The following is a 55868-nucleotide window of genomic DNA, read 5'->3' on the forward strand; positions in this document are numbered from 1 at the left end:
TCTTCGGGTCCGCGCCGGTCGCGTTCGGCATGCTGGCCGATGCGATGGAACGCGATCCAGAGTTGCGCGCCTCCTTCTTCCGGAACCTGGAATATATGGCCTATGGCGGCGCCACGCTGTCGAGCGATCTCTATGACCGCATGCAGCGGCTCGCCATCGCCGAGACGGGGCACCGCATTCCGCTGACCACCATGTATGGCGCGACGGAAACGCAGGGCATCACCGTCGTTCACTGGATCACGGAGCGCGTCGGCCTTATCGGCCTGCCGCTGCCGGGCATGGAGCTGAAGCTGGTGCCCTCGGGGGCGAAGATGGAAGTCCGCGTGCGCGGGCCGATGGTGACGCCCGGCTATCACGGCGATCCGGAAAAGACGGCCAAGGCCTTCGACGAGGAAGGCTTCTATTCGCTCGGCGACGCGGCGAAGTTCCTCGACGAGGAGGACCCGCATCTCGGCCTCGTTTTCGATGGCCGCGTGACGGAGGATTTCAAGCTTTCCACCGGCACATGGGTCTCCACCGGCACGCTCAGGGCCGATGTCGTCGCCGCCATGTCGCCCATGGTGCAGGATGCGGTGGTGTGCGGCCTCGACAAGCCCTATATCGCGTTGCTCGCCTGGCCGAATGTTGTGGGCATGAAGGCCGCCGCCGGTCTGCCGGACGATATGGCGCCGGAAGACGTCATCAGGCATCCCAAGGTGATCGACTATCTCCGCAACGCGCTTGAGACGCACAACAGGGGCGGCGGCGGATCATCCAGCCGCATCGCGCGTCTCCATCTCATGCTCGAACCGCCGTCCATCGACGGTCACGAGATCACCGACAAGGGCTATGTGAACCAGTCCGCCACGGCGTCCCGTCGCGCGCATCTGGTGGAGAAGCTCTTCGAGGCGGACCCCGCCGACGATGTGATCGTGGTGGTGCAGTAAAGTCAGTGTCGTCCCGGCTTTCGCCGGGACGACAACTCTGGTTAGCTTGCGGCTCTGACATCTTCTTCGGAGCAGCCCCATGTCCCTCATCCGCCCCCGCGACGTGCTCGATTTCTGGTTCAATGCCGGGCCGGAGAAGTGGTTCACGAAAAGCGACGCCTTCGACGCGGAAATCCGCCGCGAGTTCGGCGACGCGGTGAAGGCCGCGGCGGAGGGCGATTACGACGATTGGGTAGGCGAGCCGGAAAGCGCGCTTGCGCTCGTCATCCTGCTCGACCAGTTCACGCGCAACATCTATCGCGACGATCACCGGGCCTGGGCGTCCGATGCCAAGGCGCTCGGCATTGCGCGCGAGGCGATAGCGCGCCGCTTCGACACGACCCTGCCGGAGGTTGCGCGCCGCTGGTTCTACATGCCCTTCATGCATGCCGAAGACCCCGCCGCCCAGGAGGAGGCGCTCAAATATATTGCCGGGCGCCTCAACGATCCGGAAACGATGAAGTTCGCCAAAATCCATGCCGACATCATCCGTCGTTTCGGCCGTTTCCCGCATCGCAACGCCGTGCTGGGCCGGGTGACGACGCCGGAAGAGCAGAGCTTCCTCGACGAAGGCGGCTTTTCGGGCTGAGACTAGCCCGTTGCGGCGCGCGTCATGCGCAGCGATGCGGTTTCGAATCCCGACGCCTCATAGAACTTCCGTGCATCGTCATTGAAGGCATGAACGGAGAGTTCGACCCCGTCATACCCCTTCTGTCTTGCCCATCGATCGGCGCCGTCGACAAGCGCGCCGCCAATACCCTGCCGCCGTGCATGCGCGCGCACGCACAGATTGTCGATCTCGACGATACGCCTTGCGGCGCTGACGGGCGTTGCGGGCCGTTCATGGCCGATCAGCGTGGCGAAGCCGTGCAGGATGCGCGCATCCCGTTCGGCGGCGACGAGAATGGCCGATGCGGGCGAGGCGATCAGCCCGGCCACATAGGCTCGCGCGCGCGGTGGGCCCTCCGGTTTCCGGAAGAGGTCGGGCCGCGCGCTTCGATGCAGCAGGTCGAGTTCCGCGAAGAGATCGCAAAGCTGCCCGTAATCGGCTTCGGTCGCCTGGCGAATGGTGAAAGCTGTGCGGTTCATGTCTGGTCTCCATCTGGCCCGAGGCGGGCCGGAGACCGTCTGTTCATGAACAATGCCGCCGGACCGCGGCGGCATTGGTCTGAACGAAATGATCGAGCAACGCCGCGCCTATGTGGCGGGCGTATAAAACAATCCGTGGATGTGCGAGGCGTCGATCATGCGGCGAAAGCTAGGGCGGATTTCGGGGCAGGGCAAGGCCCGGGAAAGATGCAGGTCCATTTATTCACATGGGCAAAATCCGCCGCATGGGCGGTTTCGGCCGGGAAGGCTTTGCCGGTTTGCCCGGGGACAGGAACAGGCGCAGCGTTTCGCCCCGCTCAATTCATTGAAAAGCTTACCTAATTTCCGCAGGCGGTTCTGGCCCGCCCATTGCAATCCGGTAAGGCAAAACCCCAATGCCTTTCCGGAGAGCGCGCATCATGGTCACCGAGCACGAAATCAATCTTCTGGCCGCCTATATGGTCGATACGCATGGCGAAAAGGCCATCGGCTTTGCCGATCAGGCTGTCGACGAGCTGGAGCGGATCGGCGAGAAGCTGCGCGCCGAGGCCTGGCGGCAGCTTCGCGTCGTCGTGCTGGACATGGTGAGCGGGCGGCGCAACCGCGAAGGCGGCGTGCTGCACTGAGGCCGGCGCGTCTTCGGATGGCGCGTCGTCGCGCCTTCGCGGGCGCGAAATTACCTGTTTGCAATGATCCGATTTTGCAGAGGCGCCGGTGGGTCCCCGGCGCCTTTTTGCATGTGCGGATTGCTTTTGGCCGCAACGTCAAGCGCATTTGTGGCTTGGCGCAGGGCGCTTTGCCCGGCTAGATAAAGGGAACGAAGACAGTGCCGGCGGAAAGAAACAAATCAACGCTGGCAGATAGAGACCAGAGGGGAGGCCATCCATGACACTCGATCCGCAGGCGAAAGCCATTCTCGACGGCATGGCCGAGAATACGGAAATGCCGCGCATGATCGACCTGCCGCCGGAGGGCGCGCGCGAGATGTATCGCGGGCTCGCCGCCGCGCTCGATGCGCAGGGCGTTCCCATCGGCAAGGTTGAGGACCGCGCCATTCCCGGCCCGGGCGGCGACATTCCGGTCCGCCTTTACGAGCCCGTCGCGGGCGGCAACGGTTTGCCCGCGCTCGTCTTCTTTCATGGCGGCGGCTGGGTGATCGGCGATCTGGAAACGCATGACGCGCTGTGCCGGACGCTCGCCAATGAAAGCGGCTGCAAGGTGATCGCGGTGGATTACCGCCTTGCGCCCGAGCATCCCTATCCGGCCGCGTCGGAAGATTGCTATGCCGCCGTGAAATGGGTGGAGGCGAATGCCGCCGACATCAATGTCGATGCGAACAGCATCGCGGTGGGCGGCGACAGCGCCGGCGGGCATCTCTCCGCCGTGGTCTGCCAGATGGCCAAGGCGAACAAGGGGCCGGATATTTCCTTCCAGCTCCTGATTTATCCGGTTACGGACAAACCCGGCAAGACCGGCTCCTATGACAGCTTCGCCGAGGGCTATTTCCTCGAGAAGGAAGGCATGGAGTGGTTCTGGAAGCATTATGCGGGCAATGGCGCGGATGAAAGCGATCCGCTCCTCGCGCCGCTGCAGGCGAAGGATCTCTCCGGCCTGCCGCCGGCCTATGTCGTGACCGCCGGCTTCGATGTGCTGCGCGACGAGGGCAAGGCTTACGCTGATGCGCTGAAAAAGGCGGGCGTCGATGTCGAATATGTCAATTACGACGGCATGATCCACGGCTTCTTCAATCTGCAGGCCGCCATCGACGTCTCGCGCGAGGCGGTAAAAGCCGCCGCTAAGGCGCTGAAGGAAGCGCTCTCCTGATCTCTATTTCGCTATAAGGCGGTGTGACAGGGGCCCGTGGATATCCACGGGCCCTTTTCGTTCTGTTTCTTTCCCCGTTATTTGCTGTTTATGCGATTGATTGGCAAAGACCGACAAAACAGTTGGCGCTTCCTCCGCAATCTGCATAGTTGGCATCATTTGCGTGAGTGAGATTCATATCGGAGGGGAAATGCGGCGTTCCAACTGCATGAATTGCGGTGGCGGCGGGCTTCACAGTTTAATCGATCTCGGTCTGCAGCCGAGCGGCAATCACTTCATCTCGGAAGCGGACATTCCCACCGAGCCGGTATTTCCGCTGGAAATGCTGATCTGTTCCGATTGCTGGCAGGTCCAGATTTCAGAATTTCCGCCTCAGGAGATGCTCTTTTCCGATCACCCCTATGTCACCGGCGTCAATGTGCCGGTGGTCGAGCATTTCCGGCGGATGGCGGCCGACGCGGTGGAGCGACTGAAGTTGCGGCCCGGCGATCTGGTGATGGACATCGGTTGCAATGACGGCACATTGCTCGGCATGTTCGCCGCGCAGGGCATGACGACAATGGGCATCGATCCGGGCAAACGCGTCACCGATCTTGCACGCGCCGACGGCCATGTCGTCGGGCGCTGCTTCTTCAACCGGAAAACAGGCGAAGCGCTCGAGACGCTCGGCATAAGGCCGAAGCTCATCACGGCGACGGCCGTCTTCTATCACGTGCCCGATCTGCATGATTTCATCGACGGGCTCGATGCCGTGATGGATGAGGAAACGGTGTTCCTTGTGCAGGGGGTGAACCTCCTCGATCTCATCGAGAATCTGGAATTCGATCACTTCTATCACGAGCATTCCTGCATCCATGCGATTGCGCCGCTGGAAAAACTGTTCGCGGCGCATGGCATGCGGTTGCTTGATGTGGAGTTCTGCCCCATTCACGGCGGCTCTTTCGTCGCCTATGTCGGGCGCGACACGCATTCCATGCCGACCAGCCCGAATGTTGCAGCCGCCATCCGCAGGGAATATGACGCAGGCCTGTCGACGCTGGAGCGCTATGAGCGTTTTGCGCGGGACGTCCGGAGCAATATGGACGAGCTCAAAAACCTGCTCGAGCGGCTGAAGGCGGAGGGTAAAAGCGTTTACGGTCTCGGTGCGCCGCTCAAGGGGTCCACGCTGCTGAACTATTGCGATATCGGACCCGACCTCGTGCCCTGCCTCACGGAGGTCAATGAGTTCAAGATCGGCAAGCTGGCGCCGGGCGTACATATCCCCGTCGTCGATGAACGGACGCTTGGCGAAGTGCCCGATTATTATCTCGTCTTGTCCTGGAACTTCGCAGACTATTTTATAAGGAAATATGCCGACTATCTGAGGGCTGGCGGGAAGTTCATCATTCCTGTCCCCCGGACACGGATTGTCGGTGCGGAAGCATTGGATGGGGAAATTGCCGATGGCTGAAAGGCCCATGCGGAATGTAATTGTGACGGGGGCGAGCGGGTTTATCGGCCGGCGTGTGGTCGAAATCCTCAATGAGCGTTTCGGGCCGGACGTAAATGTCTATGGGTTGAGTTCCCGCGATGTCGATCTGTCGAACAGGACGGCGGTGTTCGACTGGGCGGACCGCATCCAGTGGACCTTCGACTGCGATCATATCATTCATCTGGCCGCCCTTTATCGCGCGGGCAATTGGCCGGTGACGCATCCCGCGACGCAGTTCTTCGTCAACATGTCGATCAATGTGAACGTACTGGAAGCGTGGAAGCGCTTTTTCCCGGCGGCGCGCATGACGAGTATTCTGTCCTACTGCATGTATCCCTCGCACCCGGAACCGCATCCGGAAAGCGAACTCTACGGCACGGAGCCGGAGGATTATCTCTTCGCCTATGCGCTGACCAAGAAAGCAATGCTCATCGGGCAGAGGGCTTACCGGCAGGAGCATGAACTTTCCTCGACGAGTGTCATTCTGCCGACCGTCTACGGGCCGGGCGACAGTTTCGCGGAAGACAGCCATGTCATGGGGGCTCTGGTCGGAAAATTCGTGCGCGCCGCGGATCGTGGCGCCGAAACGGTCGAAGTCTGGGGCGATGGCAATCAGGAGCGCGAGTTCCTTTATGTCGACGATGCGGTGGACGGGATTATCGAAGCGGCCATGCGCTCGGAAGAAGATGTCCTCAATATCGGCACGGGCGAGGCGCACAGGATCGGCGACATCGCATCGTGGATATCCGAAGCGGCCGGGTTTCAGGGGCAGGTCGTGAACAATACCAACCGCTTCGTCGGCGTGTCGAAGCGCATGCTCGACACCTCCCGCGCGAAAGAAGCGTTGGGGTGGAAGGCGAAAACTTCTATCCGTGAGGGGATCGAGGCATCCGTCGCCTGGTGCCGGCAGCACGAACTCGTGTAACGGGCGGTTTCATGAGAGTTCTCTACGTCGATCCATCTCTCGAGAGACCTCTGGGCCACCACGCGAATGTGACGGTCAATATTGTCCATGCGTTGCATGCGCTCGGTCACGAGGTGCAGGTTCTGGGAAACGGCAAGGCTTCCGCCGGTCTTGGCGTGGATGTCGAGAGAGCTTTTTCTAAAGCTGTTTACAGCCATCTCGAGGTCGAACCGGGGGCCGCATTTCCCGCTCTCGCCCGTTACTGGGCCGGTCGGTATGAGAGCGAGGCGCTGCCTTATATCGCGCGTTTTTATCCGGATCTGATCTATGCGAATTCCATTAGCGGGTTCGTTCTTGCGGGCCTTGCCGATGCGGTCGGGAAACTCTATCCGTCGGGCCAGTGTCCGCCCATTGTCGGCGAGTTTCCCTTTCCGTCGTCGGGAACGAAGGAGGCCGAGTGGTATGCGGCGCAGATCCGCTACGCGATCGAGACCATGCCCGAAGGCGTGCTGGCCAGAACCACGCTGATGACCGTGAACGGGCGGACGGCCGCTCGACTCGGGGAAGCCATCGAATGGCCGGCGGCGGCGTTCCCGTCGCCTTATGTCGTGCCCGCCTCTCCCGATGCGCAGGGGCGCGAGCGGGCACCTGGCTCGCCGATCCGCGTTGGCGTGCTGGGACATCAGGCCGGGCATAAGGGCATCCTTCTTGTTCCCGATATTCTGGAGATCGCTCTTGCCGAGATGCCGGGCGTTGAAGTCGTTGTGCAGGTACAGGAGCAGGACACGGACCCTGCCGTCCGGGCAAGGTTGCATGACCTTGCCAAGGGCAATCCGCGCCTCGAGGTCATAAGCGGTGCGTTGGACAAGGAGGAATATGATGCACTGGCGCGCCGGCTGGACGTCTTCCTGCTGCCCTATGACAGGAAGCGCTATCAGAGTTCGATTTCGGGCATTTGTTACGAGGCGCTGAGCAATGGCGGATGCGTTGTGTGTCCGGACGATTCCTCACTCGCCGATATCGTGGTGAAGTATCAGGGCGATACCGGGCTTTTCGGCGAGTGGACGGCGCGCAGCATCGCCGATGCGCTGAAGCGCGTCGTGGATGATTTCGAAGCGGTCTCCGAACGCGCCCGGGAAGGGCAGCGGCATTTTCTGGAGGAGAACGGTCCGGTCGCCTTTGCGCGGGAACTGCTGGCACATGCGGCCCCGGACGCGCCTCGCAGGCCCTCCGTCTTGAGGGCGCTCTGGCTGTCGAAGGTCGCTTATCTCAAGTTCCGCTGTGCGAGGGCGCTGGCGCGGATAATGCGGCGCCGGTAGGGAAAACCCGCCTAACCCAGCAGCGCCTCCACGATCTCTTCCAGCGAGGCGGCGACATATGCGCCGCCTTTCTTCGCCGTCTCGTCGTCGCCGTGGCGGAACTTGCCTTCTTTCACCAGCGCGGCCATGAAGCCCGCTTCGATGGCACCCAGCACGTCCGCCTCCACATCGTCGCCCACCATCAGCGTGGTCGCGGGATCGGCGTCGATGTCCTTCGCCGCCTCGCGGAAATAGTCGGGCGAGGGCTTGCCGATGAGGCGCGCTTCCGCGCCGCTGGCATATTCCAGCGCGGCGACGAAAGGCCCGGCGTCGAGTTCGAGCCCGCTTGTTCCCTTGAAATAGCGGTTCTTTCCCAGCGCATAGAATTTCCCGCCCTCGAGGAGAATGCGGAAGGCCGCGTTGAGCCGCTCATAGGTAAAATGTTGCGCCGCATCGCCCAGCAGCACGGCATCCGGTTCCGCCGCCTCGTCCGGCAGATCTTCCAGAAGGTCGGGATGGACGAGGAGATAGGGTTTCGCGCCGTCCGCCTTCATCGCCGCGCAGGCGACGGAGGCCGTCGTCACCACCTCATCCGCGTGCACCTCAAAGCCCAGCCTTGTCAGCTTGTCGAGGATGGCGCGTTTGGGGCTGCGGCTGGTATTGGTGATGAGGCGGAAGGGAAAGCCCGCCTGCCGGAGCCGGGCGAGCGCATCCGCCGCGCCGCTGAGGGCGGTGTCGCCTTCATAAAGGACGCCGCTGATATCGAGCAGGGCGGCGCGCGCTTCTGAAATTGACTTCGGGGTCATTGCATTCGCCCTTAGCATGGCCCCTCGCTCCCGCTCATCAGTCTAGAGCGGCTTTGCCGCAGGTCACAAGCCTGCGCTATTCTTTGGGAAAAGAACCAAACATAAAGACCGGGGAGGTCACCACATGCCCGCCTTGCGCTCGCCGCAGATCCATCCCTTTTCCGCTTTCGACGTGCCGCACCTGCTGGCCGTTCATGCCACGCGAAGGCCCGACCATCCCTTCCTCGTCTGGGAGCCCTTCGAGGGGCCGGAGCGGGTCTGGTCCTATGCCGCCTTCCAGCATGATGTGAAGCGTCTCGCCGCGGGGCTGAAGGCGCGCGGCGTCCAGCCCGGCGAGCGCGTGCTCATCCATCTCGACAATTGCCCGGAAGCGGTCGTCGCCTGGTATGCCTGCGCGCATCTGGGCTGCGTCGCCGTCACCACCAATGCGCGCTCGGTGGCCGACGATCTCACCTATTTCGCGTCCCACGCCTCCGCCGTCGGGGCGATCACCCAGCCGGTCTTTGCCGATCTCGTGGCGGGCGCCTGTCCGGACCTCAAATGGATCGCCGTCACCGAGACCGATTGCGGCGCGCCGCCGGCCTCCGGTCATGCGCCGGGCAAGTTCGACAGTTTCTCGTCTCTCTTCGGCAATGCGGACGATGTTCCCTTGCGTCCCGCCGATCCCATGCTGCCCGTCGGCATCCAGTACACCTCAGGCACGACCTCGCGGCCCAAGGGCGTGGTGTGGACGCATGCCAATGCGCTCTGGGGCGCGAAGATGTGCGCCATGCATGAGGACCTGCGCCCCTCCGACGTGCATCTCACCTATCTGCCTTACTTTCACACCAATGCGCAGAGCTATTCCGTGCTCTCCACGCTCTGGGTGGGCGGCACGGTGGTGTTGCAGCCGCGTTTCTCGGCCTCGCGCTTCTGGGACGTGTCGCTCAAGCATGGCTGCACCTGGACGAGCATGGTGCCCTTCTGCCTGAAGGCGCTGATGGACAAGGACGTGCCGAAGCACAACTACCGTCTCTGGGGCAATGGCGTGTGCGAGCCGCCCACGGATGCGCATTTCGGCGTGAAGACGGTCGGCTGGTGGGGCATGACCGAAACCATTACCCATGGCATCGTCGGCAATCCGCATCTGCCGGACCGCTCGATGAGCTGCGGCCGTCCCTCGCCCGGCTACGAAATCGCGATCACGCGAGAGGACGGGTCGTCGGTCGATGTGGGCGAGACGGGCTTCCTGCTGGTGCGCGGCGTGCCGGGCATTTCGCTCTTCCTGGAATATCTCAACAATCCGCAGGCGACTGCCGACACCTTCGATGAGAAGGGTTTCTTCATCACCGGCGACCGCGTGACGCTGCTCGAGGACGGTTTCATCCAGTTCGCCGACCGCGACAAGGACATGCTGAAGGTCGGCGGCGAGAATGTCGCCGCGTCGGAAATCGAGCGTGTGGTGATGACGGTCCCCGGCATTGCCGAATGCGCGGTCGTCGCGCGGAAAGATCCGATGCTCGACGAAGTGCCGGTCGCCTTCCTGCTCGTGCCGGGCGGCGAGGAGGCCGCGCCCGCGAGCCTGAAGGACGATGTGCTTGCGGCCTGCAGGAAGGGCCTTGCCGATTTCAAGATCCCGCGCGAGGTTCGCATCCTGCCGGAGTTCCCGCGGTCGACGCTCGAGAAGATCGCCAAGGCGGAATTGCGGAGCGTGCTGGAAGCGGAGGGGTAGAAGAACTCCATCAATTCCTTGTCGTCATGGCCCGGCTTGTCCGGGCCATCCACGTCTTTACGCGAAGGAAGAAAGGCGTGGATGCCCCGCATAAAGCGGGGCATGACGGCGGAAACAGCGAAGGCCTCACGCCTCCCAGATCATCGCCGGGCCGGGCAGGTAGGAGCCGTCGTCCTCGCCCACCTCGTCTGCGATCAGCGCATTGAGCCGCGTGTTGAGCTTCTCGATGACCGGCCGATGCGCTTCGAGGTCGTTGGCGAGGTTCACCGTCTCCATCGGGTCGGCCTTGATGTCGTAAAGCTCCAGATCGTTGAGCGCCGTCAGCTCTTCCACCGTCTTCGGCGTGTTGTGTTCCAGTGGCGAGAAATAGCGCGCGAACTTGTAGTTTCCGTGCAGCACGCCGCGCATATGGCCGCGATGGTGCAGACCTTCCAGCGCCGTGCCGAGGTCGAGCGCGCCGATCTTGGCGAGCGGACCTTGCGCCTTCTGTACGGCGGTAAAGCCGAGCATGGTCTTTTCCGACAGGTGAACGAGGCTCGTCCATTGCGCCAGATGCGCATCGCGCGGGCCCGCGCCTTCATCCGTGCCGCTTGCCGTCAGCACCGGCGAGAGGTCGTGCCCCTTCAGCATCGGATAGGCGGTGCGGCGTTCGGCGTCGCTCACGCCCGCCAGCGCCAGCAGCGTCGGCGCGATGTCGAGCTGCGAGGCCAGCGCCTCCACCTCGCGCGCCTTTTTCACGTCGGGATGGCGGATCATCAGCGGCACGTTCTGGTCCTCGCGATACATGTTGCCGCCCTTGCTGCGCAGCCCGTGCACCCCGCCCATCTCGCCGTGATCGGCCATGAAGATCACGATGGTGTTGCCGCTCTGGCCGCTTTCGTCCAGCGCGTCGAGGACGCGGCCCAGATGGCGGTCCATGTCGCGCAGGCAGTTGTAATAGTAATTGTTGAAGGACGCCCAGAGGTCGCGCCGGTCCAGCGGAATGTCGCCAAGCGCGAGCCGCATCACCTTCTGCATCTGGCGCTGCGCGTCCGGTTTGCCCGCAAGCGTCGCCTCGCCGAATGTGTCGGGCAGCGGCACCTGCCAGTCCGTCGCATAGATCGGATCGTCCGGCGCGGGCATGATCTTGTCCGGGAACTGGCCGAGCCGCGATGTCTTCTGGTGCTCGTCCGTCTCGAAAAACATGATGTCATGCGGGTTCACGAAATTGACCGCCGCGAACCAGGGTTTGTCGCCGCCCTTCATGTCGTGCATGAAACGCGATGCCCCGGTCGCCGTCGCCGCGTCGTGCTGCCAGCCCGCCTGCGCGCCGTCGCGTTCGGCATCCTGGTCGGTATGCTCGAAACCGTAGGAGCCGAAGACCTCTGCGATCTTCTGCTTGCCGACCGTCTCGTTCAGCGGCAGATGCGTCAGGTGCCATTTGCCGAAATAGGCGGTGGCATAGCCCGCATCCTGCATCATCGTGCCGACGGTCGGAATGTCTTCCCTGAGCCCGCTCGCCCAGGGCAGCGGCGTGTTCTCCCAGATGCCGTTCAGTTGCGGGTGCTGACCGGTATAGGTGACGCCGCGCGCCAGCGAGCAGAGATTGGAGACCGCGCTCATATTGCGGAAGCTCGTCGCTTCCGCCGCCAGCCGGTCGTGATTGGGAAGCGGCAGGGATGCGGGCAACAGGTGCCGCGCGCGCTCCTGGTCCGTCAGGACGAGGAGGATGTTGGGGCGCTTGCCCTTGTCGGTCTTGAGCGCCACGCGGGGGCGCGTGCCGCTCTTCGGGCCGGCGATATGCCAGGCGCCATAGGCGGCGGCCAGCGCGCCGGCGCCGACAAGCGCCGTGCGGCGTGAAATCTTCTTCATGCTTTCCTCCTCGGGGCGCCTTTTAGGCGACGTCTTGTCTCAGCTCTCGTCGGTCTCGCGCTGCAGGCTTTCCAGCAGCCGGGCCACGATGCGGGCATGTTCGTCCACGAAGCTTTCCTCGCGCGGGTTCACGCCGAAAAGCTTTTCGCAGACATGTTCCATGGTGAAGACGAAGGCGCCCGCGCCGGTCATCACGTAATAGGTGTGCGGGTCGATCTCGCGGCCGATGATCCGGCTGACCTCGTCGCGGATGTCGCGCAAATGCGTGTCGTAGAGATAGTCGAGCCGCCATGAGGGCGCCTTGCCCTCCTGCGCCATCATCCGGTTCAGCATCGGGGCGTCGGCGCTGTAGCGCACAAAACTCGTGATGAAGGCCTTCTGGCGCTCTTCCGGCGAGAGGTCGCGGACGATATCCGCCGTCAGAGACAGGCGCTCGCGCAGATCGGTGAAGAGCCGGTCCGCCATTTCCCGCCACAGCGCTTCCTTGGTGTCGAAGTGATAGGCGATGAGGCCGCGCTGTACGCCCGCATGGGTCTCGATAGTGCGCGCGGAAATGCCGTCGAAGCCGAGCGCGGCGAAAAGCTCCGTTGCCGCGTCGAGCAGCCGCTCGCGGGTCTCTTCCGCGCGTTTCTGAGTCGCCTTCTGGGGGCTGCGTTTTGCCTTCGTCTTGGCGGTCATGCCGGTCATGCCCGGTTTCCTTAAAACTTGTTGATTGACGAAATTTATGACTCAGTTTTTGTCAGATGACAAGTTTCGGGCCGGAATCGCCAAAAAGGGCAGTGGCCCTTACGTAGAAACCCCTATGACATGGGGGATGACCCGCTTGCTAGAATCCGGGCTCCCAACCCCGCCTCGTGAGAATTTCCATGTCGATGGACCGGCCCACCCCTGCGTCGCAGGGGTTATTCGTACCTAAATTGCTGACCGTGCTGCGCGAGGGCTATACGCCCTCGAAGTTCAGCGCCGACCTCATTGCCGGTCTCACCGTGGCCATCGTCGCCTTGCCGCTTTCCATGGCGCTGGCCATCGCGTCCGGCGCGACGCCGGACAAGGGGCTGCTGACGGCCATCGTCGCAGGCTTCCTCATCTCCGCGCTGGGCGGCAGCCGTTTCCAGATCGGCGGGCCGACCGGCGCCTTCGTCGTCGTCGTCTTCAACATCATCGAGACGCAAGGCTATGACGGGCTCGTCATCGCGACCTTCATGGCGGGGCTCATGCTCATGGTGGCGGGCTGGGCGCGGCTCGGTACTTACATCAAATATGTGCCGCAGCCCGTGGTGACGGGTTTTACCGCCGGTATCGCCGTCATCATCGCGACGAGCCAGATCAAGGATTTCCTCGGGCTGACGACCGGCGAACTGCCGGGGGCCTTTTTCGACAAGATCCCCGTGCTGTTCGAGGCGCTGCCGACGCTGTCGCCTGCGACGCTCGCTGTGGCGCTGGGCTCGCTCGTCTTCATTCTGGCGCTCCGGCGCTACCGGCCCACCTGGCCGGGTTTCCTCTTCGTGGCGGTGCTGGCCTCCGTTCTCGTCTGGGCCTTCGCGCTGCCGACCGAGACCATCGGCACGCGCTTTGCCGGGCTCCATCCGTCCTTCGCCATGCCCAGCCTGCCGGATGTGAGCCTGCACCGCCTCGGCACGCTGCTTCCCTCCGCCTTCACCATTGCGTTTCTGGGCGGGGTGGAATCGCTTCTCTCCGCCATGGTGGCCGACAGCATGACGGGCCGCCGTCACCGCTCCAATTGCGAGCTGGTGGCGCAGGGCGCGGCGAATTGCGCCTCGGCGCTGGTCGGCGGGCTGCCCGCCACGGGCGCCATCGCGCGCACCGCGACCAATATCCGCGCCGGCGCCATCGGTCCCGTCTCGGGGATGATCCATGCCGCCGCGGTGCTCGTCTTCCTGCTCGTCGCCTGGCCGCTTGCGACCTTCATTCCGCTTGCCGCGCTCGCTGCGATCCTTTTCGTCGTGGCGTGGAACATGTCGGAGATCGACAAGTTCGCGCATCTGATGAAGGCGCCCATCGGCGACCGGCTGGTGCTGCTCGCCACATTCGGCCTCACCGTGGCGGTGGATCTCACCGTCGCCATCGAGGTCGGCGTGGTGCTTGCCGCCGTCCTCTTCATGCATCGCATGTCCGAAGCGGTGGAGGTGCAGGCGCATATGAAACTGCTGGAAGAGGATCAGGCGGATAACGCGCCCCATGCCGTGCCGCCCATGGAAGAGCGCGAGCTGCCGCCCGGCGTGGTGGCGAGCCTCATCAACGGTCCCTTCTTCTTCGGTGTTGCCATGCGGCTCGGCGAGACGATGGACCGCATCGGCACCCCGCCGAAAGTCTTCATCCTGCGCATGCGCGCCGTGCCCTTGATCGACGGCACCGGCGCCAGCGCCATCCAGACGCTGATCGACCGTTGCGCGAAGCACGGCACCAAGGTCATCGTCACCGCGCTCCAGCCTCAGCCCGAACAGGTGCTGACACAGATGGGCGTGCTCGACAGCGCGGTCATCCGCGTGGCGAATTTCGACGAGGCCATCGTAAAGGCGCGGGAGATCGTGGCGGGGTAGCAAATAACAAGTGTCATCCCGGCCTTGTGCCGGGATCCAGGGGCCGCAAGCACGGTATTTGCCGCCCTGGACCCCTGGACGAAGCCCGGGGTGACAGTCCCCCTTTATTGTCTCCCCAATATTTCCCCCCGATTATGGTTCGTCACAAAACCGGGTTAGGCTTCCGCTGCGAACGACCATTTCGATTGGGGGCAATCATGAAAAACTGGATCGCGGCGCTTTTCGCCGCCTTTCTTCTCCTGCCCGTCTCGGGCGCATGGGCCGGAGAGCTGGGCAGTCTCGGCGACGTCAAGACGCTCACCGACAATGCGATGAAGGATATTTCCGGCGGCAAGATCGATGCGGGCTTCAAGGCGCTTCAGCCCTATGTCGCCTTCTCGCAGGAAGAGTTCGGCGAGTTCAAGGCGCATGTCGCCGAGCAGATGCCGCAGGTCGAGACCCATATGGGCAAGAATGTCGGCTATGAGCTTGTCGAGGACAAGGAACTCGGCACCTCACTCTACCGCGCCGTCTATCTGCAGAAGCAGGAGAAGTCCGCGCTGGTCTGGTACTTCACCTTCTACAAGGGCGCCGACGGCTGGACGCTGAACGACTTCAACTTCAACGACCACATCAAGGATCTGTTCTGAGGTCAGCCTTCGCGCACTCCGTTTCGTCATGCCCCGCTTCATGCGGGGCATCCACGTCTTGCCGCAACCGGAGAAGTCGTGGATGGCCCGGACAAGCCGGGCCATGACGCGTCAGGAGAGACGAGCTTTCAGGACGTTGCCTTCGCCGGGATGACACGCCGGCGGAGCGACTACCCCAGCAATTTCCCCGGGTTCAAAATCCCCTTCGGGTCGAGCTTTTCCTTCACCGCCTTCAGCGTGCCCATCCCGATCTCGCCCTTTTCCTCCAGCATCCAGGGCGCATGGTCGGTGCCGACGCCGTGGTGATGGCTGATCGTGCCGTGGCCTGCCTCGATGGCATCCGACGCGGCGCGCTTGATTGCCTGCCATTGCTCCACTTCGCGGTCGAGCTGGCGGGGAAACACGAAGGTGAAATAAAGGCTCGCGCCATCCGGATAGGAATGGCTCACATGCGCCATCACGATGCCGCGCGCGCCCTGTTCGGGCACGTTCTCGTCCATCGCTTTCGAAATCGCCGCCGTCACCTTGTCGCGCAGCGCCACGATGTTCGACCAATGCGTCGAGGTTTCGAGCGTGTCCACCGCCAGCCCGCGGTCCAGCATCGGGTCGCGGCTATAGGGCGAGTGGAAGCGGCCCTCATACCATTTGCGGCCCGGGCCGGTGCCGAGCGCCATGGCGCCCTCGGCCTTGGCAATCGCTTCGGTCTGCGCCTGCGCCCAGAGCACGGTTTCCTTGTCGCCTTCGAGCCCGATCAGCATCAGGCAAGGGCCGTGGGCAAAGCCGCGCGCCTTCAGGAACATCTCCTGCAGCTTCGATTTCAGCCCGCCTGACGAGCTTGAGGAGAATTTCTGGAAGAAATGCGTCTCGTCGGCATCCGACAGCCGCACCATGGCGACGGGAATGTCGGCATGGTTGATGCGCCGCGCCACTTCCACGCCCGCCTCGAAATTCTTGAAGAGATAGCCGCGATAGTCTTTGCGCGCGGGCAGTTCATGCACCTTCACGGTCGCTTCGCAGATGATGCCGAGCGTGCCTTCCGAGCCCGCGACGAGCTGGTTCAGATTGGGTCCCGCGGCGGAAGCCGGGAAGTCTTCCGTCTCCCAGAAGCCTTCGGGCGTGGCGAGCTTTGCGTTCACCAGCCATTTTTCCGCCTTGCCGTAGCGGTTTGATTGCTGGCCCGCACCGCGCGCCGCGATCCAGCCGCCCAGCGTCGAGAACTCGAAGCTCTGCGGATAATGGCCGAGCGTCACGCCATGGTTCTGAAGCTGTTCTTCCAGCGCGGGCCCGTAAATGCCCGCCTCGATGCGCGCCGTCATCGACACCTTGTCGATGCGGATGACGCGCGTCATCATCGTCATGTCCACAGTCAGCACCGCGCCGTCGAGCGACTTCGCCAGTGCGTTGACGCCGCCCACCACGGAAGAGCCGCCGCCGAAAGGCACCAGCGTAATGTCTTCTTCCTGCGCGAGCTTCATCACCGACATCACTTCATCGGCCGCGCGGGGATAGACCACGCCGTCCGGCGCCATGTCGAGCTTGCCCGCGCGCACATAAAGCAGGTCGTGATAGGACTTGCCGCGCGCATGGAAGGCGCGTTCGTAATCGTCCACGCGCAGCTGGTTCTCGCCCACGATGGCGGCGAGCTTTTCCTGCTGGTCTTCGGTCAGCCGCGTCGGGGCGAGGCGGATTTCATTCATATGCAGGGCAGGCGTCTTCGGCAGATGGCTCAGCCCCAGCGTCTCGCGGATCCATTCCCATTGCGGCGCCTTATCCGGCAGCGCGTTCTCCTGGGCAACCGGGCCCCAGCCGTTCCAGCGCAGCGTTGTGCGGTCGATGGTCATTTTCGTTTCCTCTTGGTCTCTAGACCCTCAGCGTCAGCGCGCCGGGCAATATCTCGAAGCGCGCCGGCAGCCGTCCGGGCGCCTCGCCATCCACATCCAGAAGCACGGGTTTGTCGCCCACGGGCTCGGCTTCCAGCCAGCGGACCCGGTCGGTGAACACTTTCGGATTGTCGATATGGGTGCCCTTGTAGATAGAGCCGGAATCCTTCAGGAAATCCCACATCCCCATATCCATCAGCACCGTCACGTCGAACATGCCGTCGTCGGGTTCGGCCTTCGGTGCGATCATCATGCCGCCGCCGAAAAAGCGTCCATTGGCGACGGCGCAGGTGCCGACCGTCATTTCCTCGTCGATGCCGGTATCGGTCTTGATGCGTACTTCGCGCGGGCGATAGCCGAGCACGGCCATCATCGAGCACCAGAAGAAGGTGAAGCTGCCGCCGAAATTCTTCTGCCAGGTGGCGCGGTTCACCGCGCGGTCCACCGCGCCCGACATGCCGAAGCTCGCAATATTGTCGAAATAGCGCGTGGTTTCGCGCCCGTCCTCGGCAATGAAGCGCAGGCGCCCGATATCGATCCGGCGGGTGTTGCCGCTCGCAATATGCGCGATGCCTTTCTCCCATTCCTGGGGAAAGCCGAAGGTGCGGCGGAAATCGCCGCCCGTGCCGCAATTCAGAATGGCGAGATGGGCGTCGGGGTTGATCTGTTCCTCGCCTTCATAAAAGCCGTTCACGACCTCGTTGATCGTGCCGTCGCCGCCGACCGCGATGACGAGCTGTGCGCCCTCGCGCAAGGCCTGCCGCGTCAGTTCGGCGGCGGGCAGGTAATGCGGGGAGGAGGGAGAGCCGGTGAAATGCACGCGGACGGGGCCGAGATGTTTTTCAAGGTCGCCTGCGATGCGCCGCCAGGCCCGGCCGGTATAGCCGCCGCCCGAGCGCGGGTTCACCACCGCGGCCACATGGGGCATGTAGCCGTCGGCCCGCACATGCGCCATGGGGCTATGTCCGCCTTCCGTGCTCATGCAGAAGCCTTCTGGCTCTCCGGCGATACGGTCTCGAAGCGCTTCAGCGTCTCGGCCATTTCGTTTGCGAGCCGCGTTTCGTCCCAGTCGAGTTCGCGCGCCATCAGTTCGGCCACGCGCTTCACGACATCGGTGCCGGGGGTGCCCAGCGTGCCGAGCCCGGTGCGGCGGAAAATCACGTCGCTGAGCGTCTGCGCCATTTCATTGCGCACGGCATGGATCACCTGTGCGCCGATATCGGGCACGTTGAGGCCGAGGCGGCGTTTCAGCTTCGCATCCGCATTGTCGCCTTCGGCCATTTCCAGCACGCGCTCATATTCGCTGCCGTAATACATGACGAGATTTTCGATCGCCTCTTCCGACATATCCGGATGCGCGCGTTTGGCGCGCTCGATGAAGCTTTTCAGCCGACCGATCTCGCCGCCATGCACAGGCGTCGCTTCCGTCTCGCATTTCGCCTCGCGGCCGAGTTTGGTGAGCGCCATGTCCACGACTTCTTCCGCCAGCGCCCGGCTCGTCGTCCATTTGCCGCCCAGCGCGGAGATCAGGCCCTCGATCCCGTCGAGTTTCGAATGGTCGCAGACTTCCGCCTCGCGGCTGGCGGTATAGGAGTCCTTCTCCTCGCCTTCCTCGCTGTCGTCGATCAGCGGACGCAGCCCCGCATAGAAATGGATCACGTCGTCGCGCGTCAGCTCCAGGCCCGGCAGGCCGTTATTCACGACACGGAGGAAATCCTCGATATCGTCTTCCGACACGCCCACCTTGTCCGGATCGCCCTCATAGAGCTTGTCGGTCGTGCCGATGATGGTGTGGCCGCGCCAGGGAATGACGAAGAAATGCCCGCCAATGTCCGACTGGATGGCGAAGGCGTATTTGCCGGAAATGTCGCGGGTGATGATGTGAATGCCCTTGGAGCGCATCAGGCGGCGCGAGGGTTTGTGTTCTTCCGCCATGCCGATCATCTTGTCGGCCCAGGGCCCGCCGCCATTCACCACAACGCGGCCCTTGACCATGTGGGTCTCGCCGGTCAGGTGGTCGGTCACTTCCACGCCGGAAATGCGTTTCGTGTTGCCGCTGGCGCTCGCTTCCGTCACGAAGCGCGTCACCTCCGCATAGTTCGCGGCCTTCGCGCCATATTCCACCGCGCCCATCAGCACCGACAGGCAGAGCCGTTCCGGCGCGAACATCTGGCAGTCGTAATAGATCTTGCCGCCGGTCAGCCCGTCGCGTGGCAGGCTGGGGATGAGGTCCAGCGTCTCGCCCCGCGAGATGGAGCGGAAGCCGGGCAGCTTCTTGTCGGTGTCCGACAGCCAGTTCCGGTCATAGGAGAGGAGATCGTAAAAGGTGAGGCCGATGGAGAGCACGACCGGCCCCTTCATGCCCCAGCCATAGGTCGGGATGATGAAGGGCAGCGGATGCACCATATGCGGCGCGACCTGTTCCCAGACCCGGCGCTCGCGCAGCGATTCGCGCACCAGCTTCAGCTCCCCGTTCACGAGATAGCGCAAGCCCCCATGGGTCAGCTTGGAGGAGCCCGACGTGGTGCCATGGGCGAAGTCGCCCTTTTCCAGCAGCGCCACTTTCAGGCCGCGCAGGCTCGCATCCCACGCCACGCTCGCGCCCGTTATGCCGCCGCCGACGATCACCAGGTCGTATTCGGCCTCACTCATGGCTTTCAGGTCGCGCTGCATCGGGCGGGGGTCCTCGTCTCACAGGGAAATACAGGTCATTTACCGGGGGAAATACTCGCCCGGGAGGCTATCCCCAGCGTCATCCCGGGTCCAGTGGAGAAGGGTGCGTTCCCACTCACTTTGTCATCCCGGCCAGAATCAGCGTCATGGCCCGGCTTGTCCGGGCCATCCACGTCTTTCTTTCACGCTGCAAAGACGTGGATGCCCCGCCTGAAGCGGGGCATGACGGGCTGTTTGAAAGGGGAGCTACTCCACCAGCCGCTTGCTCATCAGCAGGCAGCCCGTCTCTTCCCAGCCGAGGCTTTCGTAAAGGCGGCGGGCGCGCTCATTGGCCTTCACCACCTCCAGATGGAGATAGTGGAAGCCCAGCCGCTTCACTTGCGTTTCGAGGAAGGCCATCACCTGCTTGCCGAGGCCCTTGCCGCGATATGCGTCCTTCAGGAAGAGCTCGTCCAGAAAGCCGTCCCGCCCGCCATACTGCATGGAAAAGCCGATGGTCAGGATGAGATAGCCCGCGACCGTCTCGCCATCCTCGATGATCCAGGCCCGCACATTGGGGTCGCCCGCGCAAATGGCGTCGAGCGCGGGCCCGTGAAGCCCCGGCTCATATTCGTGATCGTCGAAGTCGTAATAGGCCCGCACCAGCTCTTCCAGCAGCCCCCGGTCGCTCACGCCGACGGGCCGGAAGGCGAGGGCGATGTCATGCGTCGCGTTCATGCGCGGGGAGATAGCATGTGCCGGGGAAAATATGAATGTCATCCCGGCATTTGTTGTCGTCATGGCCCGGCTTGTCCGGGCCATCCACGTCTTTTCATGCCCCGAAGACGTGGATGCCCCGCCTGAAGCGGGGCATGACGGTGAGGTGCCGGGTAGTGTTTAGGCTAGCGCTTCTTCAACCCCTTCTGCTCCATGCGCCACACAAGCAGGTCCAGCCGGTCCTGGCCGAAGAAGGGTTCGCCCTCGAACACCATGAGCGGCACGCCCCAGTGGCCGGCATCCTTCTGCGCGGCTTCGTTTTCGGCGATCGCCTTTTCATAGTGATCGGGGTCCTTCTCGATGGCGGCGTCGAGTTCGGCCATGTCGAGGCCCGCGCGCGCAGCGGCCTTTTCCAGATGGTCGCCCTCGTTCCACTTCTTCACGCCGCCGAAGACCACGCTCGACACCTCATAGAGGAAGGGGAGTCCCTTGCCGCGTTCCACCGCCGCGATGCCCGCCCGCGTCAGGCGCGAGATATAGGGCTGGTCTTCGGGCACCTCGCCCGTCGAAATATCCATCACGATCGGATCCGGGTCCGGCCAGTTATAGGGCAGTCCCAGATATTGCGAGATGCGGAAGGTGTCGTTGATGAGATAGGGCGGCCACATCGGATTGACGTTCTTGAAGAAGTCCTTGATGCGCACCGCGATGGGGTAGACCGGGCGTACATTGATCTTCAGGTCGTAATCCTTCTCCATCTGCACGAGCCGCGGCGTCGCCAGATAGGAATAGGGCGAGCGGAACGACCAGAAGAGGTCGAATTCGAGCGTCATCAGGGCCTCCCTGCCTTGAGTCTTAATGTTAGGCATTAATATGGAGAGGGAAGGCGGGAGGCGCAAGGGAGGAGTGGTTTACATTGGCTGTCACCCCGGCCTTGTGCCGGGGCCCAGGGGCCGCACGCTCCGTGCTTGTCGCTCTGGATCCCGGGACAAGCACGGGATGACATCTGGGAAAGTCGATGGCTCTCAATCGCGCGCCGTTTTTCATCCTGTGCTAGTCAGGACCTCTCTCCTGTCGCCAACCCTGCCACCCCCTGCCAGAGGAGTTGCCATGCTTGCCGATCTGCGCGCCGATTTCCGCTGGCTTGCCGCCGGGTTCCTGCTCACCTTCTGCTCGGGGTTCGGCCAGACCTATTTCATCGCGCTGTTCGCGGGCCATCTGAAGGCCGATCTCGGCCTGTCGGAAGGCGGCTTCGGCGGGCTTTACACGGCGGGTACGCTCGCCAGCGCCGCGCTTCTCATGTGGGCGGGGCGGCTTGCCGACGACTATCCCATCCGTTGGCTGGGCGTGGGCATTCTGTCCGGTCTCGCCGTCGTCTCGCTCGGCATGGCGAGCGTCTCGTCGGCCTGGATGCTCGCCTTCGTCTTTTTCGGCCTGCGCTTTTTCGGGCAGGGCATGCTCACCCATATTTCCATGACGGCGATGGGCCGCTGGTTCGACGCCAAGCGTGGCCGCGCCGTCTCCATCGCGGGGCTCGGCCTGTCGAGCGCGGAAGCGGTGCTTCCCATTGCGGCGGTGGCTCTTGTCGCCGCGCTGGGCTGGCGCATGACATGGGTGGCCATCGCCGCCGCGCTGATCCTTCTGCCCACGCTCGCGCTTCTCCTGCTGGTCGAACGCGACCGCGTGCCCGAAACGGCGGAAGCGCCCAAGGACGCGTCATCCGCCGCGCAGCCCGCCGCGCGCCCCGTTGAGCATCGTCAATGGACGCGCGGCGAGGTTATCCGCCAGCCGCTCTTTTACGCGCTGATGCCGGTCATTCTCGCCCCGCCTTTCATCCTCACCGGCATCTTCATCAACCAGGTGACGGTGGTGGAGATGAAGGGCTGGGATCTCACCTGGTTCGCGGCGAGCTTTCCGGTGCTGGCGGGCGTCAACATGGTGTCGGGGCTCGGTGCGGGCTGGCTGGTCGACCGCTTCGGCGCGCGGCATATCCTGCCGGTCTATCTCTTGCCGCTCGCCGCGGGCATCGCGGCGCTGGCCTTCGTCTCCAATGCCTGGGTGCTGCCGGTTTTCATGGCGCTGGCGGGCGTCACCATGGGGAGCGCGGCGACGCTCGGCGGCGCGCTCTGGGCGGAGCTTTACGGCACGCTGCATCTCGGCGCCATTCGCGGGGTTACGACGTCCACCATGGTGTTTTCGACCGCGCTCTCGCCGGGGCTGATCGGCGTGCTCCTCGATGCGGGCGTGCCCTTCTTCTGGCAGCTCCTCGCCATGGGCGTCTATTGCCTCGCTGCCGCCGGCTGGAGCCTCCTCCTCATCCCCGGCCTCGACCGCACGGCGGAGGCGTGATCCCGCGCTAGATCTCCCGCGACATGAAAATGTTGTGCGGGCCGCCCTTATAGTCGCCGAAGGGTTCGCAAGGCGTGAAGCCGTGCCGGGCATAGAGCGCGCGGGCGGGGGCGAAATAGGCTTGCGTGCCGGTTTCGAGGCTGAGCCGCGTCATGCCGGAAAGCCGCGCCTTCTCCATGATATGGCCGAGCATGGTGGCCGCGACGCCCTTGCCCCTGAGATGCGCCGCCGTATGCATGGATTTGATTTCGCCATGCGTGGGCGAGAGCCGTTTCAGCGCGCCGCATCCGGCGAGTTCTTCTTCGCCGTCTTTTCCATTGCCGTGCCAGATGGTCCAGAAGCCGATCCCCGGCGCCTGAAGCCCTTTCAGGTCCAGCGCATAGGCCGTGCAGGGCGGCGAAGCCTCCCGCGCCAGTTTCACATGGGTCTCCAGCAGCTCGACCACGCGGCGGTCCGAAAAATCCCCCTCGATGATGCGCAGCATGATGGATGGCCCCTGTCGTTTCGTTTCCCCCATCTTGTCATTGCCGGACTTGATCCGGCAATCCAGCGCAATGAGTGCCGCAGGCACCTGCCCTGTGCCACAATGCCCGCCAAACACGGAGGACACCTCATGCGGCTTATCACCAGGTGGCGCAATTCGGCGGGGGAGCGCGTGCGCATCGCGCTGCGGCTCAAGGGCGTGCCCTTCGACTATGTGCCGGTGGACGAGATGGGGCTCGACGAGTACCGCCGCCTCAACCCGCAGGGGCTCCTTCCCGCGCTCGACATGGACGGCCGCGTCATCGCGCAGTCGGTGGCCATTCTCGCCTTTCTGGAAGAGGAATATCCCGAGCCCGCGCTGCTCCCCGAAGACCCGATGCTGCGGGCGGAGGCGCGCGCCTTCGCCGCCCATATCGCCTCGGAGATGCATGCGCTGACGGTCAAGCGCATCGGCCGTTTCCTCGACGCCGAATATGGCGTGGACGAGGAGGGGCTCTCCCGCTGGCAGCGGCACTGGATGGTGGAGGGCTTCACCGCGCTGGAAGAAGCGCTGGCCCGGCGCGACACCGAATGGCCCTTCTGCTTCGGCGAGACGCCCGGCTGGGCCGACCTCCACCTCGTGCCGCAAATGCGCAACGCGCGGCGCTTCGGTTGCGACCTCTCGGCCTACAAACGCCTCAACGCCATCGACGCCCGCTGCAACGAAATGGAAGCCTTCACGCTGTCGAGGCCCGAGATGCAGGAGGACTGGCCGGGCGAGGGGGCGGTGTAGGGCCCGCGCAGGGCACAGCCCGCCGCAACACCCACAGGTGTCATCCCGGCGAAAGTTAGTAACTATTTGCTGGGTAGTTGTAGTTGATCAAAAAACGCTCTATTGCGCTCTTTAGCTGCCGCTATGAGGCGATCGTATGACATGACTTCGATGTAGGCGTTATAAGTTTCGTCTCTATGGTATCCGAAGTACCCCATTCCATCCGCTGTCTTCATGAGTTGATGCAGACGGCAGCATTTTTTCATGCTGTCTGTTAAATCGGCGAGGACATAGACGTATCCCGGAATACGATCCGCGTCTGGAATTGGGCGTCCGTCCCGGGTCGATGCTCCACTACGAAGGCGTTGTAGATAATCCAGGCCCTGCAAGATTGGGTCCTTGGATTCGCCTTCTCCCCCCTTAAACCCTTTTCGCATGGGTCTTTTAATTTCGATCACCGTTATTGAGGCACTGGGGGTATTTTTCTCTCCCGCTAAAAAAGGTGTATCGAACAGACGAAGTGCCGAAATGTCTGGTTCTTTAGTGCTTGTATCGGAGGTTGTTTTGTTGCTTGAGATTGTCTTATCGGATGCGAGGTAGTGATGAAACGCGAGGCGTTCGTCGAGTAGCCACAAATTCTGACGACGATATTCCATATCGTCAGAAGTTTTTTGCATCGGCACGATAAGATCGTGGATGATATCTTCCGGTGCAAATTCCCCACTTTTGTTGCTCATGGCCGACTCGAACAGGTCAATTATCACGCGGCGGTGCATCACATAATTTGCCAAGTCCGATTGCTTTAGGTCTGCAACGGTTTCTAGATACTTTTTTAGGCGCTCCCTGTAGGCGTCCTGTGTTTCGCCCTTGAAAGGCGTCATTATCTCGTGACCTTCGCTAATCATCCTTTCTTCCACTTTGTAAAGTTGGCGGTGTAGTGCGAGGTCAAGGTCGCGATCCGATATGGATGGATCGATAACAGTGTTTTCGTCTATGTGCGGCAAAATAGGCCTATATCGTGGGGCGATTTCATTCACGTATTTTTGTAAACGGGTTTCGCTTTCCTTTATTTTTTCACTCAAGCTTTCGCGAAGGTATTTCTTTATGGAATCTATAACTCGCTCTCTAATTTCTTTTAGAGAAATATCAGCAAAAATTCCCGAATTCTCTTCGTCGATATAAAAGCCTGTCCGTTGTTCGTAAACGTGTTCATCAAGGTATGGGCTCGTCAGATAAGCTGCGTATGTGAAGTCTCCTGCTGCATCGGACATAATGCCAAAGAGGCCTGGTATTTTGCCTTGGAGGGATTCTTCTTTGACCAGACGACCTGCAGCGCAGTAGTTGAGCGTATTCAGCTTGTGCATGCTCGCTCGGAATTTTACATGGGTTATTTCAAATGTATTCTCGCCAATTTTTATAACTTCATGTTTGGCGCTTGAGTGCATGTGCGTGTCGAATAACTCTAATAGAGATATAACTTCGGAGCCATCTTGCATGTTGATGGCGGGTACACCCTCATCTCGGATGAAATACCAGAGACAGTGTTCGAGTAATCCTTCAGCTATAGACTGTAATGTTTTCGATGCGTTGTCGGCGTATTTAGATTGAATGCCTGAAAGTGTAACGCGGGTTTCCTTTGGAGAAGATGTAGAATCCGCTGTTCCCGACTGAGTAACGCCATCTACGGGATCAAAGGAAAAACGGCGGCGAAAATTTCCATTTTTAGTGGTGAAAACACTATCGACGTCAACCGTTCGGAACGCTTTCAGCCACATGAGTCTTCCGACTCCGCGACAACCTTTCTTTTCTTTGTGAAGGGAATCCAAAGTGTTAAATGATTGCCAGTTATCTTCATTGAATCCAGCGCCATCGTCGCGGATTTCAAATCCTTCAATAGGTCCTTTTTCAGATTTAGAATTTTTGGAGAAAAGATTCTCTGTTCGTAAAACTCGAATTGTTATTTGGTGATCTTCAAGACTGATGTCGCAATTTTCTGCGTCTTCCTCCGAAGCGTGTATTGAGTTAACAACAGCCTCGTAAAGTGGCATCATAGACTTGCTAATGGGTAGGTGTGTATTTCTTAGTCTACCTTGAAGCAGGCTTTCCATTGGCTGTATCTCTGTTTTTTTTAGAGTTTAAAATCGGATGGAAAATTTAGTTTCTTTGGGGTCCCTTAATAAAGTGACATGAAGTCCCGGAAAAGAACAAGTGGTCAAGTCCAAGTCTGCGTGACCCCCTCCACCCCCCCTGCTAAGCTCCCCTCAAAGCCATAAAACAAACGGCAACAACATCAGGGGAGGAGCAGCCATGGCGCAGGTTCAGGCCAACGGCATTACCATCGAATATGAGAGCTTCGGCTCGACCGACAATCCGACCATCCTGCTCGTCATGGGGCTCGGCGGTCAGCTCACCTTGTGGAACACGGAGCTTTGCGAGGAACTCGTGACGCGCGGCTATCATGTCGTGCGCTACGACAATCGCGACGTGGGCCTTTCCACCAAGTTCGACGCGGCGGGCATTCCCGACATGGAGAAGATCTTCACCGCGCTCGCCACGGGCGGGGCGGTGGATGCGCCCTATTCGCTGGACGACATGGCCGCCGACGGCATGGCGCTGCTCGATGCGCTCGGCATCGACAAGGCGCATATCGCGGGCGCGTCCATGGGCGGCATGATTGTGCAGCTCATGGCGACGAACCATCCCGAAAAAGTCCTCTCGCTCACTTCCATCATGTCGAACACCGGCAATCCGGAAGTCCCGCAGGGCAGCGATGCCGCGATGGGCGCGCTGATGGCGCCCGCGCCGGACCCGAGCGACCATGAGGCGGTCATCGCGCGCGGCATGAACACCTGGACCGTCATCGGCAGCCCCGGTTACCGCACGCCGGAGCCGCAGCTTCGCGAATGGGTGGAGCGCGATACGGCGCGCAGCTATTACCCGCAAGGCACGATCCGGCAGATGGCGGCCATCGTGTCGAATGGCGACCGGCGCGAGAAACTGAAGAAGCTGAACGTGCCCGCCGTCGTGCTGCATGGCAAGGATGACCCGCTGGTGCCCGTCGCGGGCGGCGAGGATACGGCGGCGAGCATTCCGGGGGCGGAGCTTCGCGTCATCCCCGGCATGGGGCACGACTTCCCGGTGAGCCTTGTCGATGTGTTCGCCGACGCCATCACCGCGGCCGCCTCGCGCGCCTCGGCGTCGCAAGCGGCAGAGTGAGGGGGCGATCTCATGAACATGCAGAAAATCAAAGCCAACGGCATCGAGATCAACATCGAAGATCGGGGGCCGGAGGGCGCGCCCGCCATTCTCTTCGTCAATGGCTACACCTCCACCATGATGAGCTGGCCGGAAGAGCTGATGGAGGGATTGCGCGCGGAAGGCTTCCGCGTCATCCGTTACGACAATCGCGATGTCGGCCACACGGAAAAGCTTTCCGGCATTCCCGATATTCCCGCCGTGGCAAAGGCCGTCCGCGCGGGCGAAAAGCCGGACATGCCTTACACGCTTGCCGATATGGCGGCGGACGGCATGGGCGTGCTCGATGCGCTCGGTATCGACAAGGCGCATGTGATGGGCATTTCCATGGGCGGCATGATCGTGCAGCGCATGGCGATCCATCATCCCGACCGTCTGCTCTCCGTCACCTCCATCATGTCCACCACGGGCAATCCGAACCTGCCGCAGGCAAGCGAGGCTGCGATGGAGGCGCTGCGCGAGCAGCCCGCGTCGGACGAGCGCGAGGTCGTGATCGCGCATCGCATGAAGGGCCGCCGCGTTTACGAAAGTCCGGCCTATCGCAAGACGGAGGATGAGCTGCGCGAACTCGTCGCCCGCGAGTTCGACCACATGTATTACCCGGAAGGCGCGACGCGGCAGTATGCGGCGATCGTCGGCGACGGCAGCCGCGTGGATGAGCTTGCGAAGGTGCGCGTGCCCTTCCTCGTCATCCATGGCAAGGCGGATCCGCTGGTGCCGGTCGAAGGCGGTATCGACACGGCGAAAGCCGTGCCGGGCGCGACGCTCGAACTCATCGAGGGCATGGGCCACGATCTTCCCGTGCCGCTGTGCGAGACCTATGTGCGGCTCATCGCCGACCACGCCAAGGGTGCCACGGCAGGCGCGCAGGCGGCGGACTGAGCAATCTTTGCGCTGGATTGCCGGGTCGGTGCCCGGCAATGACAATCCTTTTATCTGTCATGCCCGGGCTTTGACCCGGGCATCCAGTTTCCGCCCTCCCTTTCTTCATGGGCCATTCTTCATGGGCGTGTCGCATCGCGGCTGTTAGGATGAGGGCCGGTTCCCGCGTCACCTGCCGAGAGTCCTTCCATGCCTCATGCCGACGTCAATGGTCTCCAGCTCTACTACGAGACCCATGGCGACCCGCGGCGCGAGGCGATTATCCTCATCATGGGGCTTGGCGGGCAGCTCATCGACTGGCCGGAGGCGTTGATCGACCGGCTTACGCAAGCGGGCTATCGCGTCATCCGCTTCGACAATCGCGATGCGGGGCTTTCCACCAAATTCGACGGATTTCGCCTGCCGGATGTCACCGCGCTCTGGGGGCAGATGATGTCGGGCCGCCCCAGCTTTACGCCCTATACGCTGGACGATATGGCGGCGGACACGGTTGGTCTCATGGATGCGCTGGGGATCGAGCGCGCACATGTCGCGGGCGTCTCGCTTGGCGGCATGATCGCGCAGGCCGTCGCTGCGCACTATCCCGCGCGCGTGCTTTCCCTCACCGCCATCATGTCCACCTCGGGCAATCCGCGCCTGCCGCCGGGCAAACCGGATGTGCTGTCCGCGCTGACGACGCCCGTGTCGTCCGGGGCGGTCGGCGACCAGGCCATCGTGGAACAGATCGTCTGGCTGCAAAAGCTGCTCGCCTCGCCCGGCTACCGTCAGGACGATGAAGAGCTTCGCGCGCAGGCCCGCGCCGATGTCGCGCGCGGCTATGATATGCGCGCCCTGATGCGGCAGTTCATGGCCTCGGTCGCCTCGGGAGACCGCCGCGCCGCGCTGAAACGCATCACCGCGCCGACGGTCGTCATGCATGGCGAGGACGATCCGCTGGTTCCCATCGCGGCGGGTCGCGATGTCGCGGAGAATATTCCGGGGGCGGCGTTTCGGTCCGTGCCCGGCATGGGCCATGACGTGCCGCCCGCGCTTGCCGGCACTTTCGCCGATGCGATCCTCGCCGCCGCGCGGCGCGCCTCAGGGCCTGCGGCCAAGGGAAAACCCGCGACCCTAATCGGGGAAATGGAAGAGGCCGCCACGCGCTTTCGCCGCTGGCTGGGGATGTGAAAATCCCCCACCCGGCGCTTGGCGCCGACCTCCCCCGTGGGACGGGGGAGGTTAAGTGAGGTGCTTCCCCTTATAGCCCTCCCCCGCGAGCGGGGGAGGGTTGGGTGGGGGCCTTAAACCTCAGCCGAGCCGCCGTCGCAGGGGATGCAGGCGCCCGTCGTGTAGCCGCTGGCGCGTGAGGAGAGGAAGATCGCGACGCCCGCGATATCTTCCGGCTCGCCGATGCGGCCGAGCGGGTTGGAAGCGCGGATCGCGTCCCCCATCGTCTCCAGCGTTTCCTTCATCATCTGGCTGGGGAAGGGGCCGGGCGCGATGCAGTTCACCAGGATATGTTCCGGCGCGAGGCGCTTGGCCAGATGTCGCGTCAGCATGATCATGCCCGCCTTGGACGAGGAATAGGCATAGGTTTCCAGCGCGGGCGGCTCGATGCCGTTCACCGAGGCGGTGTTGACGATGCGCGCCGGCGCGCCTTCGCTGGCGGCCTTGCGCAGCATGGGCAGCAGTTTCTGCACCAGGAAGAAGGGGCCCTTGAGGTTGATGTTGAAGACCTTGTCCCAGCCCTTTTCGGAATAGTCGTCGATGGGCTCGCCCCAGGCCGCGCCCGCATTGTTGATGAGCACGTCGAGCTTTTCCTCGCGCTTGCCCAGTTCCTCCGCCATCCAGTTCACGCCTTCCGTGGTGGAGAGGTCGCAGGGCAGCGAGACGCAGAAGCCCTTTTCCGACAGGCGTTCGGCGAGTTCGTTGCACGGCGCGGCTTTCCGTGCCGAGATATAGACCTTCGCGCCGTTTTCCACGAAGCCGGTGGCGATCATCTCGCCGATCCCGCGCGAGCCGCCGGTGATCAGCACCACCTTGCCCTCGACATTGAACAGATTTTTCATGGGGCTTCCCCTGATTTGAAGTTTCTGGATGGCGAGGAAGCTAGCTGACGTCGGGGAAAGTGGCAATTGCTCACCGTTTTGCCTGTCATTGCCGGGCTTGACCCGGCAATCCAGCGCACTGTGTGCCGCAGGCTCTGTGCTGGATGCCCGGCCTCCTTGAAGTGCAAAGGAGGGTCCGGGCATGACAAGTCAAAATCGCGGAGTCATCCTCATCTCATGCTTGGGTACTTCGTCTACATCATGGCGAGCGGGCGGAACGGGACGATCTATGTCGGCGTGACGAGCGATCTCGCGCGGCGGGTCTACCAGCATCGCAGTGGCGAGGTGGAAGGCTTTACCAGCCGCCACGGCGTGAAGCAGCTCGTCTGGTACGAGGCGTATGACGATGTGACCGCCGCTATCCAGCGTGAGAAGAACATCAAGCACTGGTCGCGGGCGTGGAAGCTCGCGCTCGTTGAGAAAGACAACCCGGACTGGCGGGACCTCTATGAGGATTTGTTCGGCTGATACCCCGTCGCGCCCGGGCGTGTTTTCCCTGTTTGTCATTGCCGGACTTGATCCGGCAATCCAGCGCGCTATGCGCCGCAGGCCCCGTACTGGATGCCCGGGTCAAGCCCGGGCATGACAGGAAAATTAGTTTGTCATTGCCGGGCGAAGATCCGTCAATCCAGAACCTCACAACAAAAAGAGGCGCAAGCGTTGCCGCTTGCGCCTCTTCCCACTCACCGGCTTTTAAAGCGCGGGAGCCCCTCAACTCATCAGAACGCGTCGGCGTCCAGCGCCATCAGGCCGTCGGCGCCCTGTTTGGCGCGTTCCAGATAGCTCGCCGTCATCGGGATTTCGCGTTCCATCCAGTAGCGCGCGAGCGTCAGCTTGCGCTTGTAGAACGCCGGATTGCCGGTGCCTTCGTCGAGCTTTGCGAGCGCGACCTTCGCCATCTGCGCCCACATCCAGGCGAGCGTCACCGTGCCGAAGATGTTGAGGATGTCGTAGCTCGCGGCACCCGCATTGTTGTAGTTCTTCGGCGCGTTCTCCATCAGCCAGCCGGCCGCTTCGCCCAGGCGCGCATAGCCCGTCTTCAGCGGTTCGATGAAGGGCTTCATCTTCTCGTCGCCCTCATTCTCCTTGATGAAGCCTTCCACCTTGCCGAAATAGGTCATGGTGGCGCGGCCGCCCTTGGCGCTCATCTTGCGCGCGACGAGGTCCAGCGCCTGAATGCCGTTGGCGCCTTCATAGACCTGGTTGATGCGCGCATCGCGCACGAACTGCTCCATGCCGTGGTCGCGCACATAGCCGTGCCCGCCATAGACCTGCATCGAGTCGTTCGCGGCCTGGAAGCCCTTGTCGGTGAAATAGGCCTTGATGATCGGCGTCATCAGCTGCGCCATGTCGGCGGCTTCCTGCCGTTCCGTCTCGTCCTTCGCAAAGACCTGCGTCGTGAAGAGCATGGAGACATACATGGCGAGCGCGCGGGCGCCCTCTACGAATGAGCGCGAGCCCATCAGCAGGCGGCGCACATCCGGATACACCATGATGGGGTCGGCGGGGCCGTCCGGGTTTTCCGCGCCGGTGAGCGCGCGGCCCGCCAGGCGCTCATTCGCGTAAGCCACGCCGTTCTGATAGGCGACTTCGCCGATCGCGATGCCCTGAATGCCCACGCCCATGCGCGCGCCGTTCATCATGCCGAACATGCCGGCCATGCCCGCGGATTTGGACTTCTTCTTCTCGCCGCCTTCGGCAGGTTTCTCGTCGCCGCCCTTCTGCTCTTTTTTCTTTTGGGGCGCGCCGAGGCGATAGGCCACCGCGTCGTCGAAGTTCAGCACGCAGGTCGCATTGCCCTTGATGCCCATCTTCTTTTCGATGGAGCCGACGGTCACGCCGTTGCGGTCTTTCAGCTCGCCGGTTTCCTGGTCGACCATCACCTTGGGCACCATGAAGAAGTTCACGGTGGAGAGGTCGTCGGCCAGCTTGCCGTTCTCATCCGGGATCTTCGCGATCACCATGTGGATGATGTTCTCGGTCATGTCGTGGTCGCCGCCGGAGATGAAGATCTTCGTGCCCGACAGGCGATAGGTGCCGTCTTCCTGCTCCACGGCCTTGGTCTTCATCAGCTTCAGGTCGGTGCCGCAATGCGGCTCGGTGAGGCACATGGTGCCGGCCCAGTCGCCCGCGATCATGCGCTTGGCGACATGCTCTTTCATCCAGGGTTCGCCCGTCGCCCACAGCGCGGAATAGGCCGCGCTCGTGAGACCCGGATACATCGCAAACGCCTGGTTCGCGGCCATGCCCATTTCGGTAAAGGCGAAGGTGACGATGGAGGGCAGGCCTGCGCCGCCCGCATCCTCCGGCGCGCCGAGGCGGTTCCAGCCGCCATCGGCATAGGCCTTGAACGCTTCCTTGAAGCCGGGGGGCGTGCGCACGATGCCGTTTTCCAGCACGCAGCCATGCTCGTCGCCGACCTGGTTCAGCGGCTGCAGCACGTCCTCGCAGAACTTCGCGCCGCCTTCCAGGATGGCGCCCGTCATGTCGGGCGTCAGCTCGGCAAAGCCCGGCAGGTCGTCGCGTTTGTCGATTTCGAGCAGCTCATGGAACAGGAACAGGAAATCCTCGACCGGAGCCTTGTAGCCGGGCATGCGTCACCTCTGTTTTCAAATTTGTAAGTAGATCGGGCGGGCCGGAATATGCCGCAGGGGAAGGCGTTTGTCGAGGGGTGGGGGTGGAGGGATCTAGGCAGGTAAAAAAAATTTAGAATCGCTAGTGTAGAGAATGTATCGTTTTCTAGATGAATGCGCCTCGGGCGGCGGAGCCGGATAATATATGGATTCGTACCTTGAAATTGCCGAGAGGGTTCTCTCACAAAAGCGCGTCCCTCTTAGCGCCACTGAAATATTAGAAATAGCTTATATAGAGAGGCTTGTTCCTTCTCACCTATATGGGCGCACGCAGCACAAAACTTTACAGGCTCGGCTAAGCGAAGACATTTTGCTTCGTCGTAACAAGAGCGATTTCTACCGAACGGAGCCTGGTCGCTTTTTTCTCAGGAAGTTCTTGAGGAGAAAGGACATATCAAATGAATTCAAAAGGGAGTTTATAGCAAGGCGCCGAATAAGAGATTTGGACGCTGAATTAGTTTTGACCATACCATTGGAGTTCTGCAAAAAAATACGCGGCCTTTGGTTGGATAGAAAAACATCTTTAGAAAAAATAAAGAGCTCCTCTATTTCCTATTTACCTTATAAGCTGGCTAAAAACGACGTAGATAAAGTAGTTTTGACAACATTTGTTGTTGTGATGCGGGGGGATGAAATCCTCACTCATCGAAAGGGTCGTTTTCGATCTTATTCAGATGCCTTTTCTCAAAAAAGATGTGTTGGATTTACTTTTAATGTGACGGATGAGGACTGTGATCTTTTTAGCTCTAGCGATCTTGGTGTCATCAATTCTGGAATAAAAGGATTGAGTGATGACCTTGGTCTTTCTCCGGAGCTTGCTTTTGAGGCAAAGGAGGAAGGTTTGATTGAATATAAAGGTCTTTTACACATAACTGATGAAACTTTTCTTAATAATAGACTTGCGGCTGTTGTTCTTTACTCTTGCCCTAATCAGTTCGAGCCTACTAAGCAGCGACTCGCAATAAATGATTTGAGGTGGATGTCTGTAAGGACTAAACCTAATAACATCAATGATTTTGAAGCATGGTCTGTATATCTTCTAGAGAATGTTTTTTTTATTGAAAAAGAGCTTAGAAAACTCCAGATGGCTTGATGCTAAATTTTAGTTGAGGCTGGGCGGCGGTGCCTGTCTAATTGATCCCATAATATCAAGTGCCGCCACATGCAAAAACTGCCGTCTCGACAATTGATCCCTCCGGAAGAAGAGAAGCTAATCGAGCTACTTCTTCAAGACGTCAACGAATCGAGCAAAAAAGCCGGACTAAAAAGGCTTTGTAATCTTTACCAGACGGGGAGGCGCCTCTCGTCCGCGAATAAAATAGGCTTGCTTGTCCGAGCCTTATTGTTCGAGGGAGACGAGGAGGTCGAGCGCTGGGCCTTGAAGGCCGTAGCCGAACTCAAAAATCACCGGCAACACCTTCACGCTTTAAGAGAAAAGTTGAAGAAGCCAAGCAACAACTATGAAAATAGAACTTGGGAAATTGCTGCTTTGTTCGCGATAGCGGATGAGAAAACAGCGAGAGAGATATTTGAAGAAAGTGGATTAGACAAAGAGTTTGACGATGCGATGGTGCTTGCGGCCAGCATGTACCCAAAAGCATTTTTAAATGAGAAACTGTTCGGAAAAACTATCGACATAGAGGCCGCAGGGGTTATCACGCTAAAGTGGTCTTGCCTGCTTTTCGGCTTACAGAAAGTTCGAGAAAACCTTTTCCACCCTCGGCATTGTAATGTGGAGATGGTGTCTTCTCTTGCTCGGCATGACGCTTCTATCGTGGCGCAGTATTCAATGTGGGCCCTCACGGAAAACCCAACATGTGGCGCAGCCGACTTGAATTTTTCCTATCGTGAGATTGAAGCTTTTCCACCGAATGTGCGGCGATGGGGATACCAACTCACTACCAAAGATGGTGTTTCAGAGAATACTTTTGATCTGCTGGATATGGGGAGACACGACTCGAGCAGCATTGCTCGTGAAGGGTTGGCTATTGGCTTGGGCGAGGTTTGGGCAGATGGTTTGGGTGAACCTGTGGTCGACTGGCTTTCTGTTGAAACAGATGAAAAAACAAAAAGCGCCTTGCTTGCGCATATGGCTCGGTATTCTGAAGAGTGCTCGGCGTACTGGAATCTTACTCGAGATGCATTTTTAAAAGCAGAAAGGGGTGGCCTTTTAAGGACGCAGTTGGAGGTTGCATCCAGTGGGACAAGTTTATTCGGTGAATTTAAACGCATACAAATTGAGGATAGTAAGGAGATGGATTTGTTCCATCCTGAAGTTCGCGGTTCAACCATAAGCATAAATAATAACTATGGAGCTGTTACGATGGGTAACTCTCAAAATATCAACTCGGGCGGCGGTGAGATAAATATTGGCGGCAACGTGGTTGGGGGGGACATCAAATATTCGGATATCCAGAGCAAAATTGAGCAAGTTGACGGCGGTAAGGAGGAGGTCACCCTGATTCTCCTAGAGGTATTGAATTTTTTGAGAGAAGGGGGGTTGGAGAAGAAAGAGGAGCAGGAACTCGCAAAGCAACTTTCGGATGTTGCGGAGTCGCCTTCGCAGAGCAAATTCGAAGGTTTGTTGGGGGTATTGAAGAATATTTCTGTTGCTTCTGCTTATAGTGGTTCGATCCTAGAGAATGCTCACGCACTTTACGATAAAGTTGCTCACCTCGTGGGTTCTCTTTGATGTTATTTTGACCCGCCAAAATAAGTACTGATCGCCTCACTCGTTCTTATTTTTCTCGGCTTTATCTACATTGCTGCGAGGCCTCACGTCACCTTGAACCGTTTCATTCCTCTACTCCCCTTTCCGGACCGTTAGCCGTGTCGTCAAAAGCCGGAAGTGCTCGTCCGTTCCCCGTCGAAACGGGATGGGCGGCAGGAGGGGTGGCCTGCGGGTCTATCGCGCGGGCAAGCCCGATCTGCTTTCGCGCCCGGTCCGCCGCTCTGGATGCCCGGATCAAGTCCGGGCATGACGGCTTTGAGGTGGGGCGTTCTTCTCTGACTTGTCATTGCCGGGCCTGACCCGGCAATCCAGCGCGTCGGTTCCTCCCGCCGCCTTGCACCGTTCCATTCCCACGCGGTCGCGCCGCGCGACCATCGGCACGACACCCCGGCTGTCGCATCGGGGATAAGCGCTCGACCTTATCCCCGCCCATACCCCGTTTTCGTGGTGCGCCCGCCTCGGCGTGCGCGGCGCGGGGCGACCGGGGGCAAAATGGCGGGGATTGTTTTTTCCGGGGGTCCTTTCCCGTCATGCCTGGACCCGCCTTTCCGCTTCGCGGAGGGCGAGCGTCCGGATCGGCGCCTGCGGCACTCCTTGCGCTGGATGCCCGGCCTCCTTCAGCGCATTGGGGCGTCCGGGCATGACAGGTCGAGCGAAGCGGGGATAAGTCCATCTCGTGCAGGGCGTCCGCCCTTCAGCGGGGCAAGGTTCGAACCTTGCTCTCAATCTTGCCCGAACCTCTCCCCAACCTCGCCCAACCTTGCCCCGGGCTCGGTTCTACCTCGCCCGAACCTCGCGCAACCTCGACGCGACGCTCACACCCTGAAGGCGGCCACCAGGCTTTCGTCGGGCAGGCCGAAGCCGAGGTCGAAGACCGTCGCGTCGTCGATCCGGTCGGTCATGCGCTCGATGCCGATGACGTGGTCGGGCACCTCCGGGTCGCGCGACCAGTGGCAGATCACGCGGGGCGGGTCGCCGTCCGGCGCGCGCAGGGGCAGGATCACCACTTCCATCCGGCCCGCATGGCCGCCCCGGTAGTAGTTCGTGAAATGGGAGACGATGCCGATTTTCAGGCTCACCACGCTCTGGAAGGCGAAGGCCAGCATCTCGTTGAATTCCGATTTCACCATGTCCTGCAAGGACTTGCCGGTCGGCTCCAGCCCGGTGCGTTCCATCACCCGCGTGCCGGTGAGCCGGTAGCGCACCGTGCCGTCCTCCAGCACCTCGAAGATGATGAGGTCGGGCAGCAACTCCTTGATTTTACCGGGGTTTACCTGCCGTGCATGGGGGATTTCGCCATCCTGTCGCAGCGACTGCCAATAGGAAAGGAAGTCGCGCGAATGGCCGATCTCGAAGGAGAGGTCGGCCATGTTTTCGCAAAAAGTGATGGACAGTTTGGGGGCAGACGCAGGCGTTTGGGCCATTGTGCGAGTGCGGCTCCGTGACAGGGATGAACGCGGGAACAATAATAGGCGCCATAATGGCGGCGAGTTGGATCTTTGCCAAGGCGCGTTAACTATAAATCGTCAGTAATTACGCGTTTTTACGAATATTCACGTAAAAAGACCGCCATCCCGAGGGAAGGGATGGCGGCAAGATGCGAGGATCATGTCTCGAAAGTCAGGGATCGAGAGATGACGACTGAGGAGGTCCACCCACCGGGGGGGTTGGGGGCTCGCCCCCTCAGTCGCGGGATCCGCCCGAGGTCATGCCCAGGGCGAATATCGAGGCGGCCACCGCGCCGATGGCCGGAAACAGGGGAAGTGCGTCGAAGGCTTGCGCAAAGCTGGTGGAGGGGGAGAGCAGCAGCATGGCGACGCAGAAGCACAGGCCGACCCACACGCCGAACAGCGCGCCCATGCCGGTCCAGCCGGCGAAGCGGGCCAGGCTGCGCACTTCCAGGCCTTTTTCTGCCGCCCAGTTCCCGCTCATCGCGGCAAAGGCGTCCTGCCGGCGGGGGGCTTCGCTCGCATGCCAGGCGCGAGCGGCGCGGGCGTTGGGGGTGCGGTCGGCCGGGGTGTAACGGGTCCGTTCGGCAAGACGGGCGCTGACGTGGTCTGCGAAGCTTTCCATTTGCTCTCTCCTCCAAATGGCGAGGCTCCCGGGAGCCCCATTTTCAACCCCTCCGGAGAGGGGGGAGGAAGCGGCTTTTCAAGTCTCCGTCCCCTCGGTGGAGACATTCGGTCTGGCCGCTTCCGACACCCCTGAAGGTATCGGAGGGCCCGTGTTACTCAACGCGACTTGCGTAGAGATGTGTGGGGTCGGTCAGGGTTTGTAACGTTTTGTGTGAGTCATTTTGAAAGCGAAACGAACCCTGCCGGGTGCGTGTGAGAAGCGCAGAACTCAGCGGTTTTCGTAGTTGGGCCGCCGCTTCTGGAGGAAGGCCGTCACGCCTTCCTTCATGTCGTTTGTCTGTGCACAGAGGATCTGGTTGCGGTCTTCCATGGCGATGGCGGCCTCCAGCGAGCCTGCGTCGACGGACATGTTGAGGCATTCCTTGGTGAGGCGCAGGCCCAGCGGCGAGGTGGTCAGCATTTCCTCGATGTAAGGCGCCGCGGCCTCGGCGAGTTTCTCGTCCGGCACCACTTCGGAAACGAGCCCGACGCGCTCGGCGCGCTCCGCCTTGATGAAGCGGCCCGTCATCATCAGTTCCGACGCGACCGACGTGCCCACCAGGCGCGGCAGGAAGTAGCTCACGCCGATATCGCAGGCCGACAGCCCGATGCGGATGAAGGCGGCGTTCATGCGCGCGCTTGTGCCAGCGATGCGGATGTCGCTTGCCAGCGCCAGCGCGAAGCCGCCGCCGCAGGCGGGCCCATGGATCAGGCTGATGATCGCCTGCGGGCAGCGGCGCATGCGCATCACGATTTCGCTGATCGAGCGCTGTTTGACGAGGCCGGACTGCGGTGAGGCGCCGTTTTCGTCGGCCGCGTTGCCGCCGCCTTCATTGGAGCGTTCCTTGAGGTCGAGGCCTGCGCAAAAGGCGCGGCCGGCGCCGCGCAGCACGACGATGCGCACCGAATGGTCGGTATAGAGCCTGCCGAAATAGTCGCTCAGTTCCGCCACCAGCGTGGGGTTCATCGCATTGAGCGCCTCGGGCCGGTTCATCGTCACCCAGTCGACGGCACCGTCCTTTTCGATTTTCAGCGTCTGGTAGTCGGTCATGTTCCCTCCCTGAGGTCTCGCCTTTTTCATTCTGAATGGGGCGAGACTACAGGGGGATAAGGTCTTGAAAAGTCTTTCATGAACGCGTGCGCGCAGCGCCTTGCGCACGCTGCGTCAGCGTTTCCGGAGCGCCGCCGTTCAGTCGAAGGCGGCTTCCATTTCCTGGTGGATGGCGAGCGGCAGGTCGAGCCAGCGCAGTGCGGCAAGCCCGCCCGGTTCGATCCGCAGCAGTTCCGCCGCGAAGGGCAGGCGGCGCGCATCGTTGCGCCAGAACAGCCGGCCGGAGACGATTTGGCCCGGTTCGGCGTTGGCGGAAAAGCCCAGGATCGCGGTACCGCTCAGCGACCAGTCCCGCGCCATGTGTTCATAGCCGTCGATTTCGAGCATCAGCGCCGGGCGCGCCGAGCGCGCCTGCCCTCGGCGTTCATGGGGATCGCGATGTGATTCCAGTCCCTCGCGCAGCGTGGCGAGGAAGCGTCCCAGCATGGTCATGATCCTTTGTCGGGCCTTCGGCCTTGTCGCTGGACCGGTTATAGGGCGGCGGGGTTGAGGAATGCTGAAGCCTGCGCCCCCGCTTCGTCCCGCGCCGGGATCGGACTATACGCCGGGGCGGCGGAGGGCGCGAGATGCCCTCCCGTCGCAGGCAGATGGACGGTGGCGGGTGGGGCGGTCCTGGGCGGCGTGACAGCTTCCCGCGCATTGGGTATAGGACACACATCATCCATTTCGCAGCGCGAGGGGCTCATGGGCGGAGCAGCAGAGGTTACACCGATCCTGATCGAGGTCGGTCCGGGAGAGCTGATCGACAAGATCACCATTCTCAGGATCAAGTCGGAGCGGATGAGCGATGCCGCCAAGCTTGTGAATGTGCGCCACGAGCTTCAGGTGCTGGACCGGGCGCGGTCGGAAAACCTCCAGGAAAGCGCCGAGCTCAAGCGTCTTGAGGGCGAGCTCAAAGCGGTCAATGAGGCGCTCTGGGACATCGAGGACGACATCCGCCAGTGCGAGGCGGACAAGGATTTCGGGGACAAGTTCGTCGAGCTTGCCCGCGCGGTCTACAAGACCAACGACAAGCGTGCCGCCATCAAGAAGGAAATCAACCTTCTGACCGGTTCGGCGATCGTCGAGGAAAAGTCCTACACCGAATTCGACTGAGGTTTCAGCCGCTTCTTCATTTCAGCCTGTACCCGGTCCACGGGCAGTTCTGCGAGGTCCTCGACCTCGATCACCCCGAAATTCTCCCGGATGATCCCCGTCCGCTCGGCCGGCGAGTAGGAGCCGAAAAGCGCAAGCCCCGGCGTTCCCAGATGCGCGGCCATATGGCTGGGGCCTGTGTCGTTGCCGACGACGAAGGCTGCGTTTTTTAGCACGCCCGCCAGTTCGAACCAGTTGAGCAAGCCCTTCACATCGGTGATGCGGATGCCGGGAATGGTTTTTGCCAGCTCCACCTCGTCAGGGCCCGGCGCCATGGCGACACACCAGCCGTCGCCGATCAGCCTTTCCGCCAGCTTGTCGTAATGCGGCCAGCGTTTCTGCGGATGGCGGGCCGAGCAGCCCGGCACGAGCACGATATAGGGGCTCGTCACGCCCGCCTGTTGCAGCAGTTCCGTTACATCGTCGGCGAGCCATGAGAGATCGGGATGCAGGCTCCATTTGATGTTCAGCCCTGCGTCCCGGAGTTGTCCGGCGAGCCGGTCGAGCGTGCGGATTGTCTTGGGGGCCTGCGCCTTGTGCGGGTGGCTGCATCCTGGCGCCGTGCCGGACCAGGGCGTGCCTTTCAGCATCCAGCGATAATAGAAGGCCGTGCGTTTCGAATTCTGCAGGTCGTAGACCATGTCGAAGCGCCCTTCGCGCAGCCGGCTGCGCAGGGCGAGCATCCGGTCCAGCCGCCAGCGCGGCTCGCGCGCGTCGACCATCACATGGTCCACCCATGGGCAGCGCTCCATGATCGTTCGGAAAGCCGGGGTCGTCAGCAGCGTGATGTCGGCCCCGGGGTGGTTTTCGCGGATGTCGCGCAGCGCGCCTTCGGCCTGCATGATGTCGCCAAAGGCGCCGTGTTTGATGATGAGAATGCGTGATGTCATGAGCCGGCGCGCCGCGGGAGGGTGAGTGCGCGCGGAGGATGTCATAGCCCGGCCGGAATTGGAACGCCGCAAAAGACGCCGGAGACGGTCTAGAACCGGCCGCCCGCCCAGATTGCACGGCCGACGATATTCAGCGCCGAGGCATCTTCCGCGTTGAAGTTCTCCGTCGGCCCGGCGGTCGGATTGTCGGACGAAATCACGACGCTTCCGTCGAGTTTCATTTGCAGCCGACGGATGGCGAGCATGTCCTGCACGCGGAAGGCATAGATGCCGTCGCCGCGCAGGCGGGGCCGGGATGTGTCGACCAGCAGCAAATCGCCGTCCCGCAATGTCGGCTCCATTGCCTCGCCTTCCATTTCCGCGGTCAGCAGGATGTCAGGCTCGGTACCGAATGCCGTGCGCAGCCAGTCCCGTTTGAAGGCCAGCGCGCCCTCCAGCGAGAGGTCGTCGATGCGCAATCCGTCTTCCGTGGTCCGGATGCGCAGATGCGGAATGCGGACGAAACCGCCGCCGCCCATTTCATCGTCGGACAGACGGGAGGGGGGGAGGTCCGAAAAGCCGCCCGACGCGGCGTTGCGTTTGTGCAGCATCGCCCCTTCGCCGGTAAGCAGCCAATGGGTGTCGATGCCGTCTGCGGCGAGCTTTGCCAACACCGAGGAGTTGGGCGGTTCGTTCGACAGTTCATAGCGCTGCCAGGTATTGCCCGCGATTCCGAGGCGGGCCGCCATGGCTTTTTGGGAGAGCCCGAAATGGCTCCGAAGGGCGGTAAGGCGATCGGTTATGGACATGTGCTCGTGGTCTGGTCGGTAAACTCTTCCATCTATAGCCGCAACACCATCTCTATAGCGAGGAACCAAAGGTCCAGAACACCTTTCCTTTCGGATGTGCCAAAAAAACAGGTTGTCATACCAAAATATTTTGGTTTAAAACCAAGGTATGGCAAAGACATACCAAAATTTTGGTTTTTCCGCGCGCGTTTCGAGAGCTGTGGTGGCAGTGCCTGCAAATGGGGAAATCGGCCGGGTTTTGCCGAATTTTCGGAATCAGGCCGCGCAACCGGCATGCGCCGGGCAGCGAAATGGTGACCCCGGCAGGATTCGAACCTGCGACCCTCAGATTAGGAATCTGATGCTCTATCCTGCTGAGCTACGGGGCCGGTCGGCGGGGCGTCCGAACTTTGCGGTTCGGTCGAATCCGGCGCGTCTCCAAGCCTTGCGAAAACTAGATCAGAGGCCATCGCATCGCAACGCGGAAAGCGCGGGCGCGGCGGAGTTGCTTCTCGGCGGCCCCTTCATTGCACCTCATCACAAAACCGGCCTCGGGCGGTGCCGTAACCGTCCCGTTTCCGCTCATCCGGAAAGTTCGTGCCGCGTAACGATGCCGGACGATATGCCTAAACCTTTGCTTATAGAGAAAAATCGGGATAGAGATTTAGTTATGCTCGCTATGGTTGAAATGGGTTGTATTTCTCAGTTTGACGCACTTAATGATTGTATCGATCAGCGGTTTGCTCCGCGCCCGGAAAGGATGATGACATGAAGGTCGTCATTTCCGGCAGCCAGCCTGTCTATTGCGAAGGCCTGCATTCCATCGTCGCCCGCATGCATGTGGACGCGGAAATTATGCGTCGTGAAATCGGGGACCTCTTGGAGAGTGCGGACGCGGAAAGCGCGGAGATATTCCTGCTCGAGTTGTCCACTGTGCTGCAGCAGGATGGCAGTACCCTCAAAACATTGTGCGGCAAGCTGCAGGGCAAGATCGTTGTCTTCGGCGAGCGCGATACGCCGTCCGCGATCAGAAGCGCCATGGCGATGGGGCTTGCGGGCTTCATCCCCAAGGGGGCGCCCATCAGTCTTGTCGAGAGCGCGCTACGATTGATTGAGATGGGTGGGCGCTACCTGCCGGATGCGCTTCTACAGGAAGGTGCGGAAGGTTTTGCGGAAGACCCTGCTTCCTTCAGCGCCGGCAGCCAGCAGAAGCTCACCCCGCGCCAGCGGGAAGTGCTGGTGGAGATCGGCAAGGGGCGGTCCAATCAGGAAATCGCTTCCCTGCTCGGCATATCGGTCGCTACGGTGAAGCTGCATGTCAATGCGATCCTTTCGGCGCTGGGCGTGCGCAACCGAACCGAAGCTGCCATCATCGCCCTGCGAACAGCGGATGACTCTGCCAGAGACTGAACGAGGTTTGATCCGGACGTCCGGCTGCCGAATTGCCGCCGGCTGCTTCGCATTTCTCGTTTCCGTTTTTCTTTCGATCTCATTCTCCATCCCGATTTCCGTTTCCGGCGCACTGGCCGCAGACGCTTCACCCGGCAACCCCGTGGAGGCAACCGGCTGCGCGTTCCGGGCGGTTGGCGAGGCACGGGTCGTCGAGGTTGTGGATGGCGATACCGTTGTGCTGGACGATGGCCGGCAGGTCCGCCTTGCCGGCATTCAGGCTCCCAAGCTTCCACTGGGGCGAAAGGGGTTCGTCGCCTGGCCGCTGGCCGACGAAGCCCGCGATGAGCTGGTTCGGCTGTCGGCAGGCAAAACCGTTACGCTTTATCGCGGGGAAACAGGGCAGGACCGGCACGGAAGAGAGCTTGCCCAGCTGGTCACGCATGAGGAAAAGCCGGTCTGGCTGCAGGCCGAAATGCTCCGCACCGGCTATGCGCGCGTCTACAGCTTCCCGGACAATCGTCTGTGTGTGGACAGACTTCTGGCCTCTGAAAAGGAGGCGAGGGCGCGACGCACAGGCATATGGGCGCTGCCTTATTATGCGATACGCGATGCCGCCCGCGTCGAGGAGCTCAATGGACTGGCCGACAGTTTTCAGCTCGTTGAAGGAAATGTGCAGAAAGCGGCTCTTGTCCGGGGGCGCCTCTATCTGAATTTCGGCGAGCGCTATCAGACCGACTTCACGGTGACGGTGCCTCCGCGGCAGGTTAAACTCTTCAACGAAAGCGAGTGGGCGGGTCTTCTGGCCGATCGGGGCGGGGAGATGCCGGTGGTGGGAAAGCGCCTGCGCGTGCGAGGCTGGATCGATCGCTATAATGGGCCGGAGATCGTGGTCACGCATCCAGAGCAGGTGGAATTGCTGAGCGCTCAATGACGTTGTCGAAACCCGGAATACGAAATATGCCCAAGCTCGCCGGAACCTGGCGGCATCTGGCGGTGATCGGTCTCAGCCTTTTCAGCCTTGCAGGGTGCGCGGTCAATTCATCGACGGGCTCGATGCAATTCGTGCCGCTCATGTCGGAGGCGGAGGAAGCGCGTGTCGGGGCCGAAACGCACCCCAAGATCGTTAAGGCCTATGGCGGCGTTTACGACAATGATGCGCTGGGCGGATATGTCGCCGGCGTCGTCGCACGTATCGCCGCGTCTTCGGACAAACGTGTCCGCTACCGCACCACGGTTCTGGACAGCGATGTCGTCAATGCGTTCGCGCTGCCGGGCGGGTATGTCTATGTGACGCGCGGGCTGCTGGCGCTGGTCAATGACGAGGCGGAGCTTGCCGGTGTGCTGGGGCATGAGATCGGCCATGTCGATGCCCGGCACAGCGCGCAAAGGCAGACCGCGGCCATGGGGACATCGATTCTGGGGGCCGTCGTCGGGGCCGTCGTCGGCAATGATGTGGTGAGCCAGGTTCTGGGGGTGGGGCAAAAAGGCTTCCTCGCCAGCTATTCGCGCGACCAGGAATACGAAGCCGACAAGCTTGGCGTCCGGACGCTGGCGCGAAGCGGCTACGACCCTTTCGCGCAGGCGGATTTTCTGCACAGCATGGATGCCGAGATGAAGCTCCAGGCCCGCTTGGCCGGGTCGCAGAGTGGCGGCGGCACGAGCTGGTTTGCGAGCCATCCGCCGACGCCGGACCGGGTCAGAGCGGCGCGTGCCGAGGCCCGGGCGAGCGGTATCGCGCCGGGCAAGGGCCGCCGGAACCGGAATGACTATCTCAGCCATATCAACGGGATGATCTATGGCGACAGTCCCTCGCAAGGGATTGTCGACGGCAATCGTTTCGTCCATCCGCAGTTGCGTTTCTCGTTCTCGGCGCCGAAGGGGTTCCGGATTTCGAACTCGACCCAGGCCGTGATGGTGACGGGGCCTGAAAAGACGATTGCAAAATTCGATGGCGCGACCAAACCGGCGGGGGTGCCGGTCGCGTCCTATCTGGCGAATAGCTGGGCGAGGAATGTGAGGATCGGCAATCTGCGTCGCTTCAAGCTCAACGGCATGAATGCGGCGAGCGCGCTCGCCCGCGTGAATAACTACAATGCCAAGCTCGTGGTGATCGAATATTCGCCGACACGGGTCTATCGCTTCCTGCTCGGTACGCTGCCGCAGGTTGGCGGCCGGTATGACAAAGCGCTGCAAAGCCTGGTCGGAAGTTTTCACCGGATCAGCAAAGCGCAGGCGTCCCGCGTAAAGCCGCGGCGTGTGAAGATCGTGAAAGTCCGTTCCGGACAGACGGTTGCCTCTGTCGCCAGGCGGATGGCGTTTTCGTCCTATCGCGAGCAGCGCTTTCGGGTGTTGAACGGTCTCGATGCGGCCCAGACATTGCGTGCCGGCGAGCGTGTGAAGATCATCACCCGGTAAGAGACGGCTTGTCAGCCTGTGAAGTCCGCTAGCGCCGCTTCGCTGGTGGTGGGCAGTTTTTCCAGCAGGGCCTTGCGTATCTTGTCGATGGCGTGATGCTCGATCTGCCGGACGCGTTCTTTCGAAATGCCGAGACGGTGCCCAAGTGTTTCGAGCGTTACGGTATCTTCCTGAAGCCTGCGTTCGCGAACGATGAGGCGCTCTCTCTCGCTCAGGGTTCCCATTGCCTCCTCGATCCATTCAGACCGCCGGAGACCGTCATGGGTTTCCATGACGGCTTCTTCCGGCAATGCGCGGTCGCAGGCAAGGATGTCCTGCCATTCAAGCGATCCCTCTTCCGTTTCCGCATCCCGCAAGGGGGCGTTGAGAGACCTGTCGCCGGCATAAAGGCGGGCCTGCATCGCCTCCACATCCTTGACGCCCACGCCGAGCTTTTCGGCGATGAAGATGCGTTCGTCCTCCGAAAGATTTTCGCGGCCGCCATTGTCGATCATCGCGCGCAGGCGGCGCAGATTGAAGAAAAGGGATTTATGCGCGGCCGTCGTGCCGGTGCGTACGATCGACCAGTTGCGTAAGACATAGTCCTGGATGGAGGCTCTGATCCACCAGCGCGCATATGTGGAAAAGCGCACGCCCCGTTCAGGCTCGAACCGGGCGGCGGCCTGCATCAGCCCGACATTCCCCTCCTGTACAAGGTCGGCATAGGGGAGGCCGTAATTGCGGAATTTGGTCGCCAGCGAGATGACGAGCCGCATATAGGCGCTGGTGAGTTCGTGAAGCGCTTTCTCGTCGCGCTCGTCTTTCCATCGACAGGCGAGTTCGAACTCGCGCTCGGGCTCCAGCAGGGGCACGTTCATGGCTTGCTTCGTGAAACGACGGTTGGCGCTCTGGCTGTCGCCGGTTTCCTGATGCGTCATGTGAGCCTCTCCTGCCTTGGCCGGGGGAATTCTCGCGGAAAGGCGTGTGGCGAATGCCCTTCCGGTCTTGCTACGGCCGGGAAAGCGTTTCGGATCAACCTCCTGTCGGGCGGGAGGGCGAGGGCGCACAAAAAAGGCCCGGCGTGAGCCGGGCCTTTCAGAATAAGCGGTTTCGCGGATCAGGCAGCTTCGCTCTCTTCCTCCGACTTGGAAGAGGTCTTATTGTCGCCCTGCAGGGCTTTCTCGACCTTTTCGATCGCCACATCTTCGCCGACGCGCTCCACGGCGGCGACTTCGCGGGCCATGCGGTCGAGCGCGGCTTCGTAGAGCTGGCGTTCCGAATAGGACTGTTCGGGCTGGCGCTCGGAGCGATAGAGGTCGCGGACCACCTCGGCGATGGAGATCAGGTCGCCGGAGTTGATCTTGGCCTCATATTCCTGCGCACGACGGCTCCACATGGTGCGCTTGATGCGCGCGCGGCCCCGCAGCGTTTCGATGGCGGAATCGACCACATTGGCGTCCGACAGCTTGCGCATGCCCACAGCGGTCGCCTTGTTGGTCGGCACACGCAGGACCATCTTCTCCTTGTCGAAGTTGATGACGAACAGTTCCAGCGTATGGCCGGCCACTTCCTGCTCTTCGATTTCCAGGATCTGCCCGACACCATGCGCCGGATAGACCACGAATTCCTTGGCCTTGAAGTTCGGCTTCTCCACCTTCGCCGCGGGGGCCTTGGCAGGCTCCTTCGCCTTCACGGCCTCCTTGGGCTTTGCGGTCTCTTTCGGCTTGGCCGTTTCCTTCGCCTTGGCAGCCGATTTGGCGGCAGCGGATTTTTCGTTGGCCTTCTGCACCGCGTCTTTCAGCTTGCTGCTATTGGCCGATTTTGCCGCCGTGGTTTTGCTGCCGGCTGCCTTGGTCGTGGATTTGGCCGCAGGCTTCTTCGCCGCCGCGGGCTTTGCAGCGGGTTTGGCCGTCTTGCCGGTCGTCGCCTTCTTGGCCGTCGCCTTGGTTGCCGTGGATTTTGTCGCCGTCGATTTGGCGGCCGCGGGCTTGGCGGACGGCTTCTTGGCGGTGCTTGCCTTCGATATCGTCTTCTTGGCTGCGGGTTTCGCCGCGGGGGCGGTTTTCGTCGCCTTGGTTTTGGCCGTCGCGGCTTTGGCCGACGCTGCCTTCGGCTTCGACGCGGGTTTTGCCGCTTTGGCCTTGGTCGCCGTCTTGGCCGTCCGGGATGCGGCCGGTTTGGCCCGCCCGGTGGAGGCCTTGGACGTGGTTTTCGCAGCCTTCTTGGTATTCGTCGCCATCGATTTTTCCTTCATTGGCCGGAGCCTTTGGCGGATCCAGTCCGCCGGCCATTCCGGGCCATCATTCCGGTCTGTCGCCAGGCCATGTCTTCGGCAGTGCCAACTTCCAATGCGCCCGCCGGTCCGGTCGGGATCCCGCCAATATTCGAGTCACGGAATTGGAGAAGCAGCTCTGCCTTGCTCAAAAGTTTCCAGGAAACCCAAACGGAGTTTCGACCGATCTGCCGACAACAGGGGCTGGTGTACCCGGAGCCACAGCCGATAAGGGCAGGGCTTCTTTCAGCGAACGAGGAGGATGTCCGAAACGGTGTTCCGGGCAAGCACTCTTCCTGCGGGGCCGTTGACCGATCCGGCGAAAATTACCGTTTCAGTCAACCGACAAGGCCCGCTCCGCTTCAGGGACGCCTGGAAGGACAGGCGAAAGGCGAAGCGCTTCGAGCTCCGCCTTTGAGGGTAACAGCCTCTATGCTCGGTTCGCGTCAGCGTTAACTGCGCGGGATTCCTACGTTGCTTTTCTATAGCACGAAAAGCGTGAAATTGGAAGATATCCCCGGCAAAAACGCAGTTAACACAGTGGGATAGGCGGAATTTCGGTCTTTTTGCGTCGTAAACGGACGATTCATGCGGTGCGGAAACAAAAGGGGCGGCCCGTTCCGGCCGCCCCGTTGTTATAGATCTAATTATCTATTCGACTTGCCGCTCAATCGCCTTCGCCGGGCTCGGCGCTGAAGAATTTCTCGAACTTGTTGTCGATCCCGGCCATATCGTCGGCATCCTCGGGCGCGTCCCGCTTGATGGTGATGTTCGGCCATTTGGAGGCGTATTCCGTATTGAGTTCCAGCCATTTCTCCAGGCCGGGCTCGGTGTCCGGCTTGATGGCTTCGGCCGGGCATTCCGGCTCGCAGACGCCGCAATCGATACATTCATCGGGGTGGATGACCAGCATGTTCTCACCCTCATAGAAGCAGTCCACGGGGCAGACTTCCACGCAATCCATGTATTTGCAGCGAATGCATGCCTCAGTCACGATATAGGTCATCGCACACTCCAAATCGCAGATGCCGCTCCGCTGGCGGCGATCTGTACGGTCATCCGGCGGGGCTTTCATGCCCGTGCCGCTTCAATTCCTAGACCCTGGCCTTATTCCAGGCCGAGCCGCGCCAAAACACGCTGCCGGGCTTGCCCCGACGCGCGGTCGGGAACGTATATCAGCCCCGCGACGCGCCGCAACAAATTGGCTTCGTAGTCGTCGAGTACGCCGTCGGCATACACCACTTCCCACATCTTTTCGATCAGACCTATGCGCTCTTCCTCGTCATAAGCCTTTTTTATGGTCTGCACCCAGCGGTGGAGATCCATGGTTTCGTTTTCGGCGTTTTCGGCCTCGCCGATCAGGTGGTCCAGATCCTTTTCTTCGAGCGAAAAGGACTGGAGAGCAATCCGGCGAATGGCCGCACGCTCCTCCTCGCCGAACTTCGCGTCCGTCGTTGCCGCCCGGATCAGCAGGGCGACGACGGCGATCTGCAACTCGTCCGATTTGTCCTCGGCTTCGCTTGGAGCTCCCTGGAGGAAGGATTTGAGTTTTTCGATCATTCGTTTTGTCCATACACGAGTGGTGAGACCTCTTCAACCACGGATAAAAAATGGAGAATTATTTCTCCTCTAGCGATCCGTCCGATTTCAGGCGGTCGGTGGCCCGGCGTTCCCTTTTGGTCGGGCGTCCGGCACCGGGGGCTCTGGCCGCTGTCTGTGAAGGGGAAGATTGCCGGGAAGCGGATCCGTCGGAATCCGGCGTTGCACGGCGTTCGGGCGGCGGGTCGAGGTCGTCATAGAGCTCTCTTGCTTCGGGCGCGGGGCCACGCCGCGTTCCAAGCCCCCTGATCCGTATGACACGGATATGCGCTCCTAGAGGAAAGGTAAGCACATCGCCCGGCCTTACAAGCCGGCTCGGCCGCGATATACGGTCGCCGCTGACGCGCATCTTGCCGCTCCGGACGAGCGTCGCGGCAATACTGCGTGTCTTGGCAAAGCGTGCATACCAGAGCCATCGGTCGACCCTCTGACCCGCTTCATGGGGGGCGGCCTCATGGGGTCCGTCTTGCGGAGATGGGCCGTCCTTGTCGCGCGATGAGGGCATCTGCCGGGTGTCAGTTCTGCTTCTGGCGGTCCTTCAGAACGGCAAGCGCTGCGAAGGGGCTGTCGGGATCGGGCGCTTTTTCGCGTTCCGGTTTTCCATGGCCGCGATTGTTGCGCGGCTTCTTGGGGCCGCCATCCTTGCGGGGCGGCTTGCCCGACCGGGTTTCCGCACCGCCCTTTTTGTCGCCGCCTTTGGGGCGCCGCCGGCGTGGCTGGTCATCGTCGCGCCGGGCCTGCCTTTGCGGTTTGCCGCCCTGGTGCCGCCTTTGGGGACGCCAGATTTCAAGCTCCACAGTTTCGGTCTCGCCGGATTCCGCATTTGCGGCTTCCGCTTCGGGCGCGGTGCCGGTTGCGACCGTTTCAGACGCTGGGGCAGCTTGCGGTGCTTCACCGGCTGGCGTTTCGGCAGGAGCTGCATCGCTTGCCGGAGCGGCTTCCGGCGATGTTTCCGTCGCCGGGGCTTCGGATGTATCGACGGTCGGCGCTTCCGGCGCGTCAGTATCGGTTGGGGCAGCTTCTGTCGGAGCAACGGGCACCTCAGGCGTCGCAGCTGCTTCCGTTGGTGCTTCTAGCGTTTCCGGTTCTGTTTCTGGCGGGGTGTCGGCCGCGGGCGCGTCGTTTGCCGTTGCATCACCGGTTTCGGAAGCCGTGTCCGGTTGCGTGCCGGACGCGGTCTCAGTCTGCTCTCCGGACGCCGGTTGTGCTGCCACGACTTCTTCTTTCGGCAGCTTCACCTTTTCCATTTGCGAGCGATAGCCCAGACCGCGCAGCAGGCTGGCGAATTCCTCGCCCGAGCAGCCCACAAGCGACATCATGTCGGGATTGACGACGAAGCCGCCATTATAGCGGCGTTCGGCAATCACCGGCCGGATCAGGTCGGCTAGGCGTTCCAGCATATCGACACGCACGGCACGCTCGCCGCAGACGCGGAAGCCCAGCACATCGTAAAAGCCTTCGGGCGCGGTCTTGTCCGCCGGTACGGAGGTGAGCCCGGGCGTGGGCGGGGCGGGAAGGTCCGCGAAGGGATCCTCGACCCCCTTGCGGGCCAGCGCCCAAAGCGTGAGCAACAGCCGCGCGGGCGCGGGCTTCAGCAAGGCCGGCATGAAAATCGTGTAGGCGCCGAAACGCACGCCATGCTTGCGCAATTGGCCGCGCGCATTCTGGTCGAGGGCGCGGATATCTTCCGATACGGCTTCGCGGCGGAGCGATCCGAAATTCTCGACCAGGCGGTAAGCCACCCCGCGGGCAAGTCCTTCGACATCTTCGGCGTCCCGCATGCCCGTCAGCGGCGCAAGGACCTGGTTGACGTGCATGCGCGTCCACGCCTGAAGCCGGGTCTGGAGATTTTCCTTGGGCGGCCCTGTCAGTTCATCGCCCGCAATCAATTCCACGCGAGGCAAAAGCGGATCGTCGGCTGCGTGAAGGCTGGCGACCGGCTGGCCTTCCCAGATGATCCTTCCGTGCTCTGAAAGATGGATATCGGCATCGGGCGCCGCCGTCAGGCGCGCCGCGCGGGCATTGATCTCCAGCGCCAGCGCAGCATCGGAGGCGGCGCGAAGCGCCTTGCCATGGACCCCTTCCGCCCTCGGGTCGGGTACGAAAACGAACCCCTGAAGACGACCCACGAATTCGCCCTCGACTAGGACCTCACCGTCACTGTTAACCGCCGCCATTAAATCCTCTTTCTGGCGTAGCCGCTTCATCAACACGCTTGTGCGACGATCGATGAACCGCTGCGTCAGCCGCTCATGCAACGCATCCGAAAGCTTATCCTCTATCGTACGCGCGCGCTCCTGCCAATGCACAGGATCATGCAACCAGCCGGAACGATTGGATACATAGCTCCATGTGCGCATATGCGCCAGCCTGGCGGCCAGTGTGTCTATGTCGCCATCGGTGCGGTCCAGGCGTCCGAGCTGGGTGGAAAACCAGTCGTCCGGGATCCGTCCCTCGGGCTGCATCAGGAACAGATAGATCCTGGACAGAAGGGTTGCGTGCTCGCTGGCCATCGTTTTGCGGAAATCGGGAAGTTGCACCACTTCCCAGAGCTTCCGGATGGCGTGAGGGCTGGCTGCCGCGTCGCGAACCTCATGGTCGCGGCTCATGCGGGTCAGCGCCTCAAGGTCGTCGGCTACCGGGCCGCGCGTCAGCCCATGCTGGCGGGGCGGGACTTCGAGGCTGCGGATCAGCGCATCCATTGAGGCGAAATCGAGATCGGGATTGCGCCACTGGAAGACCTGGTCGGCATCGAACTGGTGATTTTCGATCCGCTCGATCATGTCATCGACCAGAGGAACGGCGTCCGCGGTGACCCCGAAAGTGCCGTCATTCATATAGCGCCCGGCACGGCCGGCGATCTGCGCCAGTTCCGCGACCCTGAGCGGGCGATGCTGGCGTCCGTCGAATTTCGCGGTGGAGGCGAAGGCCACATGGTCCACATCCATGTTGAGGCCCATGCCGATGGCGTCCGTGGCGACGAGGAAGTCGACGTCGCCCGACTGGTAGAGAGCGACCTGGGCGTTGCGGGTGCGCGGGCTCAGCGCGCCCATCACCACGGCCGCGCCGCCGCGCTGACGGCGGATGAGTTCGGCGATGGCGTAAACCTGGTCGGCGGAGAACGCGACGATGGCGCTGCGGCGGGGCAGGCGCGTCAGTTTCTTCGAGCCGGTCCAGGCAAGTTCCGAGAAGCGGGGCCGGTTGATGAACCGGGTGCGCGGCAAGAGCCGGCCGATCAGGTGCCGCGCCGTATCCGAGCCCATCAGCATGGTCTCGTGGCGGCCCCGGCAGCGCAGCAGCCTGTCGGTGAAGGTGTGGCCGCGCTCACGATCCGCGGCGAGCTGGATTTCGTCGATGGCGACGAAGTCCACTTCCCGGTCTTGCGGCATCGCTTCGACCGTGCAGATGAAATAGCGCGCGGTAGGCGGCGCGATCTTTTCCTCACCGGTGATAAGAGCGACTTCGCGCGCGCCCTTGGCCCTTACGACCCTGTCATAGACTTCGCGCGCGAGCAGGCGCAGCGGCAGGCCGATCATGCCCGATTGATGGCCGAGCATGCGTTCGATGGCGAGATGGGTCTTGCCGGTGTTGGTGGGGCCGAGAACCGCCGTGACCGGCCGGCGTGCCGCGATGGCGGCCCGTTCGTTTTGGTCTGCGGTGGAGGTGGACGCGCTACTCATGATGCTGTCGGCACCATCTCACAAAACGGGGTGTGTGCAAGTCTCTTCGATCCTGCCGCGCCCGCAATGCCGGGCGCGGCGAGCGTGACGGAATGTCACGTTAAGAACTGCGGCGTTAACTTTCGGAATATTGCGCGAACGAATCATGTCCGAATCGATGACCGTTCCATCTTCCGTTTTCGTTCACGGCTAAATCTTGTGTGCCCACAACGAGTTAGGCGGACAAGGGGTTAACGCAGGGGCATGCTGGGGCAGGTTTTCCGGGCCTTTCGCGGGCCTGTTGGAAGTCTATAGTGACCCTATTCGCTATTGAAAAACGGGCCGGAACAGGCCCGAAATCCATGGGAGGATTGCAATGGACTTCACCTTGCCGAAAGAGCTGACGGACTATCTGGCCGAGCTCGACGTCTTCATCGAGAAGGAAATCAAGCCGCTGGAGGAGCGGGACGACAATATCCGCTTCTTCGACCATCGCCGCGAACATGCCCGCACGGACTGGGACAATGAAGGGCTTCCCCGCCATGAATGGGAGGAGCTTCTGGGCAAGATGCGCAAACGCGCCGATGAGGCCGGCCACCTTCGCTATGCGCTGCCGAAAGAATATGGCGGCAAGGATGGCACCAATCTCGGAATGGCCGTCATCCGCGAGCATCTGGCGGCGAAGGGCCTGGGCCTGCACAACGACCTTCAGAACGAAAGTTCGATCGTCGGGAATTTTCCCACGGTGCTGATGTTCCGCGATTTCGGTACGGATGAGCAGAAAAAGACGTTCATTCCGGGATCGCTGGACGGCTCGGTCCGCGTCGCGTTCGGCCTGACCGAACCCGAACACGGCTCGGATGCGACCTGGATGGACACCCATGCGAAGCCGGAAAAGCGCGACGGCGTCGATGGCTGGCTCATCAATGGCGAGAAGATGTGGAATACGGGCATGCATGTCGCGACGCATGACTTCGTGTTCGCGCGGATCGGTGGCAATGACGGTGACCCGATCGGGATTGCCTGTTTCATCGTTCCGACAGATACGCCCGGCGTGAAAGTCGAGGAGTACTACTGGACCCTCAACATGCCGACCGATCATCCGCGCGTTTCCTTCACCGATGTGTGGGTGCCGGAAACGGCGATCCTCGGCGATCCGGACCGGGGGCTCGAGCTTGCCCAGCATTTTGTGCATGAAAACCGTATCCGCCAGGCGGCGTCAGGCGTCGGTGCGGCGCAGTACTGCATCAATGAGAGTGTGAAATACGCCAAGCAGCGCGCGCCTTTTGGCAAGCCGCTGGCGTCGAACCAGGCCATCCAGTTTCCGCTTGTGGAAGCGCATACGGAAGCCGAGATGATCCGCTCGCTGATCTACAAGACGGCCTGGCAGATGGACCAGATGTCCAAGAAGGAAGTGGCGCGCCACCTTTCGGACAAAGTGTCCATGTGCAACTACCGGGCGAACCGGCTGGTTTGCCAGGCGGCCGATCTCGCGATGCAGGTGCATGGCGGCATGGGGTATTCGCGCCATAAGCCGTTCGAGCATATCTACCGGCATCACAGGCGCTACCGCATCACGGAAGGTGCGGAGGAGATCCAGATCCGCAAGGTGGGCGGTCACCTCTTCGGCTTCATCGGGGCTAGCCAGAAGCAGAAAAAAGCTGCGGAATAGGGTTCCCGCCAAAACAGGTAGCGGCCGCAATCGGTATCAGCCGTTTGCGGCCGTTTCTGTTTTCGGGGTTTGATCCGTCTGGATCAGACGGGAGGCGGGCAGGTTGACGGCAACTCTTGTGCCGCAGCCAAGTTCGCTTTCCAGCGTCAGCGACCCGCCATGCATTTCCGCCAGCGAACGGGTGATGGAAAGGCCTAGGCCCGTTCCGCCATGGTCGCGCGAGGTTGTATCGCCGACCTGTGCGAAAGGCTCCACGACTTCCTTCAGGTTTTCGGGCGGAATGCCGGCGCCATTGTCCCGGACGTAGAGGGTGAGGCCGCCCTCGGGGTTCTTTTCCAGCCCCACATGAATAGCGCCGTCCTCCGGTGTGAACTTGATCGCATTCGAGAGGAGGTTCAGCAGGATCTGCCGCAGCGCTCTCTGGTCGCCCATGAAATGCGGCATATGAGGCGGTGCTTCGCGACAGATATTCAGCCGCTTTTCCTGCGCTTTCGGGCGCGTCAGCTCGATAGACCAGGCGATGATTTCGTTCAGGTCGAGTTCGCTTTCTTCCAGCGTGTAGCGCCCGGCCTCGATTTTCGAGATGTCGAGGATGTCGTCGATGACGCTCAGCAGGTGCCGCCCGCTGTCATGGATATCGGCGGCGTAGTTCTTGTAAACATCGGTGCCGACGGGGCCGAACATCTCTTCGCGCATGATTTCGGAAAAACCGATAATGGCGTTGAGCGGCGTGCGCAGTTCGTGGCTCATATTGGCGAGAAATTTGGTTTTCGCGCGATTGGCGAGTTCCGCGGCCTCGGTGGCGCGCCGCAGGTTCTGCTCGGCGCGGCGGCGCTCGATGGTAATCCCGGCGATATTGGTTGCGCCGCGCAGGAAATCATTGTCCGCATCGGAGGGCCAGCGATTGTCGCGGAAATAGAGGGCAAAAGCGCCCGCAACAGTCCCCTTTCCTATCAAGATCGGCTGGAACCAGATTGTCTGGATGTCCGCGGCGATGCTGAAATCCGCGACCACCTTACCGTGCATTTCGATCGATTGAAGATCCGTCACCACGATCTGTTCGCCATTCATGGTGGCGCTGCCGAAGCTCCCTGCCTTCAGGTGCGGCCAGATATTCGCAATGGAATCGGCAAAGTCCGCGGGCATGCTGGGCGCGGCGCATGTGGTCAAATCGCCCTGACCGTCGACGAGGAAGACCGCCGCCCGGCTGTCGGGCGTGGTTTCCTCCGCGCCCAGCGCCAGCTGGATCATGATTTCCGCGAGCGATGCGCCGGTTGCCAGCTTCTGCAACACGTTGAACTGGTGGCGCAGTTCGTTCTCCGTGCGTTTGCGGTG

The 55868-nt window shown here is 61.5% G+C and carries 50 protein-coding genes and 1 tRNA gene (2 of these 51 running past the window's edge); 24 read left to right on the forward strand and 27 right to left on the reverse strand.

Annotated features, from left to right (window positions below):
* Window positions 1-926, forward strand: the end of a protein-coding gene (locus ACSSVQ_RS12690; RefSeq protein ID WP_454183567.1) for an AMP-binding protein. Its footprint begins 946 nt before the window's first position; only the last 926 of its 1872 coding nucleotides appear in the window; its start codon lies off the left edge, out of view; the stop codon is at window positions 924-926.
* A gap of 79 nt (window positions 927-1005) precedes the next feature.
* Window positions 1006-1554 (forward strand): DUF924 family protein, encoded by a 549-nt coding sequence (locus ACSSVQ_RS12695; protein WP_454183569.1) that lies wholly within the window; start codon window positions 1006-1008, stop codon window positions 1552-1554.
* Window positions 1555-1556: 2 nt separating this feature from the next.
* Here the strand turns inward: ACSSVQ_RS12695 and ACSSVQ_RS12700 are convergent, their stop codons facing one another.
* A complete protein-coding gene (locus ACSSVQ_RS12700) occupies window positions 1557-2054 on the reverse strand; it encodes an N-acetyltransferase family protein (protein ID WP_454183571.1) in 498 nt (165 codons plus the stop codon).
* A 419-nt stretch (window positions 2055-2473) separates the two neighbouring features.
* On the opposite strand from ACSSVQ_RS12700, the gene ACSSVQ_RS12705 reads away from it, so the two are divergent.
* From ACSSVQ_RS12705 to ACSSVQ_RS12725, 5 genes are all read left to right on the forward strand, one after another.
* Window positions 2474-2680 carry a hypothetical protein gene (locus tag ACSSVQ_RS12705; protein WP_339614027.1) on the forward strand — a complete coding sequence of 69 codons (207 nt, stop codon included), beginning with the start codon at window positions 2474-2476 and terminating at the stop codon, window positions 2678-2680.
* Window positions 2681-2939: 259 nt separating this feature from the next.
* On the forward strand, window positions 2940-3878 hold the full coding sequence (locus ACSSVQ_RS12710; RefSeq protein WP_454183573.1) for an alpha/beta hydrolase: 939 nt from the start codon (window positions 2940-2942) through the stop codon (window positions 3876-3878).
* Window positions 3879-4068: 190 nt separating this feature from the next.
* The gene (locus tag ACSSVQ_RS12715) at window positions 4069-5328 is read left to right on the forward strand and encodes a class I SAM-dependent methyltransferase (RefSeq protein WP_454183575.1); all 1260 of its coding nucleotides are present in this window, start codon (window positions 4069-4071) and stop codon (window positions 5326-5328) included.
* Window positions 5321-6274, forward strand: a complete 954-nt coding sequence (locus ACSSVQ_RS12720) for an NAD-dependent epimerase/dehydratase family protein (RefSeq protein ID WP_454183577.1) — start codon at window positions 5321-5323, stop codon at window positions 6272-6274. The genes ACSSVQ_RS12715 and ACSSVQ_RS12720 overlap by 8 nt, the downstream gene beginning before the upstream one ends.
* Window positions 6275-6285: 11 nt before the next feature.
* Complete coding sequence (locus tag ACSSVQ_RS12725) at window positions 6286-7572, forward strand: hypothetical protein (RefSeq protein ID WP_454183579.1); 1287 nt, start codon at window positions 6286-6288, stop codon at window positions 7570-7572.
* 11 nt (window positions 7573-7583) lie between these two features.
* On the opposite strand, the gene ACSSVQ_RS12730 is transcribed toward ACSSVQ_RS12725, so the two are convergent.
* On the reverse strand, window positions 7584-8357 hold the full coding sequence (locus ACSSVQ_RS12730; RefSeq protein WP_454183581.1) for a TIGR01458 family HAD-type hydrolase: 774 nt from the start codon (window positions 8355-8357) through the stop codon (window positions 7584-7586).
* Window positions 8358-8481: 124 nt separating this feature from the next.
* Between ACSSVQ_RS12730 and ACSSVQ_RS12735 the strand changes: the two genes are divergently transcribed.
* Window positions 8482-10068 (forward strand): AMP-binding protein, encoded by a 1587-nt coding sequence (locus tag ACSSVQ_RS12735; protein WP_454183583.1) that lies wholly within the window; start codon window positions 8482-8484, stop codon window positions 10066-10068.
* A gap of 126 nt (window positions 10069-10194) precedes the next feature.
* Here ACSSVQ_RS12735 and ACSSVQ_RS12740 read toward each other — a convergent pair whose 3' ends face one another.
* Window positions 10195-11919, reverse strand: a complete 1725-nt coding sequence (locus tag ACSSVQ_RS12740) for a sulfatase-like hydrolase/transferase (RefSeq protein WP_454183585.1) — start codon at window positions 11917-11919, stop codon at window positions 10195-10197.
* A 39-nt stretch (window positions 11920-11958) separates the two neighbouring features.
* A complete protein-coding gene (locus tag ACSSVQ_RS12745) occupies window positions 11959-12606 on the reverse strand; it encodes a TetR/AcrR family transcriptional regulator (protein ID WP_454183587.1) in 648 nt (215 codons plus the stop codon).
* Window positions 12607-12785: 179 nt separating this feature from the next.
* Here ACSSVQ_RS12745 and ACSSVQ_RS12750 point away from each other — a divergent pair, with 179 nt between their 5' ends.
* Both ACSSVQ_RS12750 and ACSSVQ_RS12755 read left to right on the forward strand, forming a co-directional pair.
* Window positions 12786-14480 (forward strand): SulP family inorganic anion transporter, encoded by a 1695-nt coding sequence (locus tag ACSSVQ_RS12750; RefSeq protein WP_454183589.1) that lies wholly within the window; start codon window positions 12786-12788, stop codon window positions 14478-14480.
* Between the two features lie 197 nt (window positions 14481-14677).
* Complete coding sequence (locus ACSSVQ_RS12755; RefSeq protein WP_454183591.1) at window positions 14678-15109, forward strand: hypothetical protein; 432 nt, start codon at window positions 14678-14680, stop codon at window positions 15107-15109.
* Window positions 15110-15279: 170 nt separating this feature from the next.
* Here the strand turns inward: ACSSVQ_RS12755 and ACSSVQ_RS12760 are convergent, their stop codons facing one another.
* The 5 genes from ACSSVQ_RS12760 to ACSSVQ_RS12780 all read right to left on the reverse strand — a co-directional run bounded on the left by ACSSVQ_RS12760 (window position 15280) and on the right by ACSSVQ_RS12780 (window position 21191).
* Window positions 15280-16950 (reverse strand): FAD-binding oxidoreductase, encoded by a 1671-nt coding sequence (locus ACSSVQ_RS12760; protein WP_454183593.1) that lies wholly within the window; start codon window positions 16948-16950, stop codon window positions 15280-15282.
* 19 nt (window positions 16951-16969) lie between these two features.
* The gene (locus ACSSVQ_RS12765; protein ID WP_454183595.1) at window positions 16970-17971 is read right to left on the reverse strand and encodes a diacylglycerol/lipid kinase family protein; all 1002 of its coding nucleotides are present in this window, start codon (window positions 17969-17971) and stop codon (window positions 16970-16972) included.
* Window positions 17968-19641 (reverse strand): FAD-dependent oxidoreductase, encoded by a 1674-nt coding sequence (locus ACSSVQ_RS12770; protein ID WP_454183597.1) that lies wholly within the window; start codon window positions 19639-19641, stop codon window positions 17968-17970. The genes ACSSVQ_RS12765 and ACSSVQ_RS12770 overlap by 4 nt, the downstream gene beginning before the upstream one ends.
* 267 nt (window positions 19642-19908) lie before the next feature.
* Window positions 19909-20379, reverse strand: coding sequence for an N-acetyltransferase family protein (locus ACSSVQ_RS12775; protein WP_454183599.1), 471 nt, complete (start codon window positions 20377-20379; stop codon window positions 19909-19911).
* Between the two features lie 164 nt (window positions 20380-20543).
* Window positions 20544-21191: a DsbA family protein gene (locus tag ACSSVQ_RS12780; RefSeq protein ID WP_454183601.1), complete on the reverse strand. Its 648-nt coding sequence runs from the start codon at window positions 21189-21191 to the stop codon at window positions 20544-20546.
* A gap of 277 nt (window positions 21192-21468) precedes the next feature.
* Between ACSSVQ_RS12780 and ACSSVQ_RS12785 the strand changes: the two genes are divergently transcribed.
* On the forward strand, window positions 21469-22707 hold the full coding sequence (locus ACSSVQ_RS12785; RefSeq protein ID WP_454183603.1) for an MFS transporter: 1239 nt from the start codon (window positions 21469-21471) through the stop codon (window positions 22705-22707).
* 7 nt (window positions 22708-22714) lie between these two features.
* On the opposite strand, the gene ACSSVQ_RS12790 is transcribed toward ACSSVQ_RS12785, so the two are convergent.
* Window positions 22715-23278 (reverse strand): GNAT family N-acetyltransferase, encoded by a 564-nt coding sequence (locus ACSSVQ_RS12790; RefSeq protein WP_454183605.1) that lies wholly within the window; start codon window positions 23276-23278, stop codon window positions 22715-22717.
* Window positions 23279-23320: 42 nt separating this feature from the next.
* Between ACSSVQ_RS12790 and maiA the strand changes: the two genes are divergently transcribed.
* Window positions 23321-23962: a maleylacetoacetate isomerase gene (gene maiA / locus ACSSVQ_RS12795; protein WP_454183607.1), complete on the forward strand. Its 642-nt coding sequence runs from the start codon at window positions 23321-23323 to the stop codon at window positions 23960-23962.
* Window positions 23963-24024: 62 nt separating this feature from the next.
* Here the strand turns inward: maiA and ACSSVQ_RS12800 are convergent, their stop codons facing one another.
* Entirely contained in the window at window positions 24025-26049 is a 2025-nt protein-coding gene (locus tag ACSSVQ_RS12800; protein ID WP_454183609.1) for a hypothetical protein, read from the reverse strand.
* 199 nt (window positions 26050-26248) lie between these two features.
* On the opposite strand from ACSSVQ_RS12800, the gene ACSSVQ_RS12805 reads away from it, so the two are divergent.
* From ACSSVQ_RS12805 to ACSSVQ_RS12815, 3 genes are all read left to right on the forward strand, one after another.
* A complete protein-coding gene (locus ACSSVQ_RS12805; RefSeq protein ID WP_454183611.1) occupies window positions 26249-27157 on the forward strand; it encodes an alpha/beta fold hydrolase in 909 nt (302 codons plus the stop codon).
* Window positions 27158-27169: 12 nt separating this feature from the next.
* On the forward strand, window positions 27170-28078 hold the full coding sequence (locus ACSSVQ_RS12810) for an alpha/beta fold hydrolase (RefSeq protein WP_454183613.1): 909 nt from the start codon (window positions 27170-27172) through the stop codon (window positions 28076-28078).
* A 189-nt stretch (window positions 28079-28267) separates the two neighbouring features.
* Complete coding sequence (locus tag ACSSVQ_RS12815) at window positions 28268-29245, forward strand: alpha/beta fold hydrolase (protein ID WP_454183615.1); 978 nt, start codon at window positions 28268-28270, stop codon at window positions 29243-29245.
* Between the two features lie 113 nt (window positions 29246-29358).
* Here the strand turns inward: ACSSVQ_RS12815 and ACSSVQ_RS12820 are convergent, their stop codons facing one another.
* A complete protein-coding gene (locus ACSSVQ_RS12820; protein ID WP_454183617.1) occupies window positions 29359-30126 on the reverse strand; it encodes an SDR family oxidoreductase in 768 nt (255 codons plus the stop codon).
* Between the two features lie 216 nt (window positions 30127-30342).
* On the opposite strand from ACSSVQ_RS12820, the gene ACSSVQ_RS12825 reads away from it, so the two are divergent.
* A complete protein-coding gene (locus tag ACSSVQ_RS12825; RefSeq protein WP_454183619.1) occupies window positions 30343-30633 on the forward strand; it encodes a GIY-YIG nuclease family protein in 291 nt (96 codons plus the stop codon).
* A 251-nt stretch (window positions 30634-30884) separates the two neighbouring features.
* Here the strand turns inward: ACSSVQ_RS12825 and ACSSVQ_RS12830 are convergent, their stop codons facing one another.
* Window positions 30885-32759, reverse strand: a complete 1875-nt coding sequence (locus ACSSVQ_RS12830) for an acyl-CoA dehydrogenase C-terminal domain-containing protein (RefSeq protein ID WP_454183621.1) — start codon at window positions 32757-32759, stop codon at window positions 30885-30887.
* Window positions 32760-32943: 184 nt separating this feature from the next.
* Here ACSSVQ_RS12830 and ACSSVQ_RS12835 point away from each other — a divergent pair, with 184 nt between their 5' ends.
* Together ACSSVQ_RS12835 and ACSSVQ_RS12840 are read left to right on the forward strand one after the other, a co-directional pair.
* On the forward strand, window positions 32944-33891 hold the full coding sequence (locus tag ACSSVQ_RS12835; RefSeq protein ID WP_454183623.1) for an HTH domain-containing protein: 948 nt from the start codon (window positions 32944-32946) through the stop codon (window positions 33889-33891).
* A gap of 69 nt (window positions 33892-33960) precedes the next feature.
* Window positions 33961-35490: a hypothetical protein gene (locus tag ACSSVQ_RS12840; RefSeq protein ID WP_454183624.1), complete on the forward strand. Its 1530-nt coding sequence runs from the start codon at window positions 33961-33963 to the stop codon at window positions 35488-35490.
* A gap of 854 nt (window positions 35491-36344) precedes the next feature.
* On the opposite strand, the gene ACSSVQ_RS12845 is transcribed toward ACSSVQ_RS12840, so the two are convergent.
* The 4 genes from ACSSVQ_RS12845 to ACSSVQ_RS12860 all read right to left on the reverse strand — a co-directional run bounded on the left by ACSSVQ_RS12845 (window position 36345) and on the right by ACSSVQ_RS12860 (window position 39186).
* Window positions 36345-36899, reverse strand: a complete 555-nt coding sequence (locus ACSSVQ_RS12845; RefSeq protein WP_454183626.1) for a PAS domain-containing protein — start codon at window positions 36897-36899, stop codon at window positions 36345-36347.
* A gap of 313 nt (window positions 36900-37212) precedes the next feature.
* Window positions 37213-37602, reverse strand: coding sequence for a hypothetical protein (locus ACSSVQ_RS12850; protein ID WP_454183628.1), 390 nt, complete (start codon window positions 37600-37602; stop codon window positions 37213-37215).
* A gap of 270 nt (window positions 37603-37872) precedes the next feature.
* A complete protein-coding gene (locus ACSSVQ_RS12855) occupies window positions 37873-38694 on the reverse strand; it encodes an enoyl-CoA hydratase/isomerase family protein (RefSeq protein WP_454183630.1) in 822 nt (273 codons plus the stop codon).
* A gap of 138 nt (window positions 38695-38832) precedes the next feature.
* Window positions 38833-39186 carry a hypothetical protein gene (locus ACSSVQ_RS12860; protein ID WP_454183632.1) on the reverse strand — a complete coding sequence of 118 codons (354 nt, stop codon included), beginning with the start codon at window positions 39184-39186 and terminating at the stop codon, window positions 38833-38835.
* A 252-nt stretch (window positions 39187-39438) separates the two neighbouring features.
* On the opposite strand from ACSSVQ_RS12860, the gene ACSSVQ_RS12865 reads away from it, so the two are divergent.
* Window positions 39439-39849 carry a DUF6165 family protein gene (locus ACSSVQ_RS12865; protein ID WP_454183634.1) on the forward strand — a complete coding sequence of 137 codons (411 nt, stop codon included), beginning with the start codon at window positions 39439-39441 and terminating at the stop codon, window positions 39847-39849.
* On the opposite strand, the gene ACSSVQ_RS12870 is transcribed toward ACSSVQ_RS12865, so the two are convergent.
* Window positions 39831-40778, reverse strand: a complete 948-nt coding sequence (locus tag ACSSVQ_RS12870) for a glycosyltransferase family 9 protein (protein WP_454183636.1) — start codon at window positions 40776-40778, stop codon at window positions 39831-39833. The two genes, ACSSVQ_RS12865 and ACSSVQ_RS12870, sit on opposite strands and share 19 nt — an antisense overlap.
* A gap of 89 nt (window positions 40779-40867) precedes the next feature.
* Entirely contained in the window at window positions 40868-41506 is a 639-nt protein-coding gene (locus ACSSVQ_RS12875; protein WP_454183638.1) for a S24 family peptidase, read from the reverse strand.
* 21 nt (window positions 41507-41527) lie between these two features.
* On the opposite strand from ACSSVQ_RS12875, the gene ACSSVQ_RS12880 reads away from it, so the two are divergent.
* A complete protein-coding gene (locus ACSSVQ_RS12880; RefSeq protein ID WP_454183640.1) occupies window positions 41528-41863 on the forward strand; it encodes a hypothetical protein in 336 nt (111 codons plus the stop codon).
* Here the strand turns inward: ACSSVQ_RS12880 and ACSSVQ_RS12885 are convergent.
* Window positions 41858-41934: transfer RNA gene (locus tag ACSSVQ_RS12885), tRNA-Arg, on the reverse strand. The genes ACSSVQ_RS12880 and ACSSVQ_RS12885 overlap by 6 nt on opposite strands.
* A gap of 379 nt (window positions 41935-42313) precedes the next feature.
* Here ACSSVQ_RS12885 and ACSSVQ_RS12890 point away from each other — a divergent pair.
* The 3 genes from ACSSVQ_RS12890 to ACSSVQ_RS12900 are packed head-to-tail and all read left to right on the forward strand — an operon-like array spanning window position 42314 to window position 45352.
* Window positions 42314-42955 (forward strand): response regulator transcription factor, encoded by a 642-nt coding sequence (locus ACSSVQ_RS12890; RefSeq protein WP_454183642.1) that lies wholly within the window; start codon window positions 42314-42316, stop codon window positions 42953-42955.
* A gap of 7 nt (window positions 42956-42962) precedes the next feature.
* Window positions 42963-43868, forward strand: coding sequence for a thermonuclease family protein (locus tag ACSSVQ_RS12895; protein WP_454183644.1), 906 nt, complete (start codon window positions 42963-42965; stop codon window positions 43866-43868).
* Window positions 43869-43894: 26 nt separating this feature from the next.
* Window positions 43895-45352, forward strand: a complete 1458-nt coding sequence (locus ACSSVQ_RS12900) for a M48 family metalloprotease (protein WP_454183646.1) — start codon at window positions 43895-43897, stop codon at window positions 45350-45352.
* Window positions 45353-45363: 11 nt separating this feature from the next.
* Here the strand turns inward: ACSSVQ_RS12900 and ACSSVQ_RS12905 are convergent, their stop codons facing one another.
* From ACSSVQ_RS12905 to ACSSVQ_RS12930, 6 genes are all read right to left on the reverse strand, one after another.
* Window positions 45364-46269, reverse strand: coding sequence for an RNA polymerase factor sigma-32 (locus ACSSVQ_RS12905; RefSeq protein WP_454183648.1), 906 nt, complete (start codon window positions 46267-46269; stop codon window positions 45364-45366).
* 179 nt (window positions 46270-46448) lie between these two features.
* Complete coding sequence (locus ACSSVQ_RS12910) at window positions 46449-47570, reverse strand: CarD family transcriptional regulator (RefSeq protein ID WP_454183650.1); 1122 nt, start codon at window positions 47568-47570, stop codon at window positions 46449-46451.
* Window positions 47571-48270: 700 nt separating this feature from the next.
* Window positions 48271-48609: a ferredoxin FdxA gene (gene fdxA / locus ACSSVQ_RS12915; RefSeq protein ID WP_454183652.1), complete on the reverse strand. Its 339-nt coding sequence runs from the start codon at window positions 48607-48609 to the stop codon at window positions 48271-48273.
* Between the two features lie 101 nt (window positions 48610-48710).
* Window positions 48711-49163, reverse strand: a complete 453-nt coding sequence (locus ACSSVQ_RS12920) for a tellurite resistance TerB family protein (protein ID WP_293327351.1) — start codon at window positions 49161-49163, stop codon at window positions 48711-48713.
* Between the two features lie 58 nt (window positions 49164-49221).
* Complete coding sequence (locus ACSSVQ_RS12925) at window positions 49222-49707, reverse strand: RNA-binding S4 domain-containing protein (protein WP_454183654.1); 486 nt, start codon at window positions 49705-49707, stop codon at window positions 49222-49224.
* A gap of 10 nt (window positions 49708-49717) precedes the next feature.
* Window positions 49718-52882: a helicase-related protein gene (locus tag ACSSVQ_RS12930; protein ID WP_454183656.1), complete on the reverse strand. Its 3165-nt coding sequence runs from the start codon at window positions 52880-52882 to the stop codon at window positions 49718-49720.
* Window positions 52883-53237: 355 nt separating this feature from the next.
* Between ACSSVQ_RS12930 and ACSSVQ_RS12935 the strand changes: the two genes are divergently transcribed.
* Window positions 53238-54533 carry an acyl-CoA dehydrogenase family protein gene (locus ACSSVQ_RS12935; RefSeq protein WP_454183658.1) on the forward strand — a complete coding sequence of 432 codons (1296 nt, stop codon included), beginning with the start codon at window positions 53238-53240 and terminating at the stop codon, window positions 54531-54533.
* 36 nt (window positions 54534-54569) lie between these two features.
* On the opposite strand, the gene ACSSVQ_RS12940 is transcribed toward ACSSVQ_RS12935, so the two are convergent.
* Window positions 54570-55868: the 3' portion of a PAS domain-containing sensor histidine kinase gene (locus ACSSVQ_RS12940; protein WP_454183660.1), read on the reverse strand. Its footprint extends 1104 nt past the window's final position; 1299 of the gene's 2403 nt are visible here — the last part of the coding sequence; its start codon lies off the right edge, out of view; its stop codon occupies window positions 54570-54572.

The sequence above is a fragment of the Parvibaculum sp. MBR-TMA-1.3b-4.2 genome, assembly GCF_053628815.1.

Coding starts and splice junctions, on each gene's coding strand:
- ACSSVQ_RS12935 (WP_454183658.1), top strand. CDS start 53,238: ATGGACTTCACCTTGCCGAAAGAGCTGACGGACTATCTGGCCGAGCTC.
- ACSSVQ_RS12695 (WP_454183569.1), top strand. CDS start 1,006: ATGTCCCTCATCCGCCCCCGCGACGTGCTCGATTTCTGGTTCAATGCC.
- ACSSVQ_RS12705 (WP_339614027.1), top strand. CDS start 2,474: ATGGTCACCGAGCACGAAATCAATCTTCTGGCCGCCTATATGGTCGAT.
- ACSSVQ_RS12890 (WP_454183642.1), top strand. CDS start 42,314: ATGAAGGTCGTCATTTCCGGCAGCCAGCCTGTCTATTGCGAAGGCCTG.
- ACSSVQ_RS12850 (WP_454183628.1), bottom strand. CDS start 37,602: ATGGAAAGCTTCGCAGACCACGTCAGCGCCCGTCTTGCCGAACGGACC.
- fdxA (WP_454183652.1), bottom strand. CDS start 48,609: ATGACCTATATCGTGACTGAGGCATGCATTCGCTGCAAATACATGGAT.
- maiA (WP_454183607.1), top strand. CDS start 23,321: ATGCGGCTTATCACCAGGTGGCGCAATTCGGCGGGGGAGCGCGTGCGC.
- ACSSVQ_RS12715 (WP_454183575.1), top strand. CDS start 4,069: ATGCGGCGTTCCAACTGCATGAATTGCGGTGGCGGCGGGCTTCACAGT.
- ACSSVQ_RS12870 (WP_454183636.1), bottom strand. CDS start 40,778: ATGACATCACGCATTCTCATCATCAAACACGGCGCCTTTGGCGACATC.
- ACSSVQ_RS12750 (WP_454183589.1), top strand. CDS start 12,786: ATGTCGATGGACCGGCCCACCCCTGCGTCGCAGGGGTTATTCGTACCT.
- ACSSVQ_RS12710 (WP_454183573.1), top strand. CDS start 2,940: ATGACACTCGATCCGCAGGCGAAAGCCATTCTCGACGGCATGGCCGAG.
- ACSSVQ_RS12880 (WP_454183640.1), top strand. CDS start 41,528: ATGGCTCCGAAGGGCGGTAAGGCGATCGGTTATGGACATGTGCTCGTG.
- ACSSVQ_RS12755 (WP_454183591.1), top strand. CDS start 14,678: ATGAAAAACTGGATCGCGGCGCTTTTCGCCGCCTTTCTTCTCCTGCCC.
- ACSSVQ_RS12930 (WP_454183656.1), bottom strand. CDS start 52,882: ATGAGTAGCGCGTCCACCTCCACCGCAGACCAAAACGAACGGGCCGCC.
- ACSSVQ_RS12740 (WP_454183585.1), bottom strand. CDS start 11,919: ATGAAGAAGATTTCACGCCGCACGGCGCTTGTCGGCGCCGGCGCGCTG.
- ACSSVQ_RS12730 (WP_454183581.1), bottom strand. CDS start 8,357: ATGACCCCGAAGTCAATTTCAGAAGCGCGCGCCGCCCTGCTCGATATC.
- ACSSVQ_RS12860 (WP_454183632.1), bottom strand. CDS start 39,186: ATGACCATGCTGGGACGCTTCCTCGCCACGCTGCGCGAGGGACTGGAA.
- ACSSVQ_RS12810 (WP_454183613.1), top strand. CDS start 27,170: ATGAACATGCAGAAAATCAAAGCCAACGGCATCGAGATCAACATCGAA.
- ACSSVQ_RS12820 (WP_454183617.1), bottom strand. CDS start 30,126: ATGAAAAATCTGTTCAATGTCGAGGGCAAGGTGGTGCTGATCACCGGC.
- ACSSVQ_RS12925 (WP_454183654.1), bottom strand. CDS start 49,707: ATGCCCTCATCGCGCGACAAGGACGGCCCATCTCCGCAAGACGGACCC.
- ACSSVQ_RS12900 (WP_454183646.1), top strand. CDS start 43,895: ATGCCCAAGCTCGCCGGAACCTGGCGGCATCTGGCGGTGATCGGTCTC.
- ACSSVQ_RS12920 (WP_293327351.1), bottom strand. CDS start 49,163: ATGATCGAAAAACTCAAATCCTTCCTCCAGGGAGCTCCAAGCGAAGCC.
- ACSSVQ_RS12745 (WP_454183587.1), bottom strand. CDS start 12,606: ATGACCGGCATGACCGCCAAGACGAAGGCAAAACGCAGCCCCCAGAAG.
- ACSSVQ_RS12765 (WP_454183595.1), bottom strand. CDS start 17,971: ATGAGCACGGAAGGCGGACATAGCCCCATGGCGCATGTGCGGGCCGAC.
- ACSSVQ_RS12830 (WP_454183621.1), bottom strand. CDS start 32,759: ATGCCCGGCTACAAGGCTCCGGTCGAGGATTTCCTGTTCCTGTTCCAT.
- ACSSVQ_RS12905 (WP_454183648.1), bottom strand. CDS start 46,269: ATGACGCATCAGGAAACCGGCGACAGCCAGAGCGCCAACCGTCGTTTC.
- ACSSVQ_RS12855 (WP_454183630.1), bottom strand. CDS start 38,694: ATGACCGACTACCAGACGCTGAAAATCGAAAAGGACGGTGCCGTCGAC.
- ACSSVQ_RS12760 (WP_454183593.1), bottom strand. CDS start 16,950: ATGACCATCGACCGCACAACGCTGCGCTGGAACGGCTGGGGCCCGGTT.
- ACSSVQ_RS12835 (WP_454183623.1), top strand. CDS start 32,944: ATGGATTCGTACCTTGAAATTGCCGAGAGGGTTCTCTCACAAAAGCGC.
- ACSSVQ_RS12700 (WP_454183571.1), bottom strand. CDS start 2,054: ATGAACCGCACAGCTTTCACCATTCGCCAGGCGACCGAAGCCGATTAC.
- ACSSVQ_RS12785 (WP_454183603.1), top strand. CDS start 21,469: ATGCTTGCCGATCTGCGCGCCGATTTCCGCTGGCTTGCCGCCGGGTTC.
- ACSSVQ_RS12865 (WP_454183634.1), top strand. CDS start 39,439: ATGGGCGGAGCAGCAGAGGTTACACCGATCCTGATCGAGGTCGGTCCG.
- ACSSVQ_RS12780 (WP_454183601.1), bottom strand. CDS start 21,191: ATGACGCTCGAATTCGACCTCTTCTGGTCGTTCCGCTCGCCCTATTCC.
- ACSSVQ_RS12875 (WP_454183638.1), bottom strand. CDS start 41,506: ATGGCGGCCCGCCTCGGAATCGCGGGCAATACCTGGCAGCGCTATGAA.
- ACSSVQ_RS12840 (WP_454183624.1), top strand. CDS start 33,961: ATGCAAAAACTGCCGTCTCGACAATTGATCCCTCCGGAAGAAGAGAAG.
- ACSSVQ_RS12735 (WP_454183583.1), top strand. CDS start 8,482: ATGCCCGCCTTGCGCTCGCCGCAGATCCATCCCTTTTCCGCTTTCGAC.
- ACSSVQ_RS12815 (WP_454183615.1), top strand. CDS start 28,268: ATGCCTCATGCCGACGTCAATGGTCTCCAGCTCTACTACGAGACCCAT.
- ACSSVQ_RS12805 (WP_454183611.1), top strand. CDS start 26,249: ATGGCGCAGGTTCAGGCCAACGGCATTACCATCGAATATGAGAGCTTC.
- ACSSVQ_RS12845 (WP_454183626.1), bottom strand. CDS start 36,899: ATGGCCGACCTCTCCTTCGAGATCGGCCATTCGCGCGACTTCCTTTCC.
- ACSSVQ_RS12910 (WP_454183650.1), bottom strand. CDS start 47,570: ATGGCGACGAATACCAAGAAGGCTGCGAAAACCACGTCCAAGGCCTCC.
- ACSSVQ_RS12825 (WP_454183619.1), top strand. CDS start 30,343: ATGCTTGGGTACTTCGTCTACATCATGGCGAGCGGGCGGAACGGGACG.
- ACSSVQ_RS12770 (WP_454183597.1), bottom strand. CDS start 19,641: ATGAGTGAGGCCGAATACGACCTGGTGATCGTCGGCGGCGGCATAACG.
- ACSSVQ_RS12725 (WP_454183579.1), top strand. CDS start 6,286: ATGAGAGTTCTCTACGTCGATCCATCTCTCGAGAGACCTCTGGGCCAC.
- ACSSVQ_RS12800 (WP_454183609.1), bottom strand. CDS start 26,049: ATGGAAAGCCTGCTTCAAGGTAGACTAAGAAATACACACCTACCCATT.
- ACSSVQ_RS12775 (WP_454183599.1), bottom strand. CDS start 20,379: ATGAACGCGACGCATGACATCGCCCTCGCCTTCCGGCCCGTCGGCGTG.
- ACSSVQ_RS12720 (WP_454183577.1), top strand. CDS start 5,321: ATGGCTGAAAGGCCCATGCGGAATGTAATTGTGACGGGGGCGAGCGGG.